Source organism: Rummeliibacillus sp. BSL5 (assembly GCF_052928305.1).
Map to the genome: position 1 here is coordinate 1 of NZ_JAVGCV010000004.1, position 57,671 is coordinate 57,671.

Annotated in this window: 58 protein-coding genes, 8 tRNA genes and 1 rRNA gene (1 of these 67 running past the window's edge); 10 read left to right on the forward strand and 57 right to left on the reverse strand. The window is 39.1% G+C overall.

What is annotated here, in order from left to right; all coding sequences use genetic code 11:
- The 20 genes from RCJ93_RS12765 to acpS all read right to left on the reverse strand — a co-directional run.
- Nucleotides 1–86, reverse strand: a 16S ribosomal RNA gene (locus tag RCJ93_RS12765); the annotation flags it as partial.
- A 123-nt stretch (nt 87–209) separates the two neighbouring features.
- Nucleotides 210–283, reverse strand: a tRNA-Gly gene (locus RCJ93_RS12770).
- A gap of 26 nt (nt 284–309) precedes the next feature.
- Nucleotides 310–386, reverse strand: a tRNA-Arg gene (locus RCJ93_RS12775).
- 12 nt (nt 387–398) lie between these two features.
- Nucleotides 399–484, reverse strand: a tRNA-Leu gene (locus RCJ93_RS12780).
- 62 nt (nt 485–546) lie between these two features.
- Nucleotides 547–622, reverse strand: a tRNA-Lys gene (locus RCJ93_RS12785).
- Nucleotides 623–639: 17 nt separating this feature from the next.
- A tRNA-Gln gene (locus RCJ93_RS12790) sits at nt 640–714 on the reverse strand.
- Nucleotides 715–721: 7 nt separating this feature from the next.
- Nucleotides 722–798, reverse strand: a tRNA-Asp gene (locus RCJ93_RS12795).
- A gap of 10 nt (nt 799–808) precedes the next feature.
- Nucleotides 809–880 (reverse strand) — tRNA-Glu (locus RCJ93_RS12800).
- A 1-nt stretch (nt 881) separates the two neighbouring features.
- A tRNA-Asn gene (locus RCJ93_RS12805) sits at nt 882–958 on the reverse strand.
- A gap of 98 nt (nt 959–1,056) precedes the next feature.
- Entirely contained in the window at nt 1,057–1,512 is a 456-nt protein-coding gene (locus tag RCJ93_RS12810; protein ID WP_150285403.1) for a SprT family protein, read from the reverse strand.
- A 182-nt stretch (nt 1,513–1,694) separates the two neighbouring features.
- Nucleotides 1,695–3,848, reverse strand: coding sequence for a Tex family protein (locus RCJ93_RS12815; RefSeq protein WP_446739216.1), 2,154 nt, complete (start codon nt 3,846–3,848; stop codon nt 1,695–1,697).
- Between the two features lie 103 nt (nt 3,849–3,951).
- Entirely contained in the window at nt 3,952–4,731 is a 780-nt protein-coding gene (gene sigB / locus RCJ93_RS12820) for an RNA polymerase sigma factor SigB (protein WP_150285405.1), read from the reverse strand.
- On the reverse strand, nt 4,709–5,179 hold the full coding sequence (gene rsbW / locus RCJ93_RS12825) for an anti-sigma B factor RsbW (protein ID WP_066790267.1): 471 nt from the start codon (nt 5,177–5,179) through the stop codon (nt 4,709–4,711). Before rsbW ends, sigB begins: the two co-directional genes overlap by 23 nt.
- Nucleotides 5,166–5,507 (reverse strand): STAS domain-containing protein, encoded by a 342-nt coding sequence (locus RCJ93_RS12830; protein ID WP_066790269.1) that lies wholly within the window; start codon nt 5,505–5,507, stop codon nt 5,166–5,168. The genes rsbW and RCJ93_RS12830 overlap by 14 nt, the downstream gene beginning before the upstream one ends.
- A gap of 190 nt (nt 5,508–5,697) precedes the next feature.
- Entirely contained in the window at nt 5,698–6,111 is a 414-nt protein-coding gene (locus tag RCJ93_RS12835; RefSeq protein ID WP_446739217.1) for an anti-sigma regulatory factor, read from the reverse strand.
- Nucleotides 6,112–6,408: 297 nt separating this feature from the next.
- The gene (locus RCJ93_RS12840; protein ID WP_066790273.1) at nt 6,409–6,759 is read right to left on the reverse strand and encodes a type II toxin-antitoxin system PemK/MazF family toxin; all 351 of its coding nucleotides are present in this window, start codon (nt 6,757–6,759) and stop codon (nt 6,409–6,411) included.
- 4 nt (nt 6,760–6,763) lie between these two features.
- On the reverse strand, nt 6,764–7,048 hold the full coding sequence (locus RCJ93_RS12845) for a transcriptional regulator (RefSeq protein ID WP_223823621.1): 285 nt from the start codon (nt 7,046–7,048) through the stop codon (nt 6,764–6,766).
- A gap of 205 nt (nt 7,049–7,253) precedes the next feature.
- Nucleotides 7,254–8,378, reverse strand: a complete 1,125-nt coding sequence (alr, locus tag RCJ93_RS12850; protein WP_446739218.1) for an alanine racemase — start codon at nt 8,376–8,378, stop codon at nt 7,254–7,256.
- A gap of 174 nt (nt 8,379–8,552) precedes the next feature.
- Nucleotides 8,553–9,824, reverse strand: a complete 1,272-nt coding sequence (locus RCJ93_RS12855) for an outer membrane lipoprotein carrier protein LolA (RefSeq protein WP_446739219.1) — start codon at nt 9,822–9,824, stop codon at nt 8,553–8,555.
- A gap of 53 nt (nt 9,825–9,877) precedes the next feature.
- Nucleotides 9,878–10,231 carry a holo-ACP synthase gene (gene acpS / locus RCJ93_RS12860; RefSeq protein ID WP_066790282.1) on the reverse strand — a complete coding sequence of 118 codons (354 nt, stop codon included), beginning with the start codon at nt 10,229–10,231 and terminating at the stop codon, nt 9,878–9,880.
- A gap of 68 nt (nt 10,232–10,299) precedes the next feature.
- On the opposite strand from acpS, the gene RCJ93_RS12865 reads away from it, so the two are divergent.
- Nucleotides 10,300–10,908, forward strand: coding sequence for a rhomboid family intramembrane serine protease (locus RCJ93_RS12865; protein ID WP_446739220.1), 609 nt, complete (start codon nt 10,300–10,302; stop codon nt 10,906–10,908).
- Between the two features lie 34 nt (nt 10,909–10,942).
- On the opposite strand, the gene RCJ93_RS12870 is transcribed toward RCJ93_RS12865, so the two are convergent.
- The 7 genes from RCJ93_RS12870 to RCJ93_RS12900 form a co-directional block, all read right to left on the reverse strand.
- Complete coding sequence (locus RCJ93_RS12870; RefSeq protein ID WP_446739221.1) at nt 10,943–12,466, reverse strand: PH domain-containing protein; 1,524 nt, start codon at nt 12,464–12,466, stop codon at nt 10,943–10,945.
- Nucleotides 12,459–12,932 carry a PH domain-containing protein gene (locus RCJ93_RS12875; protein ID WP_446739222.1) on the reverse strand — a complete coding sequence of 158 codons (474 nt, stop codon included), beginning with the start codon at nt 12,930–12,932 and terminating at the stop codon, nt 12,459–12,461. Before RCJ93_RS12875 ends, RCJ93_RS12870 begins: the two co-directional genes overlap by 8 nt.
- Before the next feature lie 128 nt (nt 12,933–13,060).
- Nucleotides 13,061–14,590, reverse strand: coding sequence for a DEAD/DEAH box helicase (locus RCJ93_RS12880; RefSeq protein ID WP_150285411.1), 1,530 nt, complete (start codon nt 14,588–14,590; stop codon nt 13,061–13,063).
- 345 nt (nt 14,591–14,935) lie between these two features.
- Nucleotides 14,936–15,631, reverse strand: coding sequence for an alpha/beta hydrolase (locus RCJ93_RS12885; protein WP_066790289.1), 696 nt, complete (start codon nt 15,629–15,631; stop codon nt 14,936–14,938).
- Between the two features lie 178 nt (nt 15,632–15,809).
- On the reverse strand, nt 15,810–17,183 hold the full coding sequence (locus RCJ93_RS12890; RefSeq protein WP_150285412.1) for a UDP-N-acetylmuramoyl-tripeptide--D-alanyl-D-alanine ligase: 1,374 nt from the start codon (nt 17,181–17,183) through the stop codon (nt 15,810–15,812).
- 22 nt (nt 17,184–17,205) lie between these two features.
- Entirely contained in the window at nt 17,206–18,273 is a 1,068-nt protein-coding gene (locus RCJ93_RS12895) for a D-alanine--D-alanine ligase (protein WP_446739223.1), read from the reverse strand.
- A gap of 258 nt (nt 18,274–18,531) precedes the next feature.
- Nucleotides 18,532–19,290, reverse strand: a complete 759-nt coding sequence (locus RCJ93_RS12900; protein WP_446739291.1) for a hypothetical protein — start codon at nt 19,288–19,290, stop codon at nt 18,532–18,534.
- A gap of 326 nt (nt 19,291–19,616) precedes the next feature.
- Between RCJ93_RS12900 and rodA the strand changes: the two genes are divergently transcribed.
- Nucleotides 19,617–20,810 (forward strand): rod shape-determining protein RodA, encoded by a 1,194-nt coding sequence (gene rodA, locus RCJ93_RS12905; RefSeq protein WP_147197125.1) that lies wholly within the window; start codon nt 19,617–19,619, stop codon nt 20,808–20,810.
- A 159-nt stretch (nt 20,811–20,969) separates the two neighbouring features.
- Here rodA and RCJ93_RS12910 read toward each other — a convergent pair whose 3' ends face one another.
- Nucleotides 20,970–21,107 (reverse strand): Lmo0850 family protein, encoded by a 138-nt coding sequence (locus tag RCJ93_RS12910; RefSeq protein ID WP_173668485.1) that lies wholly within the window; start codon nt 21,105–21,107, stop codon nt 20,970–20,972.
- A 292-nt stretch (nt 21,108–21,399) separates the two neighbouring features.
- Entirely contained in the window at nt 21,400–21,690 is a 291-nt protein-coding gene (locus RCJ93_RS12915; RefSeq protein ID WP_147197123.1) for a hypothetical protein, read from the reverse strand.
- A 245-nt stretch (nt 21,691–21,935) separates the two neighbouring features.
- Here RCJ93_RS12915 and RCJ93_RS12920 point away from each other — a divergent pair, with 245 nt between their 5' ends.
- Entirely contained in the window at nt 21,936–23,105 is a 1,170-nt protein-coding gene (locus RCJ93_RS12920; protein ID WP_446739224.1) for an MFS transporter, read from the forward strand.
- A gap of 89 nt (nt 23,106–23,194) precedes the next feature.
- On the opposite strand, the gene RCJ93_RS12925 is transcribed toward RCJ93_RS12920, so the two are convergent.
- The gene (locus tag RCJ93_RS12925; protein ID WP_066790298.1) at nt 23,195–24,586 is read right to left on the reverse strand and encodes an L-cystine transporter; all 1,392 of its coding nucleotides are present in this window, start codon (nt 24,584–24,586) and stop codon (nt 23,195–23,197) included.
- A 233-nt stretch (nt 24,587–24,819) separates the two neighbouring features.
- Between RCJ93_RS12925 and cls the strand changes: the two genes are divergently transcribed.
- Nucleotides 24,820–26,277 (forward strand): cardiolipin synthase, encoded by a 1,458-nt coding sequence (gene cls / locus RCJ93_RS12930; RefSeq protein WP_446739225.1) that lies wholly within the window; start codon nt 24,820–24,822, stop codon nt 26,275–26,277.
- Between the two features lie 82 nt (nt 26,278–26,359).
- Here the strand turns inward: cls and RCJ93_RS12935 are convergent, their stop codons facing one another.
- The 4 genes from RCJ93_RS12935 to RCJ93_RS12950 all read right to left on the reverse strand — a co-directional run bounded on the left by RCJ93_RS12935 (nt 26,360) and on the right by RCJ93_RS12950 (nt 29,306).
- Nucleotides 26,360–27,103 carry a M15 family metallopeptidase gene (locus RCJ93_RS12935; protein ID WP_446739226.1) on the reverse strand — a complete coding sequence of 248 codons (744 nt, stop codon included), beginning with the start codon at nt 27,101–27,103 and terminating at the stop codon, nt 26,360–26,362.
- A 41-nt stretch (nt 27,104–27,144) separates the two neighbouring features.
- Entirely contained in the window at nt 27,145–27,390 is a 246-nt protein-coding gene (locus tag RCJ93_RS12940) for a hypothetical protein (protein WP_066790302.1), read from the reverse strand.
- Between the two features lie 176 nt (nt 27,391–27,566).
- Entirely contained in the window at nt 27,567–28,415 is an 849-nt protein-coding gene (gene yidC, locus RCJ93_RS12945; RefSeq protein WP_066790304.1) for a membrane protein insertase YidC, read from the reverse strand.
- 105 nt (nt 28,416–28,520) lie between these two features.
- A complete protein-coding gene (locus RCJ93_RS12950) occupies nt 28,521–29,306 on the reverse strand; it encodes a helix-turn-helix transcriptional regulator (RefSeq protein ID WP_066790306.1) in 786 nt (261 codons plus the stop codon).
- 473 nt (nt 29,307–29,779) lie between these two features.
- Between RCJ93_RS12950 and RCJ93_RS12955 the strand changes: the two genes are divergently transcribed.
- A complete protein-coding gene (locus tag RCJ93_RS12955; RefSeq protein ID WP_066790308.1) occupies nt 29,780–30,430 on the forward strand; it encodes a LytTR family DNA-binding domain-containing protein in 651 nt (216 codons plus the stop codon).
- A gap of 44 nt (nt 30,431–30,474) precedes the next feature.
- Here the strand turns inward: RCJ93_RS12955 and RCJ93_RS12960 are convergent, their stop codons facing one another.
- The 12 genes from RCJ93_RS12960 to murB form a co-directional block, all read right to left on the reverse strand.
- Nucleotides 30,475–30,813, reverse strand: coding sequence for a hypothetical protein (locus RCJ93_RS12960; RefSeq protein ID WP_223823624.1), 339 nt, complete (start codon nt 30,811–30,813; stop codon nt 30,475–30,477).
- A gap of 225 nt (nt 30,814–31,038) precedes the next feature.
- Complete coding sequence (locus RCJ93_RS12965) at nt 31,039–31,506, reverse strand: DUF4064 domain-containing protein (RefSeq protein ID WP_446739227.1); 468 nt, start codon at nt 31,504–31,506, stop codon at nt 31,039–31,041.
- A gap of 192 nt (nt 31,507–31,698) precedes the next feature.
- Entirely contained in the window at nt 31,699–31,980 is a 282-nt protein-coding gene (locus tag RCJ93_RS12970; protein WP_147197106.1) for a GNAT family N-acetyltransferase, read from the reverse strand.
- Between the two features lie 116 nt (nt 31,981–32,096).
- On the reverse strand, nt 32,097–33,032 hold the full coding sequence (locus tag RCJ93_RS12975; RefSeq protein ID WP_066790317.1) for a DUF1002 domain-containing protein: 936 nt from the start codon (nt 33,030–33,032) through the stop codon (nt 32,097–32,099).
- Nucleotides 33,033–33,163: 131 nt separating this feature from the next.
- Nucleotides 33,164–34,021 carry a CvfB family protein gene (locus tag RCJ93_RS12980; RefSeq protein ID WP_066790319.1) on the reverse strand — a complete coding sequence of 286 codons (858 nt, stop codon included), beginning with the start codon at nt 34,019–34,021 and terminating at the stop codon, nt 33,164–33,166.
- A 30-nt stretch (nt 34,022–34,051) separates the two neighbouring features.
- Nucleotides 34,052–34,471, reverse strand: coding sequence for a transcriptional regulator MntR (gene mntR, locus RCJ93_RS12985; protein WP_066790320.1), 420 nt, complete (start codon nt 34,469–34,471; stop codon nt 34,052–34,054).
- An 86-nt stretch (nt 34,472–34,557) separates the two neighbouring features.
- On the reverse strand, nt 34,558–35,682 hold the full coding sequence (locus RCJ93_RS12990) for a GNAT family N-acetyltransferase (protein WP_446739228.1): 1,125 nt from the start codon (nt 35,680–35,682) through the stop codon (nt 34,558–34,560).
- A 196-nt stretch (nt 35,683–35,878) separates the two neighbouring features.
- Nucleotides 35,879–36,226, reverse strand: a complete 348-nt coding sequence (locus RCJ93_RS12995; protein WP_446739229.1) for a fluoride efflux transporter FluC — start codon at nt 36,224–36,226, stop codon at nt 35,879–35,881.
- Nucleotides 36,223–36,597, reverse strand: coding sequence for a fluoride efflux transporter FluC (locus RCJ93_RS13000; protein ID WP_446739230.1), 375 nt, complete (start codon nt 36,595–36,597; stop codon nt 36,223–36,225). Before RCJ93_RS13000 ends, RCJ93_RS12995 begins: the two co-directional genes overlap by 4 nt.
- 10 nt (nt 36,598–36,607) lie before the next feature.
- Entirely contained in the window at nt 36,608–38,968 is a 2,361-nt protein-coding gene (locus tag RCJ93_RS13005; protein WP_446739231.1) for a penicillin acylase family protein, read from the reverse strand.
- A gap of 317 nt (nt 38,969–39,285) precedes the next feature.
- Nucleotides 39,286–40,068, reverse strand: coding sequence for an exodeoxyribonuclease III (locus RCJ93_RS13010; protein WP_446739232.1), 783 nt, complete (start codon nt 40,066–40,068; stop codon nt 39,286–39,288).
- Between the two features lie 156 nt (nt 40,069–40,224).
- The gene (murB, locus tag RCJ93_RS13015) at nt 40,225–41,139 is read right to left on the reverse strand and encodes a UDP-N-acetylmuramate dehydrogenase (protein WP_446739233.1); all 915 of its coding nucleotides are present in this window, start codon (nt 41,137–41,139) and stop codon (nt 40,225–40,227) included.
- 177 nt (nt 41,140–41,316) lie between these two features.
- On the opposite strand from murB, the gene RCJ93_RS13020 reads away from it, so the two are divergent.
- On the forward strand, nt 41,317–41,682 hold the full coding sequence (locus RCJ93_RS13020; RefSeq protein ID WP_446739234.1) for a DUF2500 domain-containing protein: 366 nt from the start codon (nt 41,317–41,319) through the stop codon (nt 41,680–41,682).
- Between the two features lie 100 nt (nt 41,683–41,782).
- Here RCJ93_RS13020 and RCJ93_RS13025 read toward each other — a convergent pair whose 3' ends face one another.
- Nucleotides 41,783–42,430, reverse strand: a complete 648-nt coding sequence (locus RCJ93_RS13025) for an FMN-dependent NADH-azoreductase (protein ID WP_446739235.1) — start codon at nt 42,428–42,430, stop codon at nt 41,783–41,785.
- A 116-nt stretch (nt 42,431–42,546) separates the two neighbouring features.
- Entirely contained in the window at nt 42,547–43,254 is a 708-nt protein-coding gene (locus tag RCJ93_RS13030; protein WP_446739292.1) for a DsbA family oxidoreductase, read from the reverse strand.
- Between the two features lie 136 nt (nt 43,255–43,390).
- Here RCJ93_RS13030 and RCJ93_RS13035 point away from each other — a divergent pair, with 136 nt between their 5' ends.
- On the forward strand, nt 43,391–44,761 hold the full coding sequence (locus RCJ93_RS13035) for an FAD-dependent oxidoreductase (protein WP_446739236.1): 1,371 nt from the start codon (nt 43,391–43,393) through the stop codon (nt 44,759–44,761).
- Between the two features lie 58 nt (nt 44,762–44,819).
- Here RCJ93_RS13035 and RCJ93_RS13040 read toward each other — a convergent pair whose 3' ends face one another.
- From RCJ93_RS13040 to RCJ93_RS13075, 8 genes are all read right to left on the reverse strand, one after another.
- Nucleotides 44,820–45,746, reverse strand: a complete 927-nt coding sequence (locus RCJ93_RS13040; RefSeq protein ID WP_446739237.1) for a manganese-dependent inorganic pyrophosphatase — start codon at nt 45,744–45,746, stop codon at nt 44,820–44,822.
- 139 nt (nt 45,747–45,885) lie between these two features.
- The gene (gene menC, locus RCJ93_RS13045) at nt 45,886–47,004 is read right to left on the reverse strand and encodes an o-succinylbenzoate synthase (RefSeq protein ID WP_446739238.1); all 1,119 of its coding nucleotides are present in this window, start codon (nt 47,002–47,004) and stop codon (nt 45,886–45,888) included.
- Between the two features lie 26 nt (nt 47,005–47,030).
- Nucleotides 47,031–48,161 (reverse strand): M20 peptidase aminoacylase family protein, encoded by a 1,131-nt coding sequence (locus RCJ93_RS13050; RefSeq protein ID WP_446739239.1) that lies wholly within the window; start codon nt 48,159–48,161, stop codon nt 47,031–47,033.
- Between the two features lie 363 nt (nt 48,162–48,524).
- Entirely contained in the window at nt 48,525–49,409 is an 885-nt protein-coding gene (tatC, locus tag RCJ93_RS13055) for a twin-arginine translocase subunit TatC (protein WP_446739240.1), read from the reverse strand.
- A gap of 15 nt (nt 49,410–49,424) precedes the next feature.
- A complete protein-coding gene (gene tatA, locus RCJ93_RS13060; RefSeq protein ID WP_173668486.1) occupies nt 49,425–49,640 on the reverse strand; it encodes a twin-arginine translocase TatA/TatE family subunit in 216 nt (71 codons plus the stop codon).
- Nucleotides 49,641–49,693: 53 nt separating this feature from the next.
- Nucleotides 49,694–51,403, reverse strand: coding sequence for a GMC family oxidoreductase (locus RCJ93_RS13065; protein ID WP_150285427.1), 1,710 nt, complete (start codon nt 51,401–51,403; stop codon nt 49,694–49,696).
- Between the two features lie 15 nt (nt 51,404–51,418).
- Complete coding sequence (locus RCJ93_RS13070; RefSeq protein ID WP_446739241.1) at nt 51,419–52,165, reverse strand: gluconate 2-dehydrogenase subunit 3 family protein; 747 nt, start codon at nt 52,163–52,165, stop codon at nt 51,419–51,421.
- Nucleotides 52,166–52,328: 163 nt separating this feature from the next.
- Nucleotides 52,329–53,537 carry an MFS transporter gene (locus RCJ93_RS13075; RefSeq protein ID WP_249774954.1) on the reverse strand — a complete coding sequence of 403 codons (1,209 nt, stop codon included), beginning with the start codon at nt 53,535–53,537 and terminating at the stop codon, nt 52,329–52,331.
- Between the two features lie 239 nt (nt 53,538–53,776).
- Between RCJ93_RS13075 and thrC the strand changes: the two genes are divergently transcribed.
- Nucleotides 53,777–54,829 (forward strand): threonine synthase, encoded by a 1,053-nt coding sequence (gene thrC, locus RCJ93_RS13080; protein ID WP_446739293.1) that lies wholly within the window; start codon nt 53,777–53,779, stop codon nt 54,827–54,829.
- Entirely contained in the window at nt 54,826–55,734 is a 909-nt protein-coding gene (gene thrB, locus RCJ93_RS13085; RefSeq protein WP_446739242.1) for a homoserine kinase, read from the forward strand. The genes thrC and thrB overlap by 4 nt, the downstream gene beginning before the upstream one ends.
- Before the next feature lie 396 nt (nt 55,735–56,130).
- On the opposite strand, the gene zupT is transcribed toward thrB, so the two are convergent.
- On the reverse strand, nt 56,131–56,943 hold the full coding sequence (gene zupT, locus RCJ93_RS13090) for a zinc transporter ZupT (RefSeq protein WP_150285430.1): 813 nt from the start codon (nt 56,941–56,943) through the stop codon (nt 56,131–56,133).
- A gap of 177 nt (nt 56,944–57,120) precedes the next feature.
- Between zupT and RCJ93_RS13095 the strand changes: the two genes are divergently transcribed.
- Nucleotides 57,121–57,671 carry the start of an MFS transporter gene (locus tag RCJ93_RS13095; RefSeq protein WP_446739243.1) on the forward strand. The gene runs 658 nt beyond the window's last position, so the window shows 551 of its 1,209 coding nt (coding positions 1–551); its start codon is at nt 57,121–57,123; its stop codon lies off the right edge, out of view.

Sequence of the window (57,671 nt, forward strand, 5' to 3'; positions counted from 1 at the left end):
AGCAAGCTCCTCGTCATTCGCTCGACTTGCATGTATTAGGCACGCCGCCAGCGTTCGTCCTGAGCCAGGATCAAACTCTCCATAAAAGTGTTTGATTGCTCAAAATTTCACTAGCGCATCATCTTTAAGATGATGTCTTTAAAACTAACAGTTGTTAGTAAGTTTAAATGATTAACATCTTGCTTGTTCAGTTTTCAAGGTTCATATAATGGAGCGGGTGAGGAGAATCGAACTCCCGACAACAGCTTGGAAGGCTGTGGTTTTACCACTAAACTACACCCGCGTAGTTAATATATTTTTTTGAATAAATGGTGCGCCCAGCAGAAGTCGAATCCACAACCTTCTGATCCGTAGTCAGACGCTCTATCCAATTGAGCTATGGGCGCATATATAATTTTTGGTGCGATCGAGAGGACTTGAACCTCCACCGAGTTGCCCCGACTAGGCCCTCAACCTAGCGCGTCTGCCATTCCGCCACGACCGCATTTCGACTTAACGAACAATAACTATTTTAGCATGTTCAACTTAATGTGTCAAGAAGAAAAATGGTGAGTCATGTAGGATTCGAACCTACGACCCTCTGATTAAAAGTCAGATGCTCTACCAACTGAGCTAATGACTCGTAGCTATTAATAAGAATGGCTGGGGTACCTGGATTCGAACCAGGGCATGACGGAATCAAAATCCGTTGCCTTACCGCTTGGCTATACCCCATTCATAATGGCGGTCCGGACGGGACTCGAACCCGCGACCTCCTGCGTGACAGGCAGGCATTCTAACCAGCTGAACTACCGGACCGTTATGAAAATGACCCCTACGGGATTCGAACCCGTGTTACCGCCGTGAAAGGGCGGTGTCTTAACCGCTTGACCAAGGGGCCATGGCTCCGAAGGCAGGACTCGAACCTGCGACCCTCTGATTAACAGTCAGATGCTGCTACCAACTGAGCTACTTCGGAAAAGTATTATTTTGTCGTGTCAGTGTGTTATCACCCTGTCGACTTTTATAAGTATAATGGGTTGTCCATAAAACGTCAACCCTTATTTCAAAAAAAGTTTATTTAATTATCTTTAGCTTCCCTAAACACTTGCCGCATCTATATCGATCTGTGTTCATACGTATCTTACGACTATACCTTAACCCGCATTCTGTGCATACATAAATATATTGAGCACGCTTTACCGGTCTCTTCTTTTGTTCTAAATTCGAACAAAATCGAGGAGCATTTGTTTCTTTTAAAAGTGTCCGAAAATCTGCATCACGATGTTTATATCCCTTTCCTTCTATATGAAGATGATAATGGCATAACTCATGACGGATGATTCCTTCTACTTCTTTCAAACCAAATTGCACATAAGCTTTCGGGTTAACCTCTATATCATGAGATTTAAGCAAATAGCGTCCACCTGTTGTTCGGAGGCGAGAATTAAAATATGCCCGATGGCGGAATGGTTTATGAAATACTTCTCTGGAGATTTGGCGGACGAGCTCTTGTAGTTCGCAATCTGTCATATTATGTCCCTCCTTATAAATAAGTATACTCTCGTTTTGAATATTGTTGTTTTTTAATTTAGCAAGAAAAAACAAAGAGACTAGCGGTGGAAGCCAAGATTTTAAATGGACAGATGGCTGTACTTACCTCATAACAAACCACCGCTAATTTTCTTTGCCTCTTTAAATATGAAAACTAATCATTATTGATTAGGTGGAAGCATCGTTAGAGCAATTCTACCTTTATCCTTCTCTACATTGTCTACCCAAACAGTGACAATGTCCCCCAATGAAACTACATCTAATGGATGTTTAACAAAACCTTTTTTCAGCTTTGAGATATGGACAAGTCCATCTTGCTTTACGCCAATGTCGACAAACGCCCCGAAGTCGACTACATTGCGGACTGTTCCTTGAAGTTCCATGCCTGGCTGTAAATCCTCCATTTTTAAAACATCTTTTTTAAGCAAGGGCTGTGGAAAAGCATCTCGCGGATCTCGAGAAGGTTTCATTAATGAATCAATCACATCTTTCAATGTAACCTCGCCAATCTCCCATTCTTTACTTAGCTCTTTTATATTTAAATTTGAAATTGCTTGTTCTGCCTCAGCCGTGCCTATTTGTTTTTTATCCAACCCTACCGCTTCTAATATGCGGTTTGCTAAATCGTAGCTCTCTGGATGTATAGCAGTTGAATCTAATGGATTCTTTGCATTTGGGATTCTTAAAAATCCAATGGCTTGCTCATATGTCTTAGCACCAAGTCGAGGTATTTTCTTTAACTGCGTGCGGGCAGTAAATTTCCCTTGTTCTCCTCTTGTTTTGACGATATTTTCTGCTACTGTTTTTGATAGCCCTGAAACATATTGAAGCAATGAAGAAGAAGCTGTATTCACATCTACCCCCACTTGGTTTACTGCTGTTTCTACAATAAAGGTGAGTTGTTGTGCTAGTTTCTTTTGAGATACATCGTGTTGGTACTGGCCAACACCTACTGCTTTTGGTTCAATTTTTACCAACTCAGCTAGCGGGTCTTGCAATCGCCTTGCAATAGAGACAGCACTCCGCTGTTCTACCTGTAAATCCGGGAATTCCTCTCTAGCAATTGGCGAGGCAGAGTAAACACTTGCACCTGCTTCATTAACGATTACATAAGCTGCACTCGCATTGGATTCATTCAAACATTCCGAAACAAATTGTTCTGTCTCTCTGGATGCAGTACCGTTCCCTATCGCAATAATAGAAATAGGATAGCGATTCAACAAATCATTAAATATAGATTTGGATTTGTTAATGTCTGCTTTTGCTGTATGTGGATAAATAACCGATATCTCAAGCATTTTACCAGTATCATCAACTACAGCTAATTTACAGCCCGTCCTATATGCAGGGTCTACACCTAAAACATACTTTCCTTTCATTGGAGGCTGCAATAGAAGATTTCTGAGATTTTCAGAAAAAATATGGATAGCCTGTGTTTCGGCTTTATCTGTCAATTCATTGCGTATCTCACGCTCAATTGATGGCTGGATTAATCGTTTATATGCATCCTCCATAGCCACTTCAACTAGTTTGGAAGAAGGTGATGAGGTAGATACAATCCATTTTTTCCGCATGAGTTGATAGATAGATTCAGTCGGCACTTCAATGCCGATCTTTAATATATCTTCTTTTTCTCCACGATTAATAGCTAAAATTCGGTGGGGAACAATTTTATTTACCGGTTCTTGATAGTCGTAATACATTTCAAATACACTTTTTTCATCGAGTTCTTTAGCTTTCACAGTGGATTGAATGACTCCCTGTTTCCAAGAAATCTGACGAATGTTCTCTCTTATCGCTGCATCATCAGCAAATCTCTCAGCTAAAATGTCACTCGCTCCCTGCAAGGCCTCTTCAACACTTTCTACATTTTCATTAATAAAAGGCTGAGCTAGAGATTCTACTTCTGTTTGGTTAAATTGCAATAGGCTATCGGCCAATGGTTCAAGTCCTTTATCCTTTGCAATCGTCGCCTTTGTTCTTCTTTTTTGTTTGTATGGTCGGTATAAATCTTCTACACGTTTCAAAACAGTAGCTTCATTAATATCTTTTGTAAGTTCTTCAGTTAACTTCCCTTGTTCTTCGATAATACGAAGAACCTCTTGTTTACGTTGCTCTAACTGCATTACATAATGATAGCGATCTTCAATCGCTTTAATTTGGACTTCATCTAGTGATCCTGTAGCTTCTTTTCGATAGCGAGCTATAAAGGGTACAGTATTTGATGCTTCTAACAATTGAATTACTTGGTCTACTTGTTGTGTGCGAATGCCGATTTCTTTCGCAATAAGTTGATGCATTTTTTGAGTGTCCATATATTCACTATCCTTCCTTTGACTTCCCTATTTTAACATAGAGCAGCTATTGCTTATTCGCAACAAAAAAGAACAGTTCAACAAAAGTTGAACTGTCCTTCTTTTAAATACCACCTGATGCAACAATAATTTGCTGCAGTTTCTTGATAGCTTTACGCTGCAATCTTGAGACATGCATTTGGGATATACCCAGCATCTCCCCAGCTTCTTTCTGGCTAAGCTGTTGAAGGTATGTAAGCTGAATAATTTGACGTTCTCTTTCTGACAATTCCTTCATTGCGTTTTCTACAATAATACGGCGGTTTGTCTTTTCGAATTCATCATCCTGCTTGCCTACTATATCAAATAACGTTGCAGTGCTACCATCGCCATCAGAATCAATAGGTCTGTCCATTGAAAGTGCTTGATAACTTTGGCTCATTTCCATCGCTTCCAACACTTCATCTTCTTCTACTTCAAGATATTCTGCAATTTCTGCAACTTGGGGTGAACGTTGCGTTTCGGTTGTTAAAAACTCAACAGCTGCTTTAATTTTGGGGCCAAGTTCTTTAATACGCCTTGGCACATGGACATCCCATGTTTTATCTCTTAAGTAGCGTTTGATTTCACCGATAATCGTCGGTACCGCAAAAGCCTCAAAACTACGACCAAAGGAAGAATCAAACCTTCTAATAGCACCAAGCAGGCCTAACATGCCAACTTGTACTATGTCATCATGATAAGAGCGCCCATTAGAATACTTTCTTGCGATGGATTCAACCAAGTATTGATAATGCAAAACTAAATTCGTTTGCGCCTCGTCGTCTTCAGTTTGTTGAAAACGCTGGATCCATTCTAATACTTGCTCTTTTGATGCCGAACTAGAAGGAGATTGTTTCCGCATGGTCATTCACCTGCTCTCGTGATACAAATTTTGTCATGAAAACAGTCACGCCATTGTCGTTGAGTACTTTCACTTCATCCATAAGGCTTTCAATAAGGTATAGACCTAATCCTCCTTCACGAATAAATTGTACATCTTCTTCTTCGTGATAAGGACCGACCTTTTCTTTTACCTCTTCGAATTTAAAACTGCGTCCATAGTCGGCCACCATGATTTCCATTTTGTCCTTATACAAGGCACAGCCGATTACAACTTCTCCATCTTCTTTGTCTGCATATGCGTGCTGAATCGCATTGGTGATTGCTTCACTCGCTGCAATTTTCACATCTTCAATATCATCATATGAAAAACCTACACGGTTCGCCAATCCTGAAATAGCAAGTCGAGCAACACCAACATATTGCGTTTTAGCAGGAACGCGCATCTCCATATAATCAAATTCTCTCATTGTTTGAAATCACCTTCCTAACTTCGATGTTCATAATATCCGTTAAACCTGTGATGTCAAATAAGCGTTTTAAGCGTTCAGATAGGCAAGTAAGTACGATTTCCCCACCATTTGCTACAACGCTTTTATAAAAAGCAACGATAACACTTAAACCTGTGCTATCCATATAATTTACATTTGAAAAGTTCAATTCTACTTGAGTGCCTTCTGATATAGAAATACCATCCAATTGCTCTCTTAAAACAGGAGCAGTATAAGCATCTATTTCTCCTTGAAGAATTGCTTGAACCTTTCCTGTTTCTTCTACTACGTCTAATTTAAAGTCCATCTCTATCCCTCCTGTATTGTTCTCTATAAAAATGCATAAAAAACCGATGCATTATCTAAAATACTACAAGTTATTGTTCCTGTTTGAAAGTATGTATATCGTTTATTGCTTTCAATTTTTAGACCAACATATATGAAATACCCGCATTATATAAGGGTTAAACCTAAAAATAAAACTTTTTTTATTTTTTTTATTCTTTTTTGTTGATTGATAGCCATTTTTTAATTTTCACGGTTGTTCCTATAGTAAGTTGTGAATCTAACTGAAACTCGTCCATGATTCTTTTTACACCAGGCAGCCCAAACCCAATGCCTTTTGTTGTGGCCAAATCCTTTTGTAACAATTCATCGATTTGTGGAATACCTGGTCCATTATCAGATGCTATTACATAAATACCAACTGATTTTTCCTGTATTAATTTTTTCACTTCAATCTTCCCACTCTCTGCATATAAGTGAATGTTTCTAGCTAGTTCACTGATCGCTGTAGCAATGAGTGCTTGGTCAATGATATCAAATCCAATCGACTTAGCTTCCTTGCGGCCAACCTGCCGTGCAGTGACAATATCCCACTCCGTTAAAATATCTATCGAAGAACCTTCCATGAGCGCCTACCTCCAAATCCTTATTTAATAACAATCTATTTTAATGTCAGATGAAGATTTTCCCTTTTTCACACACACAAATCAGGCATCATATAAAAATATGATGGTTAGGGACTTAATAGTTTATACGTTAAATAAACTGAAAATATTTAATTTTTCTATAATGGATTCTTTTTCTAATTGTATAATATAGTTACAAATATTACACTCCATTTTTTGAATATTCATTGTAAATAAGTTGTAAAGAGACAAAGAAAAACACCAGATGACTAGCATCTGGTGTTTCAATATGTATGCTTAAAATTTTAAAAGCCCTAAACTTATTTCCAAAGCTTCTTCTACCTTTACCATTAAAGGGCCATCTAGCTGCGTGATTTTATCTGTTAATCGTGATTTATCGATCGTCCGCAATTGTTCCAACAAAATAACTGAATCCCGTTCAAATCCATATTTCTTAGCGTCAATTTCCACATGAGTTGGGAGTTTCGCCTTTTGAATTTGAGCTGTAATTGCTGCGATAATAACAGTTGGACTAAACCGATTTCCGATATCATTTTGAATAACCAGTACGGGTCTGGTGCCACCTTGCTCAGACCCGACTACTGGTGATAAATCTGCAAAAAAAACGTCTCCACGTTTTACGTTCAAGTTTTCATCCTCCGCTTACGAGTCGCTCCACCATATGTTCCGCTTCATACTCAACATGTAAGCATTCACTACATATAGATAAGTTAATCTGTGACATTTCTACATATCCTTTAACCATTGCTTCTCGCATGTGATTTTTTTGTTTCGTATGAATAGATCTTTTTGTCGGAATATATACTAAATCATTTGCGTCTTTTATTACTATTTGTCTATATGCTTGTTCTATACTTTCAGAAACCAATCGTTCTGGCATCTGAATCAGAACGTTTTCGAGTCCTTTGTGGTTCACAGCCAACACCTCCAGAAACAAATCGCCAATATGTTCTCAACTATCATAATCCTAACATTAAAATATAATATTGAAAAGACAATATCAGTAAGCATTTGACATTATCGCGGTTTTTTTTCTGAATTTGTCGACTACTAGGAAACTCTGTTGCTCTTTATCGCTATTTATATTCCACTTCAAGTTGGCGCGAGGCCAGAAAAAATGATTATTGCTCTTTATATACCCGCGGAACCCGCTCTGAAATCATACATGGTATTTCATAGACGATTGTATGAAGACGCTCTGCCCACTCTTGTATATGAATTTCATTTCCATGTTGTTTGCCAATTAGTGTCACTTTCTCACCAATCTCATACTTTTTAGGCAGGCGCACCATACATTGATCCATACAGATCCTTCCTACAATTGGTACCCTTTTACCCTCTATTAAAACTTCTTGACCAGAAAGACAGCGCAGCAAACCATCGGCATAGCCTATTGGCAACGTACCAATCCACTCGTCTTCTTTTGCTATATATGTACCTCCATAGCCGACTCTGTCGCCCTTTTGAATTTTCTTCACATGTACTAATTCACTTTCTAATGCAAGCGCTTCTTTTAAAGGGTATGGAAGATTTTCTTCAATATAAGTAGATGGTGCAAGTCCGTACATAGAAATCCCAAAACGCACAGCGTCAAATTGGGCACTTTCTTTAACTAATGCAGCAGCTGTATTTGCAGCATGCACTAAGCGTGGTTTTTCAGGCAAGCTGGCGATCATCTTTTGGAATATCGCCAATTGCATTTCATACTGCTCTTGATTCTCTTCATCCGCTGTAGCGAAATGTGTGAAAATACCATCCACTTCTATATTATTAACCATTTTAGCCGCATCATATACAGCCTGTAATTCTTTTTCTTGGCGCACACCAATACGATTCATCCCGCTATCAACTTTTATATGAACCTTAAGCGGCTGTTCGAAATCTTTGGCTAATGGAGCCACTTTGCGTATCCAATCCTCTGAAAAAACCGTTAGGATAATGGCTTCTTTGGCTGCGATAGGCGCAAAAACAATTGGAGAAGCACCTAAAATCATGATTGGAGTATGCGGAATTTCCTGCCGTAAATGCAATGCTTCTTCAGGAGTGGCTACTGCCAAAATAGTAGCACCTGCTTTTAGTGCCTCTTTGGCCACCTGTACATCGCCATGACCGTAAGCATTTGCTTTTACTACTGCGATAACAGAGACATCTGAATGCAAATGCTTACGCAAGTTTACAATATTATGGCGAATAGCTGATAAATTAATAATTGCCTTAGTGGGTCGAAATATTTCATTTTCTTGCATGTCTATACCCTCTTATTAGTTTTTATCTATTATCGTCCCAACCATGGATTTGGTCAAACATAATGATGTAATAATATAGCCCATCATTCATGATCAGAAGATCAATTTCTGCAGCAAAAAGGGACTATCACTCAGTAAGAAATTCTACAATCTTACCGAGTGATGCTTCCCTTACTATTTCATTTCTCCATTTACCATTGAGGATGCTACTTCTACTAACTCCGTCTTACTTAGATCGTTTGAGGCGATAAAGTATGATACACCATCCGCTTCCCAGCTAATAGAGTTGTCCGTGATCGCTCCTACTGTAAATCCTAGATCAGCAGGGTCTCCCGGAGAGAATACTGGAATATACAGTTGTTCCGCTCTAGTTGTTTTTTCTTGGATAATAGTGAAGTTCTTATCTCCCTCGAATGATAAAATTTTACGAGTACCAGCAGTTGTGTTCATTGATTTCTCATCCGTTAATTTTAAATTCCAATCCACTACCGGATAGTGCGTTTCGAAATCTGTATTGGTAGCTTCTTCACCGGAGGCATCTGCATCTGCTGAAGTTGCCACTTTTTCACCGTTTTCATCAGCTGTGCTTTCTTCATTAGAAGCATTATCTTCCGTAGCCTCTTCTTGAGCTGTTTCGCCTGCTGCTTCCTCTTCATTTACAGCTGCTTTATCATCTGTTCCTTCTGTTTTTCCTTCTGTATTACCTTCTTTATTTTCCTCTGCAGTAGCTTCTCCGTCTGCATCTTTAGCTGCATCTTCTGCGGCTTTCTCATCTACATTAGCTTTATCTTTGTTTGCCTCATCTGAGTCGCTTGGTTTTGTGAAATCTTGCAAGTCATAATCCCCAGCTTTTTTAGCAACGCCTAACGTGATTTTTTTGAAGGTGATTTTGATTTGCTCTTCACTTGCTTCGTTTAACACAACTACTTTCGTAGGTAGCAAGGTCTTTTTATTAATGTAGACCTGTTGTGTTGGCAACATCTTCGAATGTGTATTACGTGTCTTCGCTTTAAAGATGTATGAATCCTTTGTTTCTTTCATTGTAGCCTGTGAATCAGAAGCTAAATCTTTCGCCAAAGAATTGATTAAGTAGCCTTGGCTGTTTTGCTTTGGCCAATCACTTTGGAACTTGTACGTCTTTTTCATCGAAGGGGTAACTACAAATACTCCTTCTTCATTGCGGATAATCATTTGAGATGTTTCTTGTCCTTCTTCTGAAACAGCTACACGGTAAAATTCTGGCTTCGTATGCCATACATCAACGTTATACTTTTTAGTATCTCCTGTTGTTTTAATTTCCATATTTGCTTTGACTTCATAACCCTTTGAATCCGCCCATTTCTTGCTTGTCTTTTTGACAATATCCTCCTTTGAATCTGATCCACATGCTGCTAACATCAATACTGCTGCGAAACAAAGCAATCCTAGTGTGAGAAGTTTTCGCAAAACCCCATCCTTTCTCATTTTCCATAAGACATCCTATGAACGAGCTCTACGTTTTATGCAAGCAGTACAACTTGAGCGGCCGCATACTCCTTTGAATGCGTAATACTTACAAAGCCTTGGACAATTTCTTGTTTAAAATATAATATCGGCTGGCCTTTGTCGTTTGGCAAAATTTCAATATCCTGCAATGAACACTCCTTTCCAATCCCTGTGCCGTTTGCCTTTGAATATGCTTCTTTAGCTGAAAACCTGCCTGCAAGAAATTCTAGTTGGCGTCTTGTTTTTAACTGATTGAAAATCGCTAATTCATTTTTTGTGAGGATTCTTTCTTTGAAATGTGGATTGAGATCGTTCGCTTTCATTATTCGAGAGATTTCTACTATATCTAGTCCTATTCCTTTGATCAACTTGGTTTCTCCTTTCATTCAGCCATTAAAACAATGTATAATAATCATATTAAAGTTGAGGTGAATACATGTTTAATCGGACAGAAAAACTTTCACAATACATATTATTATATCCGATGATTTCGATAATAATAGGTATTAATATCGCAGTCTATTTAATTGGGCTCATTCCTCCGTTAGGCCTCAATATTGTTATTAAAGGCGCAGCAGCAAATTATTTAATTGCTGATGGCGAGTATTGGCGGCTGCTCACTTCTATGTTTATCCACGGAGGATTTTTCCACTTGCTCTTTAATATGTTTTCATTGTACGTTTTCGGTCCTGAGTTAGAGCGTCTTGCCGGAAAACTCCGATTCTTCACTATTTATTTTGTATCTGGTTTCATGGGGAATGTCGTTTCGTATTTAATCCAGCCAGCAAATTATGTGAGCTATGGGGCAAGCGGTGCGGTTTTTGGTTTGTTCGGCGCCTTTTTGGCATTGGTGTACTATACGAGAAAGACCATGCCGCAGCTTAAACAAATAATTATGCCAATTGTTGTGATCTCTGTTATTATGACTTTCTTGCAGCCCAATGTGAACGCAACTGCACATATTGCAGGATTAGTAACTGGATTGATTATCGGATTATTTGACTTTCATCCCAAACGTGTCCTTCGCTGGATTAAAAAAAATTAATATACATAAAAGCTGGTGAGGTTTCTAAGAAACTCTACCAGCTTTTTGTATGTTCACTTTCTCTGTCATTCGGCTTATACCATTCAAAAATATCTTTTACTCTCTCATCATCAAAATGTCTAACCTTCGCATGACTTCCCGTCTTTCCTGACATCATCACAACTTTAGCAGAAGCGACATGCTTTTTTTTCGCATAGTAGCTTTGGGACATCGTGAGAGATTGAATTCTCTTTTTCCACACAACAAGCGTTGTTCGGCTAAGTCCTCTTTCAACAATCGTAAGCTGCTGGGAGGTTATGTTAAACCCTGCAGTGCGATATTGCCAATACCCTAGCAACACAGCAATCGGTATTAAAATTAAAGACCATGCCCCGTAAGGAAATAGGAAGAAACATAAAGCTGCTGCCAGCGGGATAGACCAATAAAGATGGATTTTTATATAACGAAATAAAGCTCTTTGTGGAGCTTTTATTAATTGAGGCTCCGTCCAAATACCATTCGGAAAAATTTCTCGTAAGATGAAAAAGCTATTTTTCTTTTTAATGAGTGGAAGCAGAACAATTTTCTTTTCATTTTTTTCACCAGAACTTCCAGCACTCTCAATAACAATCGAGACATACCCGAACAACTGTCTAAACGGCGACTCCACAATGCGAACCCCTTGTATCCTATTCAAAGGAATAGTGAGTCTTTTTTTCTCTAGTAACCCTTTCGACACGAAGAGCCGCTGCTCCTCTTTCTCTATACGAAAGCCAAAATTATTGATAAACGTAACAGCAACAGATAGCATCCACGATACAAATAAAATGAGAAGCGTTATAACACAAATAAGTACAACCCCAAATTTTATATAGTTTTTCACTTCTCCATAAATTTGATCATACGGAATCCAATCGTTTAATTGTGATAGCACAGCAGCCAAACCTGAAAATACAACACCAATACTGCTAGATGTTGTGGCCAGCACCAACAGATCTTTTTGGGACATTTGATGAACCAATGTACGGGTCGGTATCTGTTCTTCTTTATCATCCTTCGCAAGGATAGGTTTGTCATTTTCTGATGCCTTTTCAATATGGTGGTGTTCTTTTGCTCGCTTCATTTGTGCCTCAATCAGATCAGCTTGATTTCTAGTGATAGCAGTCAGGTCTGCTTCCGCCTCTCCGCTATCAGCCGCTGTTTCAATCTTTACTTTTACTAACCCAAATAGTCGATGAAGTAAGCTTTCTTTATAATTTAAGCTCTGTATTCGTTCCAGAGGGATATAGCGCTTCTTTTTTACGAATAAGCCATATTCTATTCTCAATTCTTCCTCTTCAAACCAATAAACAAACTTCTTCCACTTGATAAAAGAGAAAATCAAAATAAGGACTAATAGCAACAAGATACCTGAAAACAGCAAAAGGGTCACTATAAATTTCGGGCTACTTGGACTAAATGAATAGCGAAATCCATTTCCGACCAAGATTACAACCCCTGGAATCACCAAGCCTTTTAAGGTTTGAAGAAAACCCATTAGGATAGTAATTGGATGGAGATGATTCATTTTATTAGACATCGTCTTCTGCCACCCTTGCCAAATCTGAAATACTCGCTCGCAATCCATCTGCTTCCTCTACCGTTAAAGCAGGGATGGTATGTATAGTGGCAGCTGTGGAAATAGAAATGCTCGCCAAATGGTAATGCTTTAATATGGGACCCTGGGAAGAGTCGACATGCTGCACACGCACCATGGGAATCAATGTGCGCTTCACAATAAAAAGGCCGTGTTGAATTTCAATCTCTTGTTCTCTCACTTCATAACGCCAATGGTCCCAGCGAATATTTGGAAATAAATACATATTTAAAAAACTATAAATAATAACGACTGCAATGCTTACTGCATAGATCCAGTACGGACCCTCAAAATAATAAGTGAGTGCGCATGCAATGAGAGCGATTACTAATACAATGAGACTTTCAATCGCCGCATGGATACGCCAAACCGTTAACCCCTTCTTAGATAGTTGATATTTAGGTTGCAATCTTAGAACACGTCCCTTCTTTTAATCTTCGCGCTTTTTACCTACTTCTACTATACGGTATGATAGGTGCTTTTGTTTCATAAAAAAAACATCTTGCTTCGATTGCTCGAAACAAGATGTCTTGTATATTAGTCTTCGCTACGACGAGGTTGGCGACGTCCGCTATCACGGCGTCCACCTTCACGACGGCTACTGCTGCTACGATCGCTGCGGCGACCGCTGCCGCTGCGTTCTCCGCGTTCACCGCGAGAGCTACCGCTTCTATTGCCGCGGTAATTGCCACGACCTTGACTACGACCTCCACCATTACTATTGCCGCGAGAAGATGTGCGACGCATAGGTAATGGACGTTCTTCAGTAATTTTGATTGGTGTATCATCAGGTTCTTTTGTTAGAGATTTCAAAGCAGCAGCTATTAAATCAACTGCATCATGTGTAGTCAACAGTTCTTCTGCCATCGCTCTATAATCACTTAGATGATTTTTCTCTACTAGTTCTTTTAATTGCTCCACTGCAAGAGCTTGTTGGCCAACCAACGCTTCATCAGCAGTAGGTGGTTTTAGTGGCGTCATGCGTTTTTTCGTTGTTTCTTCAACGATGCGCAGATAACCCATTTCACGTGGTGTCACAAATGTAACAGCAAGGCCTGATTTGCCGGCACGGCCAGTACGTCCAATACGGTGAACATAGCTTTCAGGATCTTGTGGAATATCAAAGTTGTACACATGTGTTACGCCTGAGATATCCAAACCACGAGCAGCAACATCTGTTGCTACAAGAATGTCAATTTTGTTTTCTTTAAACTGGCGCAGTACAGATAGACGTTTTGCTTGGCTCAAGTCACCATGAATGCCTTCTGCTAAATAACCGCGGATATTTAAAGCATGTGCTAGCTCATCTACACGGCGTTTCGTACGTCCAAAGACAATAGCTAATTCCGGTTGATGCACATTCAAAAGACGAGATAAAACATCGAATTTTTCACGTTCTTGTGCTTTCACGAAGTATTGATCGATATTTTCAACTGTCATTTCTTTTGATTTGATTTTAACGATTTCTGGATCCTTCATGAAAGTTTCCGCAATTTTACGAATTGGTGCTGGCATTGTTGCAGAGAACAACAATGTTTGGCGTTCTGATGGCACGTTTTCTAAAATTGTGTTGATATCTTCAATGAAGCCCATGTTTAACATTTCGTCCGCTTCGTCTAAAACAAGTGTTTCAACGTTTTCTAGTTTTAGCGTACGGCGTTTGATATGGTCAAGAATACGACCAGGCGTACCTACAATAATTTGAGGTTTATTTTTAAGCGCGCGAATTTGGCGGCTGATATCTTGGCCTCCGTATACTGAAAGAATGCGAGCGCGTTTGTCATATCCAATTTTGTAAAGTTCTTCTGAGCTTTGAATCGCTAGTTCGCGAGTTGGGGCAATAATTAGAGCCTGTACGACTGGATTTTTAGGGTCAACTTTTTCAATAAGCGGAATCCCGAAAGCAGCAGTTTTACCAGTACCTGTTTGCGCTTGACCGATAATGTCGCGTCCTTCTAGGGCGTATGAAATAGTACCTTCTTGGATGGGTGTAGCTTCTTCAAATCCCATACGTTTAAGGGATCTTTGTGTAGAAGCGCTAATATTTAATTCTGAAAAATTTGTCAAACTTCTCATTCTCCTTCTTTGCTATGCAGTTGACAAATGGTTACATTTTCAGATGAATATAGGGCAAATCGAGCCTTTATGGTAGGAACGTTTCCGTTACATATACTATCTCTGCTTTTTGCAGAGGAATTTTATATAAAAAGGGAAAGCCCGGTCTTTGCCGAGCGGTTTAATTCTGAAACATTTCATAATAAATGTAGAATAAACCGTAATGTTCAAAAAAAAGTACTCTCCATCCATTTGGAGAGTCTCCGCACAAAATGTATCCATTGCTTTCAATATTCTAACACGGTAAATACTTTCTTGCAATTATAACGTACATGAAACTCTATATACTTTTTTTATTTATACACACCCTCTCATAAACTCTAACACCTTTGGAAACCACTCTTTTGTATCATCGCTGTAACAGATGAGATGTTTTCCTTCAGGGGAGAAGATTAATTCTTTCTTTTTGCTTGCTACAGTTTGGTATAGGTAAGTTGCTGTGCCATATGGAACAAGCTCATCTTTTTTACCTTGTACAAAACAAACCGGTGTATTTATTTTGTGATAATATGGCGACACTATACGTACTAGGCGCGTGAATTCTGTCACCGAATGTAAGGGAACCTCTATAACCTTTTTTTCATACAGCCGAAAAAAATCATTTTTTTCATAATCTCCATGAAGGGTATCCATAAATAATTTACTTAAATCAATCGCAAATTGTTTAGTGCGAATATATCTGGCTGCGGGACTCAATAGAACAAGAGCTTGAACTTTATAACGCAATGCCAAATACATAGCGATAATCCCACCCATAGAGAAGCCTACTATGTAGACCATATCTACTTTCTTATACAATCGTCTGTAGGCTATTTCTGCATCCATTAACCAATGCTCTGCTGTATAGTGACTAAGATTAAGTTTGTCGCCGTGTCCAGATAAAACGGGGACATGGAGAATCCAATCTGTTTGTTGTTCTAGATATTGAGTAAACGTCTTGATTTCATGTCGTCCACCTGTAAAACCGTGCAAGCATAAGACACCGATTTTCAAATTCGTTCCTCCTCATTGTTGAGACTTTTGTCCGCTGACAAGGAGGATATTCGGGGGTGGCAGTATTCCCTCCTCCTCAAATCCGTAAGGCGATGAATGACGGATGGAGGTTTTATTTCAGTGAACATAAGATAAAAAAAACGCCTAGGAAAATTAGTCTTCCCTAAACGCTTTCTCTTTAATCCTCTTTCGTAAATGCTTTTAATATATGCTCTAAAGCCATGCCACGTGAACCTTTTAGGAGAATGATCGAATGTTCGTCCGCTTGTGAGCGGATACTTTCGATAATTGGCTCATAATCCTGCTCTGTCCAGATGAGACGTTCTGCTGGCACCTGCGCTATCAGCTTTTCATAGAGATGTTTCATGCGAGGTCCATATAAACAAATATGATGTATGGCTTGCAAGTCTATCTCCACCGCTAAATCCTCATGGTATTGCTGTTCCAATTGGCCTAGCTCCAGCATGTCGCCAAGTACAATCCATTTGTCCTTGCGCATGGTGGTTGTCTTCATGAATTCTAGTGCAGCTTTCATTGAAGTAGGAGCAGCATTATAGGCATCGTTTACAAATAAAGTGCCCTGTTCTCCATTTACAAGTTGCATCCGCATATTCGTTAAAGAAACATTTTCTAAAGAATTGCGAATTTCTTCGTCAGTTAAACCAACCTGCTGCGCAATCAAGATTGCGGCTAACGTGTTCTTTACTTGGTGCTGGCCTAGAACAGGAATAAAGAACTCCCCTTCTACCATTCCTTTTACACAGAACACACTGCCTTCTTTTGTTGTCTCCATCCAGCTTACCTGAAGGTCATTGGATGGGCCGGTACCAAAGGATTTTGTATTTAGATGCGCCTCTTTTGCCACTAATTGCTGTAGCAAGGGCTCATCGCCATCATAATATAGCTTTCCTTCTGGCAAGAGACCTTGAATAATCTCAAATTTGGCTTTTGCGATACCTTCTCGAGAACCCAGCGCTTCCATATGCGCTTCACCAATATTGGTGATAACAGTGAACATTGGCTTTGCCATTTTTGATAAAAATTCAATCTGTCCGTAGCCATCCATACCCATTTCTAAAATAGCAAACTGTGTATCCTCATCTAAAGAAAGGATTGTTAATGGCAAGCCAAGTTGGTTATTAAAGTTACCTTCTGTCTTTTGAACTTTAAAGTAGGGAGAGAGCGTTCCAGCTAAAAGGTCTTTGGTAGATGTTTTCCCATTCGACCCAGTAATGCCGATGAATGTAGCCAGATGTTCTCCGCGATATTTAACCGCCATTTGCTGTAAAGCTTTCTCTGGATCTTCTACAAATAGCAATGGCACATCTTGCGGTGGATTCGGCTCATCTTTTTGCCAAAGAGAAGCTACTGCGCCATTTTCAAAGGCTTGAGCTACATATTTATGACCGTTTGTTTTTTCGCCACGAAACGGTATAAACAAGTCGCCTTCTTCTAATGTACGTGTATTGATGGATACCCCAGTCACCAGACGTTCATCCACTTTTTGGTCAAGTTCTAACCAATCTGCAATTTGCTGCAATGTTTTTTTCACAAGAAATCACACTCAATCTTTTTTATTGGTATTGAAGTTGTTGCTTTTCTTCATGGCGTTCAATGGCTAAAGAAATCAACTCTTCGATTAAATCGCTATAAGAGAGATTTGTATTTTGCCAAAGAATTGGATACATGCTGACAGGCGTAAAGCCGGGCATTGTATTTATTTCGTTAATATATATCTCATCCTCTGCTGTCACAAAGAAATCAGCACGGACAAGTCCAGAACAATCTATAATTTTGAATGCACGTTTAGCCATATCGGACATATTAGCAATCACGTTATCTGATACAGGTGCTGGAATCAATAAATCTGTTTGATTATCATTGTACTTGGAATCATAATCATAGAAATCTGTGACTGGTTTAATTTCACCTGGAACAGATACCTTTGGTTCGTCATTGCCCAGTACGGCCATCTCTACTTCACGTGCAGTAATGCCTGTTTCTACGACAATTTTACGGTCATATTTTAAAGCAAGGTCCACTGCTTTGATTAGCTCTTCATGATTAGTTGCCTTACTGATACCTACACTAGATCCTAAGTTAGCAGGTTTTACAAACATTGGCCAAGAGAGCTTATCTTCCATTTCTTTCAGCAGTTCTTCTTGCTTCTTCTGCCATTCTTTACGGATAAAGTACACATATGGCACTTGTTGCAGACCAGCTACTTCGAATAATTGTTTCATTACGACTTTATCCATACCCGCCGCTGAAGCCAAAACGCCATTGCCAACGTAAGGCAAATTCAATACTTCTAGCAATCCTTGAACAGTACCGTCTTCACCATTCGTACCGTGAAGCAAAGGGAAAATTACATCAAACGGTTTCTCATCTGATACTAAGAAACTTGATATATCATTGGGTTTTTCTTCGTTTCCATCCTTTTGGAATACTAAGTCATCCGTATTTTCTACAGGCATTGTTAGTTGTGCGCCTTTTCGCCATTCTCCCTCGCGCGTGATGTAAATTGGAAACACATCATATTGATCAAAATTCAATGCTTGAATGACAGCCTTGGCAGTTGATAATGACACATCATGTTCTGCTGATTTACCACCATATAACAAGCCTAATTTTCTTTTCATTCTTTATATTCCTCCAAGTTTTTTCTACTTCCCATTTTAACACGACTTATTTACATCATAAAATAATACAAATGATTTAATACGCCCTGTAATTTAATATTTCTATCATAGCACTTTGAAGTAATAATACAGTAAAAAAACAAAAGATTCCTACTTATGATATGTAGGAATCTCAAAAAAGCGATTTATAATGCAACGATTCATCCATTTTTACATGGGTGGAATGTGTGCGTTTTTAAAAACTGTCCAGGCAATTTCCTATTTGTGTATTTCTAATACCTTATCCGGAGTTCTCTTCAATAAATTATTTAAATCATCCCATATTTCATCAGGAAAGTACTCTTCAGAAAGTGAGCGTAATTCCAAAACATAGGAGAGCTTCGGTTTTTCAATTTTGTATAACGAAAACAATACGCCATCTTCTACATCTTCACGGAAATTCCCCATCAATTCTTCTCTAATAATCGGTATCAAATTCCCCGTTTTTCGTCTCCAAAAATTAGTCCGTTCTTTTTCCTGGATGATATTATTGAATACTTGCGTAACAAGTTTTCTTAAGTCTGACATGTCACGGAAATAAATTTTCGATGTTTTTGCATCTTGGGAAGATAAATAAACGTATTTATTTTGCAATTGGTGGTAGAAAGGAGAACGAATCGCTTCCTTTTTATGTCCAATATAAAGCAATTCAGCTTGTTCTTGTGGAGTTAGTAGATTTAGTTTACGTTCATCCGAGAAATCAATCCAGCACAAGTCTTTTTTAGAGTCCATCGCCTTCTTTACAAATTTCGGTATACTTTTCTCTTCCACAAACTCTAATCGCGTATGCATGTTGAACGAACCATCATCATACTCATTCTTCAGCAGCAAAATATTTTGAAGCGGACCGACTGCAGAGACAAATTCGCGGAAAGTCAAACCGCTCAACATCGCAAATTGGTTTATTTCATTCTTGTGTACATATAGATGATGTAAATAGTCATCAGCAGCTCGCATTTTTTTTGCCAAGTCGATCACCTCGTTTCCTATACTATTATAAGAGGAAATAAACATTTTTGAAACATTTGTGATGTATTTTCGTTTCACTTTATACAGGCCATGATACAATAAGAGAAGTGAGGCTTTTTTGGACATGCCAGATACTTAACAAAAGAAAGATTTCCACATTGAAAGATTGGTTAAAATTTGATAGGCTAGGGTAGTTTTTACTGGTAGGCTTAGTATAAATGACCAACTCAAATCGGTAACACAAGTATCAATGGTGGAAAAAGAAAGAAAAGCGCCCATTGATTGAAGCTTCACTATATTTTTTTGTATCAAATCTACTACTATAGGTGACTATCATGAATTCAAAAAGAAATTTTTCCGATCGTTTTGACTGGACGCTCGCTTTTATATTGATATTATTTTGTATTGTCAGCGTGATGGCAATCTCCTCTGCCCAAATGTCAGGCCAATATATCACTAACTTTGTGCCAAAGCAGCTTTTTTGGTATTTTGTCGGCGCTTGTATTGTCGCAGTCATGATGTACTTTGACCCAGACCAATACAAAAAGATGGCTTGGTATTTATATGGAGCCGGTATCCTCGTATTGATTGTCTTAATGGTAGCACCAGGGGGCGTTGGACAAATCGCTGAACCGCGAAACGGAGCGAAAAGCTGGTTCCATTTAGGTTTTGCAGATATCCAGCCATCCGAGTTTATGAAAACCTTCTATATCCTTGCACTAGCCAGGACCGTCAGCAAACACCATGACTCGCATCCCTTAAAGACTTTTAAAACAGATATGATTTTACTAGGGAAAATCTTCTTAGTTCTATTGGTGCCACTTGGTCTCATTATGAAACAGCCTGACCTTGGTACATCGCTTGTATTTTTGGCTATCACAAGCGCTGTTATCATCGTAGCCGGCATTCCGTGGAAAATCATACTACCTGTTGCCTCTATAGCAGCAGTTGTCGGTGGTTCACTCTTGTGGATGGCCATTAATATGCAGGACTTCTTAATCCACAAACTAAAATTTGACCCATACCAACTAGCACGTATCTATTCTTGGCTAGATCCTTACTCGTATTCATCCGGCGATGGTTACCATTTAATTGCATCGTTGAATGCGATTGGTTCTGGGGAAATCTTCGGTAAAGGGTTCAAGCATAAAGAAGTATATGTACCAGAGAATCATACCGATTTTATTTTTAGTGTCATCGGTGAAGAGTTTGGCTTTATCGGAGCAAGTGTTGTCATTTGCTTGTTCTTCTTCCTAATCTTCCACCTAACAAAACTCACACTACGAATGAAAGATCCGTTTTGTACGTATGTGTGTGCAGGCATTATTGCTATGATTACATTCCATGTCTTTGAAAATATCGGCATGACAACACAGGTACTGCCTATTACAGGGATACCTCTTCCATTCATTAGTTATGGAGGGAGTGCTATGATGGGGAATGCTTTAGCATTAGGTTTGGTCTTCAGCATGAAATTCCACCATCGCACATATATGTTTGGCAATCATGATGACGATGATGACTTTTAACTAAAAAAACGCCTAGAGAGCATCTAAAAGCTCTTTAGGCGTTTTTATGTATAATAAAACGCTATCGGTTGTTTGCGTTCGGTATACATGCATTTTGGACCGAAGCGTTTTAAAAAACTCCGACTAGTAATGGGGCCGAAGTTTGGGATGTCTCTTAAGTTAGCTTTGCGTTTGGGGAGATGATTTTGGTGGTGCTAATGCTTTTAATAATTCTAAGCGAGATTTTGTAGTAGTCGCCTTTACGCCAAGTTTTGATAAATTTGAAATAATTTTTGTGATATCTACATCTCTTGACATTCTTTCCACCTCTTCTTTTTACTTATATTCATTGACGAAGCTGTTTTTAAAAAGTTGCTTCTCCACTTTAAATTAACCAAATAAGCTTCTATATATTCATTTCTATAATACCATTTTTAAACCCTTTAAATTTTTCAATATTGTTACATAATTAATGATTTTTTTATAGGATACCTTCCCAACTTAGATACCCATCTCTATATGTATTATAATTATTCCCCTCTTAACTGTCTCTAAAACACATCTAGAAGAAAAAAGCTGTCTTAAATGGAGACAGCTTTTATCCCTCCCTTTATATCATTCCTTTTAACTCCTGCAGTTCAAAATACTGCCCATTTGCCCGCAAGGCATAGCTAAATGAAATCTCCGTTTGGTAAGACTCACCATTAAATACGCTTGTGGCCACATATTTATTCATTTCAAGCGACTGGGCTTTAATATCCGTATGGCCAAGATACTCTAAGGCATTTTTCACTTTGAATTCCCGTGCAGATTCCATTTCAACTAATACTGGCTCCTTTAAGTCTAAAATGCCTTCTGATCCGTCATTTGTTTTCATTTTTGCTACTACTGTGATATCCATTACTCTATTCCTCCTTAAATCTTCCTATTCTTATGATGTCTATTCCCGAAAGGAAAGGCCTCATAAACAATGAATTTAATTTGCAAATAGCACTTAACTGATAAATTTTCTTACTTCTCATGGCTAGGCTTAGCATTCATCCGTTGTTCACCTTATACTAGAAATTATAGGTGAAACGTTTCACTATTTATTCAATCTAATGGTTGGGTGATGAATCGAATGTCTTTAAAGAAAGTTGGGTTAACATGAAAAAATCGCTCTTCTTACTGATGTCTGTTCAGTTTTTTGTGTATTTTGGATTCGGCTTGATCATACCTGTCTTGCCTGAAGTAGTAGTAAATCAAGGCTTTGCCAAAATGCATGTTGGCGGACTTTTAACCATTTATTCACTTGCAAGCTTTTTTACCGCTCCCTTATGGGGGATGCTAAGCGACAAGATGGGACGAAAAAAACTAATTTTAATTGGTTTGCTTGGATTTAGTACAAGCTTTATATTAATTGCATTATTTATGAAATCGTTAACCATGCTTTATATTTCCCGAATTATAGGCGGTTTATTCTCAGGCGCTCTTTATACGGCCGTTACTGGTTTTATTGGCGATATGTCGACTGAAGAAAACCGCAACAAATATATGGGCTTTATGGGCATGTCTATTGGTCTTGGATTTATCTTTGGACCGGCTTTGGGCGGGTTGCTTGGACAGATTAGTTTAAGCACGCCATTCACTGTATCTAGCATCCTTCTCATCCTGTTACTTATTTACGCAAGCATTGTATTGCGTGAACCTGTTCGACAAGGTGAGGCTACAAAAAGAGCAATTATACCAAAAGGGACCTCTATGCTTTTTCAATATCGCGTGAGATATTTATTTATTTTCTCGTTTATTGTGACATTCCTGCTAGCAGGCGTTGAATCGACACTTCAATTATTCCAAATAGAAAAAATCCAAATTACTCCTGCTCAGTTAGGGTCACTCTTTTTGTTCAGTGGCTTTGTTGATTTCTTAATACAAGGCGGTCTTGTCCGCCACATCAAAGATGGAACAGAAACCAAATGGCTTATGGGTGCACAAGTCGTCACAGCAATCGGCTTATTGTTATTCCCGTTCACCAAGAGTCTTGCATTCGCAGGATTCGCGCTTTGTGTATTTACTGCTGGTAATGCTTTAGCTAGAACCTTGAATACGTCTCTCTCCTCTAAAGAATCGGGCGGGAAATATGGCACTGCTGCTGGTCTTTCTTATTCCATGGACAATATGGGAAGGATTATTGGCCCATTATTCTTCACATGGGTTTTAACAAAAGAAGCAAATTTCGTTTACGATATAGCCGGCGTGCTCGCACTAGTAAGTATACTCGTACTCCTTGTTTATCGTTCAAGCAAGAAAACATTGCGGGAACAAAAACAAAGTTAGTACATCAAGCCTTCAATCATTTGGTTGAAGGCTTTTATGCCAACAAAAAAAGCTGCTCTCCCCTATAAAGAGAAGGCAGCTTAATATCATTAAATTTCAGCTAAATCTTGTTGTTCTTTTGAATTGTAAACGTCTTTGTCTAGCTCACCAGTGATACGTGCTGTTGTTACACCAGCTACCATAGAGTCATTTACATTTAATGCTGTACGCCCCATGTCAATCAATGGTTCTACTGAAATTAAAACACCAGCTAATGCAACAGGCAAGTTCATAGCAGACAATACGATGATTGCTGCGAATGTTGCACCACCGCCGACACCAGCCACACCGAATGAACTAATGGCAACTACAAAGATTAGTGTAAGGATAAATCCAGGATCTAATGGATTAATTCCTGCACTAGGTGCAATCATGATGGCAAGCATCGCAGGATAAACACCAGCACAGCCATTTTGGCCAATAGAGATACCGAATGAACCCGCAAAGTTGGCAATCCCTTCAGAAACACCTAAACGTTTTGTTTGTGTTTGAATATTGAGGGGTAATGTACCAGCACTAGAGCGTGAACTAAAAGCAAACACTAATGTAGGCAATACCTTTTTGATATAAGTCACAGGACTCATACCTGTTAAAGTAATGATGATCATATGGATAATAAACATCACTGCTAACGCAACATACGAAGCGATAACAAATTTACCCATATTGTATATAGCACCAAAGTCAGATGTAGCAATAGTCGATGTCATAATTGCTAAAATCCCGAAAGGAGTTAAACGCAAGACAATTTTTACGACTTGCATGATAAGTGAATAGATTGTATCTATACCTGTTTTAATCATGTCAGCTGTTTTCTCATCTTTACGTCTTACAGCTAAATAGCCGAAGCCTAAGAATGCTGCAAAAATAACTACTGCAATCGTTGAAGAAGAACGAGCGCCTGTTAAATCTAAAAATGGATTAGCAGGAAGCAGATCAATGATTTGTTGTGGCATTGACTTATCGCCAAGGTCTTCTGATTTTTGAACAATTTCTGTCCCACGCGCTTGTTCCGCATCACCTTGTACAAGCTGTGTTGCATCAAGATGGAAACCAAGTGCTGAAGCTATTCCGACTGAAGCGGCGATAGCTGTAGTTCCAACTAATATAAATAAAATTAGAGCAGCAATTTTACCGAAGTTTTTACCAGCAACTACTTTTGTAAATGCTGAAATGATTGAAATAAATACTAATGGCATAGCGACCATTTGTAACAGTTTCACATAGCCTGTTCCGACAATGCTAAACCAGTCAACTGTTTTTACGACAACATCTGTCGTTGGACCATAAACAAAGTGCAAGAATAGCCCAAATACGATACCTATTCCTAAACCTGTAAATACACGTTTAGAAAATGAGACATGCTTTTTATTCATATAAATAAGCAAGCCAATCAGCAATAGCAGGACTATCACGTTTATTATTATTAAAAAGGTATTCAACCCTTCACAACCCCATTCTATAAAAATTGTATTCTTAGATTAAAACAAGAAAACCTATTAGTCAAGTAGGTTTACTCAAACTTTTTAAAACATCTTAATCTCCTGTTAAATAAAATGAAAATTGAATTTAACCGTTTCGAAACAGGAAAGTAATGTTTGTTTCTTTATCCAGTTGAATTCGGTATTATATAGGCTATACTAAAGAGAAGTACACGGAAGAAGGTGACTACTAAATGGATACAGCGAATTTAACTTCCCTAATTGTTTCCATTATTTTAGTATCCAACATCCTGCTAGCAGCTATTATCATTTTTTTAGAAAGAAAAGAGCCTACGTCAACTTGGGCGTGGATTCTTGTTCTTTTCTTTTTGCCTGTCGCTGGATTTATCCTTTATATATTATTGGGCAGGCAGCTCCGCAAGAAACATCTTTTCAGATGGGAAGGACGCAAGAAAATTGGGATTGATCAATTAATTGAATATCAAATGGAAGCGATCCAAGATAATACATTTGAGTTTCGTCTTGATGACGCAGCGCACTTCAAAGAGTTGATTTTTATGAATTTAACGACCAACCATGCGGTTTTGACGCAAGACAATGCTGTCACAATTTTTAATGATGGTGAGGAGAAATTCAAGGCATTGCTTGAAGACATAGAATCTGCAAAACATCATATTCATATTCAATATTATATTTTTCGCGTTGATCGGCTAGGCACCAAAATTGTAAAGGAGCTTACCAAGAAAGCGAAGCAAGGCGTGCATGTAAGGTTACTGTATGATGAAATGGGCTCTAGAGGTGTGCATGTAAAGCATTTCCAAGAACTTATCGATGCAGGCGGTGAGGTTGAGGTATTTTTCCCTTCCATCTTACCACTGATTAATCCGCGCATGAATTATCGGAATCACCGTAAGCTTGTAATTATTGATGGGCGCGTTGGTTATATCGGTGGTTTTAATGTGGGTGATGAATATCTTGGTTTAAAGAAGAAGTTTGGTTATTGGCGAGATACACATCTGCGACTTGAAGGTAGTTCTGTACATCCTATGCAAACAAGATTCCTTTTGGATTGGAATCAAGCCTCCAACACAAAAGATATTCAATATGCGGATCACTACTTCCCTGCTATTACGCGTAAAGGAGAAGTCAGTATTCAAATTGTTTCAAGCGGTCCCGACTCTGAATGGGAACAAATTAAGAATGCCTACCTTAAATTAATCGGCATGGCCCAAAAGTACATTTACATCCAAACACCCTATTTCATTCCGGATGACAGCTTTATGGATGCCGTCCGAATTGCTTGTTTATCAGGTATAGATGTCCGGATTATGATCCCTAACAAACCAGACCATATGTTTGTGTACTGGGCAACTTACTCCTATGTCGGACAGCTATTGAAAGCCGGAGCCAGAATATATATTTATGAAAATGGATTCTTGCACACTAAGATGATTGTGATTGATGATGAAGCATCGACAGTAGGAACAGCCAATATAGATTTCCGTAGCTTTAAGCTAAACTTTGAAGTAAATGCCTTTATCTATCACCGCGAGACATCTCATAAGCTTGCGGAGCTATTCGAAAAAGACATGCTACTTTCTACAGAGCTTACACAAGAGTTATACGATAACCGTTCACGGACTATTAAGATGAAAGAATCAATTTCACGATTATTATCTCCAATATTATAAAATGATAATCAGGATTTACGGGATACTCCCTATAGAAAAAGCTTAAAGCAAGTAACTTGCTTTAAGCTTTTTCTTTTACTATTTATTTAATACCAAGATATTCTTCTAAGGTCTCATTCTTTTTATAAATTTCTTTCGCAGCCTTCGGACCTACATAACGGAAATGCCATGATTCATGCATATAACCTGTAACAGTTTCTTTACCTTTTGGATAACGCATAATAAAACCATATTTATGTGCATTTTTTGCAAGCCATTTGCCTGCTTCTGTTTTACCGAATGCATTATCTGCATAGGCTGCTTCATTTCCTACTTCACCAATATCGAATGCTAAACCCGTTTGATGCTCTGAATAACCCGGTCGAGCACTATACCGATCGGCTGCTTTCTTACCATCGCGCTTAACATACGCATTATATAGCTCTACTTGACGATCATATGACCGATAAGTGCTGAATGCATCAAAATGAAAGCCATCCAATGAAGCTGCAGCATTTAGCTTATTAAATGCATCTCTAGCCTCCGGATTCTCTCCTGGCGCATAGCTTGCAGGCAAAGGATATTGCTTACTTGCGACCAAAAACCCTTGCATATACGTGGCTTTTTTAGGCAATTTCTTGCCAATGATATAGCCCCCTGCATCTACTTTCTCGTCTGTGATTTTAGTCTTTTTCTTTTCTGTTGCTGGATCATGAGATACTTCCTTTTGAACAGGTTTGTCAGATGGCTCTTGTTTTATATCATTGCATCCTGCTAATATACTGCCGGCAAGCGCCGCCATCGACAGGAATGCAAATGAAGATTTCTTAACATGTTTTTTAATCACTGCTTACACCTCTTATATTTAAAACTGCTGACTACATCATTTTAAAAAAGAATCAGCGCTAATACAACAAGCGTAGCGATTCCAAAAAATATAGCCGTCCCTTTCATCCACTTCGCTTCTTTTGTATACCCTTGCCTTGCCATATCCTTTGCACGGAAGGAGTTTGTAATCGTAAACATCAATGAAATGAAAAGAACTGCCAAATCAAAGTTTTGACGAATAATAAAAATAACAGCCAAAATACTTGTAAGCGCTACAAGTACACCTGTTAGTGCTTTCGAACTCAATATGTTGCCTCCCTTAACCAATTAAAAATCGAGGCAAAATTCGCCTCGATTTAGAAGTTTATACTGCATTCAAAAGTAGCAAGATCCATATCACAAAAGATAGAGCTTCTACCTGAAAATGCTTTGAATCGTTCACGAACACTCAAGTCGATGATTATAACTCTTGCATCGTTACTTTATTTTTTTGATTTTTTCTTTGCTGATTTCGCAGCCTGCTTTTCTGCAGGAGTCAATTTTCTATCCGAATCAGGGACAGCGGTTTTTTCAACTGCTTTCTCTGGATGTTGAGAGTAAAATTTACGTCCAAGATATGTTTGGAAAATCAATAAAGCACCACTGACAGACCAATATAAAGGAAGTGCAGCCATACTAGAGTACGAGATGAACATGATCATAATTGGAGAAATGTACATCATAATCTTCATCTGTGCTTTTTGTTGCTCAGGCACTGTCCATAATGAAACTTGTGCTTGTACAAAGTAAACAGCACCAGCAATAAGTGTCATAACAATATCTGGGTCTCCAAGCTTAAACCATAAAAAATGGTGCGCTTGTACTTCAGACGAATAACGAATGGAGTAGTATAAGCCCATAATAATCGGCATTTGGATAATGACAGGTAAACAGCCCATATTCAACGGGTTTACATTGTACTTTTTGTACAATCCCATCATTTCTTGTTGTAAAGCCATTTGTTCTTCTTTTGACTTGGTGGCTTTTAATTTTTTTTGGATCTCGTCCATTTCGGGTTTCAATTGATCCATTTTTTCTTTCATGCCTTGCTGATTTTTATAGTTCTTCAACATGAAAGGCATTAGTATAAAACGGATTAACACAGTAATTATGATAATCGCTGCGCCATAGTTCCCATTAAAAAGGGAGTTCCCAATAAAGTCTAGCAAGAAATCCATCGGTTTTACAAATGTACTATAGAAAAAGCCTTCTTTATTTTGCACTGAACTACAGCCAGCTAGCAAAAATGGAGCAAGACCGACCATTGAAACTAACCAAAGTTTCTTCTTCAATATATTCACCTACAATTTCTCAAGCTATAGTGAAGTATACATTATATAGAGGATACTAATCAAATCAAAATTGTGTTTATTCAATATATATGTAACGATTTCAAATTATAATAGTCTTTCTGGTAATTTATAACGGTAATATTCTTCTTCAGGCTTGTCTCTAAAATGCTTCGGTGTACAACCAACATATTTTTTAAAAATACGTGTGTAATAGCTTTGATTGCAAAAATGGAATTGATCTGATATTTCAGATATGCTTTTGTTCGTATGCCTTAGATAATATTGAGATTCTTCCACTCTTCGAACATTTAAATACTCTACTAAAGTAATGCCAACATGCTCTTTAAAAATACGTGATAAATGGCTTGTGCTAATTGAAAAATACATGGCGATGTCTTCGACTGAAAAGTCCGATTCGACTTCATCATCTATGTACATAATGACTTTATTTACTGTTTGGTGTCTATAGGATGGTTGTTTTCTTTCTGAGATGACATAGATATAAAATTCTATTAAATCATCCGCAAATTGCAGGAATTCTGCATCTTTCATCTGTTTATCGATCATTTGTATACATGCTGTGTTAAACGCAAACACTTTCTTTGATGGTGCTTGGTTTTCAAGTAATTTTCTTGTGACAACAGATGATAAAATGACAAAGTAATGCCTTACTGAACGGATGAAGTCTTTCCCAGCTCGTATAGCTAAAATATCTATTAGTTGGCGCAGTGATGCCCTTGCCTCATTTAACTCTAATTGGTAAATCTGCCTTAAAAGTTGTGCTTCTATTTCAAAAAACTCTTCTATGCCTTCGTAGTTTTCTATAATTTCAATTTCTTCAAAGTACTTTTTCGAGATTGTTTCTGAAATGGAATATTGTTTTTGCAGCATAAACTCCCCATCTTTCTATAAAATTACACAGTATTTTATCACGTTAATCTTACTATATAACGAAAATGGTAATATGAAAATAGTTTTATTACCCAATCTTAAAGAAAATTTGAGTAAATTGGTTCTTTTAAAAATTGGGTACTAGTTCTTATAAAAAATACATTTAAGGAAATTAGCCAAATTATAGCTATATTGGTGCAAGAGTCCCCCTTTGGGTGTTGTAGTTAAAAGAATTAAAAGTTCTGCCCTATTCATTACTATTTTTTATCTCGTTTTAATCGACTATAAATATACCGTTCTTATTTCTCCAATATAAGCAGTGTAAAAACCAACAATTTTTCGCGAAGGAGTATTTTCAAAAATAGAATTGTGTCATAATATGTGAAGAGAATAATTATAACAGTGCTTAATCATCCTATGTTTTATAGGGAGTACTGTATTATGATGAATGCAAAGAAACGAGGTAGGTATTCATGGATCCAAAGTCTATCGAGGAATTGATAGAAGTTATAAAGGAATTTTTCCCTGACAACACATCAATAGTTATTTCAGATACAGAAAAATATATCTATTATCAACCAAGCAAAAAGATTGATTTGAAAATTAAGCCGGGCGATGACATTCCTGAGGGCTCTGCTACTCGCAAGGCACTAAGCTACGGTCAAAAAATTAATTCTTTTATCGAATCAGACGTATTTGGCGTACCTTACTATGGCATGAGTATCCCTTTAATGGAAGAAGGGGAGACAAAAGGTGCAATTACAGCTATTTTCCCACAAAAACCTTCTCCTTTTTTAACTAATTACATTACCATTAAAGTTGATGATTGCTGGTATCCTGTCAAACATGAAAATGTGATCTACTTAGAAACACAGCTACGTAAAACATACGTTAAATCAATCCAAAAAGAAGGATACCATCGATTAAACTTAAGCGATTTGGAATTGTTCTTATCTCCTGATACTTTTATACGTTGCCATCGCTCTTATATTGTTAACATTGATTATATCGAAGAAATTCAACCCGATTCGCATTCCACTTTCTTATTAATAATGAAAGACGGAACTCGGATACCTGTGAGTCAGCGCTATGCTAGCTACTTCCGCCGGTCTTTAGGATTCTAAAAACACATAAAAAAGAGTTGTCACAAAGACAACTCTTTTTTTATTTATTTATTTTCTTCAGGAGGCTTAACGCCGTTTAATTTATCATCTTGTTCAGCATTTTCATAGTTGATGCTTGTCATTGTTGAACCTTCATATGTCATTTTGCTATCTTCTTCATCATACGTAAGTTCTGGATCTGTATGTCCATCACCAGTAGTTGTTCTTACAGCATCTTCTTTTACATCTGGGGAAGAAGAGAAGTTTTTGTCTACAAACTCATTTACTTTATCCTTTGTTGAGTTGAAGGCCTCCATTGCTTTGTCGCGGTTTTCTTTCTTACGGAAATAAGCGTACGCTCCTGCCGCTAATCCTGCTAGTAATAATGATTTACTTTTTCCCATGTTCATCATTTCCTCCCGTTATATCAATTTGTTCTAGGATAACTATACCCTTTTTTAAAAATCCTACACCTTTTCAATCATAATTTTTGAATGGCTTCTCCCCACATCATCTGCAACCATTGAAAAAACTATACATATTTCTTCTAAACTGACAGGCAAAAAACATACGCACTTTCCCTAACAGTTAAAGAGCCCTATCTGTTTGGATTGTGATAGGGCCTCCCATTAGTTAACAAGCGTTTGATTTTCTGTTTTCGGTTTGCGGACAAAGCAAATGATTGCTGCAATATAATAAGCGAAAGAAGTAAAGGAAATAATGCCCGCAAAGATAGCAGCCACGATAAAGAGCCACCCTGCCATATTGGCTTTTTTGTTCTTTGCTTTATATGCTTGAATACACGCTACAATTCCTAATACCAAGCTAATGACAAAGCAGATAATGAAAAACCAACCGAATGGTCCAAAACCATCGGTGAACGCTACTACCGTATCTGCAAAACTTTGTGGATCAATATCCTGTAGATTCGGATTATTAGCATAGTTTTTCTCCATCTCCGTTACAAGTTCATTCTGGAATTGCTCGTTGACTGAAACACTTGACATTGAGACGACGAGTAAGCCCACAAAAGAGATGGCAATCAAATTAAAGAGCGATCCAATAATGCCGAAAACTAATTCTCCTGTTCTTTTCATGTATACACCTCATATTTAGTTTCATTGACACTCAAGTAAGAAGAAAGCTTCTCACTAAGTGAAGTCTCACTTCATAGTAGTATACGTATCCAATTATGGAAAAGATTCATGTATGTTTAACTTTCCACGACGAAAAAGCCAATTTGCAGATAGTATCTACCCGCAAATCGGCTAATCAGTTATCGTATTCTTTTATGCTTTAATATCATCATACTTATCGGTTGAGCTGAAGGCCTTCAGTACGAATGAGCAAACAGCCTCGATTTTATAATCTTTCTCACGTGCATATTCTGCAGCACGATCCAGCAGCTTAACTGCCAAACCCTGTCCGCGCAAAGATGGATCTACAAATGTATGGTCAACTACCATAATATCTCCAAGCTGCGTCCATGTTAGCTCTGCTAACACTTGACCGTCTTCTTTATATTCAAATGCATATCCTTCACTTCCACGGTTGTTTAATTGGAAATCCATGAATAACACCCCCTGTAATAAATAGTGTAGCACACTCTTTCTATTACCCTTTGCTATTTTGCCCAAATCATACATCTCTCGTCCAATGGGGGGAATGTTCGACCAACAACCATTTTCTAACCAAATAGGCCGCTGATACCATCAATGATTTTTTTAAAGAAATTTTTAACACTTGCCCAGAATCCTGTGTCATTTTTTATATCATCATTGATTTTAGACAATTTATCTTTTATATTACCGCTTAAATCATTTAATTGAGATGACCATTTGCCAAAATTGATATCGAGATTACTAATTTTGTTCATCAAGTCGATTAGCAATTGACGGTCTTTATCGCTTAAACTGATTTCTAATTTTTTCAGTTGTTCATCGACAATTTTAGCTACATCTTCTTTTGTAGCTGGTTTTTGCTCTGCAATTTGCTTTTTGATTTCTGTTAATAATTCTCCAACCTTTTTATCGTCCACATTGGAATTTTGGGCAATATCCGTTGCTACAGAAAGTTCTTGGTTGGCTACATCTGTCCGTTCAGGATCTAATTTTTTACCTGTTGTAACTTCATACGCTTTGTAGATTCCAGCCAAAGCAGAGTGGCCTGTTACCTTTTTAGGTGCCGCTACTTCAACTGTTGCGTCTTCGATACCTGCAGTCAACATTGCGTTAGAATACATATCAGAAGTGACTTCAGTGATATTTTCTGGTGTTACAATATTAATAACTAGTCCGCTGCCCTCATTTTTAGGCGTAATTTTTGCAGAAGAATATAGGCGTGCACTTGCATTCCCATTTTCAATATATTTAGCAATATCCGCACCGGTAATTGTAATTTCTTTTATACCGGAATTGCCGGAAACCCCTAAACTACTCTTTACGCTCGCTTTTTCACTATCTGAAAGGCTCCCGCCATAAACGACAATAGGATCCCCTAATTTTTCATTGACAACTTCACCCGATGAATCTGTTGTACTTGTGCTGGCATAACTTTTAATCGGTGTTGCGATAGCAGTAGTCAAACAGAATGCTGCCAAAACAGCTACAAGTTGTTTTTTCATTATTGTTCCTCCTCCAATTGGTTTGTATCCACTTCTTACCCTCATTTTCTTACAATGAGGCCTACTAATAATACGCTAAAAAGAGCAAAAAGTTTCTGGGTTGGCCACCGAACCTTTTTGCTCTATTGCTATTACTTTATAATGGTCCAGCCATCTTCTTGTGTCACACGGCCACTTTTCATCAGTGTGCCTAATGCACGTTTAAATGCACCCTTGCTCATGTTAAACATTTCTTTGACTTCTTCAGGTGAAGATTTATCGCTAAATGGCATTTTCCCGCCTACTTCTTGCAGATATTTATAGACCTCTTCTGCATCCTCTGATAATCTTTCATGGACACGTGGCAGCATGGAAGCATTGATCGTCCCATCTTCTTTTACCTCAATCACACGAACAGAGATATCTGCTCCAAGGCGCGGCTCTTTCTTCCGTTCAGATTCATGAACAAAGATACGGTATGGCTTATCAACGCCAAGTAAAAATGTACCGACTGGTAATAAGCGATATGGACGTGCAAGGATATTTTGGTTGAATAGCTCTGGTTCAGCATCCTCATACATTTCCAATACTTTCTCTTCTGTGATCAAACGGCCAAAAAGCCCTCCTTCACGATCAGTTCGCAAAGTGATATATATATGATTGCCCGGCTCTGGCCATAATGGCTTTAACTTCGGCAAGTCTTCAGCAGGAACTAATACCTCTCGTGATGTGCCAATATCAACATAAGCCCCTTCACGGTCTTTAACATGTAGTACACGTGCCCATCCGTATTCTTCTTTGCGAATATGCGGAATGGCAAGCGTTGCAGCTAAATTCCCTCTTCGGTCAGCGAAAAGAAATACTTCTACCTTCTCATTTACCTTTAACTCTGTCGTTGTTTCAGATGCATTCAAAGGAATTTCTATTTCGTCATTAGTTAAGATATATTGAGATCCGCGCTGTTCTTTTACTACTAATTTTACAACGTCTCCAGATTGTAGTGATGCCACCTATTCTAACTCCTCTCTTTAATTAGGAAATCATTCTGCTGGGCTGGTCTTTAAGTCTTTCAGCTTTTGAATGAATTCAGGGTTTTCTTCTAATACTTGATTTAAATCTGCAATGCATTCGATTGAATTCCAGCTCAAATGATGTTCGATTCCCTCCACATCATCATAAATCCGTTCTTCCTCTACACCAATCAACCGCAAAAAATCTTCAAGCAAGCTATGCCTTTCCACTAGGCGCTTTCCTAGCTTTAACCCTTTCGGCGTCAAAGATAAGCCTCTATATCGTTCGTATATTAGATAACCATCTTTATCAAGTTTTTGAACCATTTTGGTAACAGAAGAAGGAAGAACTGACAATGCTTCCGCGATGTCCGATACACGCGCATATCCTTTTTGGTCAATTAGCAAATAGATTTGTTCGATGTGATCCTCCATACTCGGTGTCGGCATCCTTTTACCCTCTCTTTCAGTATCTATCTCTCTAGTTTACTACATGAAAGTCTAAAACGTAACTTGTAGAACTATTGCGAAAGGTTTTAACTCAATCTGCTGGAGTGGATTTTGGCATATACGCATGTATCGCGCAAACTCTTGCCATCAGCTGAGAAAGAATCCTGCTTCATAATGCCTTCCAACTCAAATCCTGCACGGCTAGCGACGGCACGGCTACGAGTATTATCTGAGTCACATCGTATTTCCAACCGATTAGCGCCTAACTCTTCAAAAGCGAATTGGACAATTCTTTGCACGGCTTCTGTCATATATCCTTTTCCCTCATATCGCATATCCAACCAGTATCCAATCTCAAACTTAGGGATTTGCCAATTAATATTATGCAATCCTGTAGAGCCGATATATTGGCCGCCGTCCTTTAAAAACACATGCAGTCGTAAGTCTTTTCTTGCGATAAAGTTTGCGATTGCTTCCCGTATATTTTCCTTTGTCTCTTCTTTTTTAGGTGCTTGCTGAGCCCATTCCATAAATGGCTTCAAGGTTTTTGCAGAGTAAGAGATTGCCTCCCAAACAGCATCTGCATCTTGCATACGGGGCATTCGAATGATCAATCGTTCAGATTCAAAACTGTCATCGAAATCCCATGTTTCTTTATAATCAACCTCATCACTTTTACCTTCGTCGTCCCAGCTTACTGGCGTTGTTTTGCCTTCTAAGTAATCCTGACGAGTAATGCCATATGTAATAGCATCATAATAGTCATCTTCTTTTGGGACATACCATGCCTTGCGAAGATGAGCTTCTTTTACGAAACCAGCATTTTCAAATGTTTTCCGCATAGCAATGTTATCTTGCCTAGTATGGCCTTCAAGTCGAATTTTATTGCCGGGCAACGAAAAAACATACTCGCTGACCAATCTCAATGCTTTAGTGCCATAACCATGGCCGCGCCACTTTTCTCCAATTCTTAGATCAAATAGTGGAATATCATCCTGCAAATCATATATTTTTACCATACCTACTTGGATATCTTCATCATTAACAAGCCAAAAGGTTTTTGATTCATCCGATTCGTAGCCGCCCTCGTCAATCGTCTTTTCGATTAACTCTCTTACTGGATGCGAATTGATATGATATGGCCATACATTTGTTGTCATAAATTCAATTAGTTGTTCTTGCTCTTCCATTGTCCACTCAATTAATTTCAACGCAACAACCCCCTAGGCTACTATTATAGCAGTGACAAATAGATTTAATAAATACCATGAAATAATTTGTTCTATTTACTGTTGACTATGGACATTTGGCATTAGCTAAATAGTCTTTTATCATTATGAAAAGGCATAAGAGAATTTTCTCTTTATGCCTTTTTTTCATGCACTATTCTGTAGTACGCTTAAAATCTTAGCCTATTTGCCAACCAAACGTTACGAAGGCAATTCCGGCAAGCAATGTAAGTGCAGGGTATAAAAACACCCCACGATGATTTCCTTCTTGCATCAAGCGAACTGTATCAAATGCGAATGTTGAGAATGTCGTGAAAGCCCCTAAAAAGCCTATTGCAAAGAAGGCGGAAAGCAATTGTTGGTCAGTTGCTATATGAAGAGCCAATCCCATTAAAAATGAGCCTAGGCTATTGACGATAAAAGTAGCCACATAATACGGCTGCGTCAACCTTCCCATCCATAATGTAACCATATATCTGCTTAGAGCCCCCAATGCTCCACCTGCAGCTAGTATAAGCCATATCATGAGCGTTCACCTGCTTTTTTACAACCTATTCCCATCAGATAGCCAAATGATGCGAGAATTACGCATAGAGCCGTCATCGACACTGCATAGATCACAGCGGTGAGTGCATGATGCTCCATCAACTTTAGCCAGCTTGCTGAAAAGGTGGAAAACGTAGTGAACGCTCCAAGCATTCCTGTTGTCAAAAAAAGCTTCCATCTTGCATATTTTGATGTGATGGCAAATAGCCCATTTAATGCACCCATGGCAAAACTGCCCACACCATTTACGATCCAAAGCAGCCACTCAGCAGGCACAGAAATCATGACACCATAACGCATCCATGTGCCAACAATGCCGCCAAGCATCACTGCCGCTATATTCTTAATCATTTTATACTCACTACTTCGCCTTTAAAATTAATGTTTGACCGTTTGGCACTTTGCCTTTTATCACCGTTTCATGATAAGTGCCATTTACCCAATCGTCTACTTGGTCATTATACCATACGGATTTGACGTGGCCACTTTGTCCTGGTCCCACAATATGATAGGCTTTGGATAAATCGCTTAAATCAGCTACAAAACGCCATGAAGCACCGTGATTGACGATACCGTTTTGGTCTGGCGCTGCTGCTCTAACTGTCACTTTTGACCCCGCCACAGGCACTTTCTTCGAATCGAGTACATACGCTAATACTTCAGAAGCGGAAGATATCGGATGCTTAAATTGTACCTGGTGCTCTTCTCCCCATTGCCATTTTGACATGTCATCCCCGTATGTTTCCTTTAAATCCTTCACTGACTTTTGCAGGGCCTTTGTAACAAGCTCATCTACTCCGCCTGCTTCATCGACAAATTCTCCTGGTTTCCCTTTATATGCCTGCCGCAATAATTCATCTGTGATATTATATTTCCCTGGCATCATAGCATACACATCTGCTGGCATTGCCTGTTTAAATAATCCTTCCTGTATAGCGATCATCCAATGTTGGAAAATAAGCGGCGCTGCTTGTGATACAGTATCGTTGTAATCCCATTTTTCTAACAGCTCTACCGCTTTGCTTTCCTTCCCTTGTTTCTTGACAGAAGAAATCATAGACGGCAAAAATTCTTTGGCATACAAATTTTTTGTATCCATCTGAATGTTTTGCATATCTTCTGCTGTAAAGTCATCTTTCTCTTCTAGCATCTCCACAATCCGTTCATACCGATACGGCTGTGCCCAAAAGTCTGTAATGTGATACGGATAGCCGCTGCCGACCACTTTATTATTGGCGGTTGCAATATAGCCTGAATCCGGATTGACAACCTTTGGCAACTTGTCATAGTCGATATAGCCCTTCCATCCATAATCCTTTGAGTAGCCAGGCACAGGGAACTGGCCATCCCCTCTTTTGCGAATAGGAATTAGCCCATTTGCTTTATAAGCAATCGTGCCGTCCTTTGCGGAAGCAAAAACAAAGTTTTGCGCAGGTGCTTTAAAGTCTTTCAGCGCTGTTTCAAATTGATGCCAATCCTTCGCTTTATCCATATTTAAGATGGCTTGCAATTCTTGCGTTGATTGCAATGCTGTCCACTGCATGGAAAAGACGGCAGTCGGCTTTTCCTTTTTAAAGGCGAGGTCAGAGATGATAGGTCCATGCCTCGTGACAACGACTTCATAGTCGACTGCCTTTTTCCCTTTTACTTTTATTTTTTCTTTACGTACTTCTGCCTGCTCCCATTTGTTTTCATACTTAAATTGTGTAGGATTGTCTGGGTTTGGCATTTCGATATATAAATCCTGCACATCTGGCCCTACATTTGTTACGCCCCAAGCAATGTCTTCATTATGTCCGAGGATAATACCTGGGATCCCTGCGAAAATAACACCGCTGACATTTTGTGATGGTGAGGACAGATGCATTTGATACCAAATCGAAGGCGTACTAAGTCCTAAGTGAGGGTCATCTGCCAACAATGGCTTGCCGCTCTTTGTTTTGTCCCCTGACACTACCCAGTTGTTACTGCCATTGAATTCATTGGGTATAAGTGATGTATCAAATTGATTCGATACCTTTACTGGATGTTCAATATTTTCTTCAATAATAGACTTGGCATTTTCAGGATAATGAATCATTAATTCTTGTACTTTTTCTGACGATAGCTTAGTTAGCGCCCAGTGCCGGAATGCCAGCATATCCCAATGACCGCCTAAATCATACGCCATATATTTCCCGATAGTTAATGAGTCTATTTCCGTCCACTGCTTTGGTTGGTAGCCAAGTAATTTAAATTCGTACGGCAGCTTCCCTTCCTTTTTTGCATACTGGATATAATCATTCACGCCTTCTGCATACCATGAGAGTACTTGCTTAGCTTCATCAGAGTAACCGTCTAATGATTTTTCAGCTGCATCTCTAAGACTGAATGTTCGGAAAAATTTATCCGTTTGTATAGCTTTTTCTCCTACCACTTCTGATAGCATGCCGCTCGCCTGTCTTCTAGAAAGATCCATTTGGAATAGGCGATCTTGTGCTTGCACATATCCTTGTGCCCGATACAGATCTTCATCGTTCTTTGCTTTAATATGAGGAACACCTTTATTATCTCTAGTGACTGTTACATCTTGTTTTAAACCTGCGACTTCTACTTTCCCTTCAATTTGCGGCTTCGATTTGTCCACAAAGGCATCTAATAACAATGCCGCCGCAATGATAAGAACAATGGCCATACCGCCAGCTATTAAAAGCCATTTCCATATACGTTTCCCTTTTTTCATACTTCATCCCCCTTATCTTCTCTATATTCCTTCCCCGTCCCCTATATCCCTTTAAATATGATGAAATTTTGCGTCTTTGAAACTGTAGTTAAAAGACTGTTATTGGCTATGTAAAAAACCAAAAATAAAACCGAACTATATGTGAAATTCAATATCACATTGGTTCGGTTTACTGTAAGTATTCTTTTATACAAAAAGTATAAGCATTTAATTTTTCGGTCTATTCCTGGGGGGATTCAGCTCAAGCTTTTCCCGCAAGAGAAGCCATAATCCACTGCATATCATTGTAAATATGTTCTCATTAAAGGAGGAACATTTTATTCTGTTCTAGTCTCAACCATTTGGTCAATATTCATTTCTAGAAGAACTGGACAGTGGTCACTTCCTGCTATTGCATGATGGATGTCTGCTTTTTTTATAGATTCCTCAAGTCTTTTAGAGATAATAAAATAGTCAATGCGCCAGCCAATATTTCTTTCTCTTACTTTGTTCATATATGACCACCATGTATAACGATCTGTTGCTTCAGGGTAAACCGAGCGGAATGAATCGACAAAGCCGCTGTTTAATAGTCTCGTCATTCTGCCTCTTTCTTCCTCTGTAAAACCAGAGTTCCCTATGTTGGCTTTAGGGTTTTTTAAATCGATTGATTGGTGTGCTACATTCAAGTCACCACAGTAAATGACAGGTTTCTTTTCATCTAACTCTTTTAAGTAAGCACGCAGTTCATCTTCCCACAGCAGCCTGTACTCTAAACGAGCCAGATCCCGCTTCGAATTCGGTGTATATACATTTACTAAGTAGAAGTTTTCATATTCCAATGTAATAATTCGGCCTTCGTCTTGTGTGTCTGCATCGCCAACACCATAACTGACTGATAAAGGTTCATGTTTAGTAAAAATGGCTGTTCCTGAATACCCTTTTTTCTCCGCATCATTCCAAAATTGATAATACCCAGGCAAATCGATCTCTACTTGCCCAGTTTGGCATTTTGTTTCCTGGATGCAGAAAAAATTTGGTTCTTCCTGATGAAAATAGTCAAGAAACCCTTTCTTCAAGCATGCGCGAATACCATTGACGTTCCATGATATAAATTTCATCCTATAAAACTCCTTCAAAAAATATAGATTTTGGAAGAATACAATATTCTTCACTAGAAAAGACATTTCCCCTGTTTATTTCATGCTAACCCATCTATAAAAATAGACGCCCTCCATGGTATAACGGAAGGCGTCTTCTTAACATTATATCTAGTCTTATTTTACATCCTCGCCGACAATTTTAACTTCTGTTTCAAGATCTATGTTGAATTTCTCTTTTACAGTACGCTGAACCATACGGATTGTCTCAATATAATCCGTTGCTGTCGCATTGCCTTTATTGATGATAAAGCCGGCATGTTTTGTGGATACTTCTGCTCCACCCACACCTTTACCTTGCAAGCCACTATCTTGAATTAGCTTGCCTGCAAAATGACCTGGGGGGCGTTTGAATACACTGCCTGCTGAAGGAAATTCAAGAGGCTGCTTCGACTCTCGCTTGTATGTTAAATCTGCAATCGTTTCATCAATAGTTGCTTGGTCGCCTTTCTTCAATTCAAAAATGGAAGAAAGCGCGTAATAACCCTTCTTCGCAATAATGCTTTGGCGATAGCCGAGCTCTAACTGTTCCTTTGTCAGGTTTAATATATCGCCACTTGGTGTCATGATCTTGCAGCTGACGATTACATCATTAATTTCACCGCCATATGCACCTGCATTCATTGCCATCGCTCCACCTACTGAGCCTGGAATACCACAAGAAAATTCAAGGCCACTCAATGATTGCGCCGCAGCTGCTCTTGATACATCGATGATCAGCGCTCCAGCTTGAGCATACACGGTAGTCCCTTCAATACGGATTTCATCCAATTTAGAGAGGTTTAGAACAATTCCACGAAGGCCTCCGTCACGGATGACCATGTTCGATCCATTTCCTAATAGAAATAGAGGTACGTCATGCTGGTGGGCATACTTGACAACTTCTGCCGCTTCTTCTTCAGTGGAAGGCATAACAAGCAAATCTGCATTGCCGCCTAGCTTTGTCATTGTGTATTTATTAAGTGGTTCATCTATTTTGATATCATCGGGATTTACAATCGTTTTTAAATCATTCATCCATTGTTCTTTCATCTCCGAAAGTCCATTCCCTTCATACTTATTCATAACTAAGTATGAATAACGAAGGCCCATTTTACAAGTAATATTCTTTGGATAAAGCAACAGGAACATGGGTTGAAACTTTCTCTAGGTCTATTCGTATAATAAATTGAAATACATATTATAGGATTATTGTAAGGGGTGGCAGGAATGATATTAGAAGAACAAGGATTTAGCTTATTTACGATTGTACCGGTTATCGTTGGCATTGGTTTTGTGATTGTAATCGGTATTTTAATTATCAGTGCAGCCAAGGGGCTGAACACGTGGACAACGAATAATAACTCACCTATCCTCACTGTTCCTGCTGCAATCGTAGCCAAACGCACCGAAGTTAGCGGCGGAGGACATGATACAAGTGCCAGCACAAGCTACTATGCGACATTTGAATTAGAAAACGGAGAACGAGTTGAATTGCGGGTGAGCGGTAAAGTATATGGTTCTTTTGTTGAAGGAGACAATGGGACGCTGACATATCAGGGAACGCGCTATCATCAATTTGAACGAAAACTATAATTTGGCCCTAACTATTTCAATAATAAGTAAAGCACCCCCAAAGCTAGAGTTATCTCTAACATAGGAGGTGCTTTTTATTGTTCTATTTCTAACTCGTTGCTTACGCTTTAACAGCCATCTCAACTAAACGATTTGCTGCTGCTTTAACTTCTTCTAAACCATCAGCGATGATTTCTTGTGCTTTAGCAGGCATTGCATTATGGCCTTCGATAACAACTTCTTCGATAATGTCCATACCGAAAACGCCGCCAAATACATTACGCATATAGTTAACAGCCATTTCCATAGATGCCATTTCTGGAGTAGAATAAATGCCACCGCGTGCGTTTAGCAAGATAGCTTTTTTCTCAGGCATTAGGCTAATCATATTGCCTGCTTCATCGTATTTGAATGCAAAACCAGCTGCATATACATAGTCGATGAAAGTTTGTAATTTAGCAGGAATAGTCAAGTTCCATAGAGGGAATGCAAATACGACTACATCAGCAGCTGTAAGTGCGTCCATTGCTTTTTGTTTAGCAGCAAGTGTACGTTGTTGTAGATCAGACAACTCTTCACCGTTTTGCAATTTACCAAAAGCATCTAGTAAATCTTGACCGAAATAAGGAGTATCTTCTTCATATACGTCATATACAGTCACATTTAAATCAGAACCTTTTAAAGTTTCCATAAATGTTTCATACATTTTGCTTGATATAGCTTGATCCGCTGGGCGGTTATTTGCTTTAACAACTAATACGTTTGTCATTAGTCACACACTCTCTTTTCGTGTAATATTTATATCTCAAATTCAAGATATTTTAATTTTAATGTAAAACCCATTCGAAGTCAACGAATGGGTTTTCATACTTTTGACTGAAATTTTTAGAAATCACAATGATCGTCTGTGCATATTCCCTGGCCATCTTGCCCCATCATCTTTAATGTAGGACGAAGGTTTTCTTCCTCTGCGACTTGTTGAATTGCTTTTTCAAACACTTCATTAGGTTGAGCTCCTGAAATCGCATACTTCCCATTCAACACAAAGAATGGAACCCCTCTCACGCCAATTTGGGCTGCTTCTTGTATATCTCGCAATACGTCATCAGCGAATGAGCCATTTGCCAAGATTTCCTCTGCGTCTTTGCGTTCGATACCTACTTCTGCGGCTAACTCAACTAATGTATCCGTTAAGCCAATTTCCTTCGCTTCAACAAAGTAGGCACGAAGCAAACGCTCGCTCATTTCGGCCCCTAACCCTTTGGTTGCTGCATATTTTGCAAGGCGATGCGCCTTAAATGTATTCGCAGGTTTTAAGTGGTCGTAATCATAATCCAAGCCCAATTCCTTCGCACGGGCAATGATGCCTTGTGATTGGATTTTTGCTTGTTCTACTGTCGTGCCATATTTCTTTGCAACGACTTCATACATGCTTTCATCTGATGTATCTTTCGATTCAGGACTAAGCTGGTAGCCTTTAAAGACAACTTCCACTTGATCCTTAAATCCTGTTTTATTCAATGCATTCTCTAATTCTCGTTTACCTATATAACAAAATGGACATACATAATCTGACCAAACTTCTATTTTCATCATGATCACCTCGCCTCTATTGTATCTACCACTTCATTCAAAAGGCAATTTTATTGCCCGGCCTTTCAATCCATGACAACTAAACGTTTAAACTTCATATGAATAACACAACCTAGGAAAAAACAGGAGATTATACATGTACAAATCACTTTGGCTACAACAACCAACAGAGCATTCAAAAGCTGCACTTGGCGAATCAATCGAAACAGATGTATGTATTATTGGTGGCGGATTAAGTGGCATAATGACTGCCTATCATCTGTCTAAAGCAGGAAAAGACGTAGTATTGCTAGAAGGAGATTCCGTATTGGGAGGTGCAACCGGCCATTCTACCGGGAAACTGACAGCTCAGCACGGTGCCATCTATCAAACACTGATCAAGCAATTCGGAAGTGATGGGGCTTCTCTTTACTATAAACTCAACCAAAAGGCAGTTTCCTCGGGATTCGATTTAGTAGGCTCAGATGTCATCCAGCCCTCTACATCTATCCTGTATACACAGGAAGAGTTTAATAGAAAAAAGCTGGAAGACGAATGGGATGCCTATAAACAGTTGAATATCTCTGGCACAATGAATCCGAAGAGTGAAATCCCTTACCCATTGAAATTGTCTGTTTCAATGTCAGAGCAAGCTCAAATCCATCCTGTTCGTTTCGGTCGTGAAATGCTTGCTAAAGCCATGGCTGCAGGAACGAAGGTTTATGAGCATACGCGAGTCCAGCATGTGGATATTCAAAATAAAAAGGCGACAACGCATACCGGACATACGGTTTCATGCAAAGATTTAGTCATTGCATCTCATTACCCCATTGAAGCACTTAGGGGACTTCATTTATTTAAATTAGAAATCAATCGTTCTTATATTATTGCTTTTAAAACACCCAACCCTTATAAAGGGCAATATCTTTCAGTTGATACCGCTGTAAGATCTATACGAACAGCACTGATTGACGGTGATAATTATTTGTTGCTTGCAGGGCCAAGTCATAAAGCAGGCACTAAATCGGATACGTATAAATATTATGATGAGATTGAAGCAGAGGGACATGACAGATTCGATGCAAAAGATATTCCTTTTAAATGGTCGGCGCAGGATCCTGAGACACCCGATTTACTTCCATATGTTGGACAGCTTGGCTCTGGGACTCCACATGTCTGGATTGCGACAGGTTTTAGAAAATGGGGAATCTCCAACTCTCTTGTCGCAGGACAGCTAATTAGCGATGGCATATTAGGTACCCCAAACAAGGGCTTAGATCTTTATTCGCCTAGCCATACAAAGCTAGGCACTGCACTCGCACAAGCTTTAAAAATTGGCAGCCAAGTAGCAGTTGATTTTGTAGGTGGCTATATCACTCGAACTTCTACACCCCGCTGTACACATATGGGCTGTAAAACCAGATGGAATGAAGCGGATGAAACGTGGGATTGTCCGTGCCATGGTTCCCGTTTTTCAAAAGAGGGCTTGGTCATTGAAGGTCCTGCCGTTGACCCGCTCGAATTGTGATGATTAATCTTATAAAAAAGAGCTGACTCCTTGTTCTAGGGAGCCAGCTCTTTGCTTTTTAGCCTAATACTTCAGTAAGTGTTGGGACGATTTGTTTTTTACGTGATACAACACCTTTTAATACAATACGATTATTTTCTAATACTGAACGGAATGCAGGAGCAGCTTTATCCGCAACCTTACCAACCGGTACAGCGACAGAGTCATTGTTTAGAATATCTGTGACTACAAAGAAGAATAAATCTAACTCTTTATCTTGCACTTCTTTTTCTAACAATTTTTCTAACTCTTCTTGGCGATCAAGTACATCATTGATATCTACTGCGTTTACTTGCGCAATCACAACTTTATGGTCGCCCATTGCGAATTCTTTCGCATCTAATGATAATAAGTCTTCCAATGTTTTATCGCTTAGGTCGGCACCTGCTTTCAACATAGCAAGTCCATATTCTTCTGCATTTACATTTGCTTTTTCTGCTAATTCTTTCGCTGCTTGCACATCTTCTTCTGTGCAGGTAGGTGATTTAAATAGCAATGTATCAGAAATGATAGCGGAAAGCATTAAACCTGCGTAGTTTGCAGGAACTTCTACATTTTTTTCTTTAAAAATTTTATTTAAGATGGTTGCCGTACATCCAACTGGCTCAGCACGGTAGTATAGCGGATCAGCCGTTTCGAAGTTCGCGATGCGGTGGTGATCGATTACTTCAAGTACTTGTACTTCTTCTATATCAGCTACAGATTGTTGACTCTCATTGTGGTCGACTAAAATGACCTGTTGTACTTCTGGTGTAGCTTTTTCAATCAAGCGGGGTGCATCAAAGCCGAATTTTTCTAGTGCATAAGCCGTTTCATTGTTTAGCTCTCCTAAGCGAACAGCTTCAGCATCGACGCCGATTTGTTGTTTTAAATATGCATACACTAATGCAGATGTAATTGTATCTGTATCAGGGTTTTTATGTCCGAATACTAGGACGTTACTCATGTATATATTCCTCCCAAAATGAATTACCGATTCTTTTTTTATTTTATCAAAAAGATAACATATAGTCGCTAGATTCGCACAAAAAAGATCTCCTCGTCCGTAACGAGGAAAACTGGAGCAATGCTACTTCTAAAGCAAGCTATCCTCTATTGGCACGATAAACCTTTTCCTTCACTGTATAACGTTCAATCGCAGAATGATTGATTTCATAGCCTATTCCCGGTTCTTTTGAAATGCTAATATAGCCATTTTCCACCGTAATTTCAGGTGTGATGATGTCCTCTTCCCAGTAATGGGTAGAGCCTGCTGTATCTCCAGGCAGCGCAAAATTAGCCAGCGTAGATAAGGCGATAGCGTGTGCCCTTCCGATCCCCGCCTCAAGCATACCACCGCACCATACTTCCATCTCATGTTTAGCACACAAATCATGGATACGTTTTGCTTCCGTCAGGCCGCCTACTCGGGCATATTTGATGTTCATCACTTTACAGCTCCCAAGATCAATCGCTGCCTCAGCATCTTCATATGAAGTGATGCTTTCATCTAGACAGATAGGTGTTTTTAACTGACTTTGAAGCTTCGCATGCTGCACAATATCATTTGCGCCTAGCGGCTGTTCAATCATCAACAAACCATATTGATCTAGTTCTTGAAGTAATGCTAAATCATTAAGCGTATAACATGAATTGGCATCCGCCATTAAAGGAACATCTGGATATTCATTTCTAATTGCATTAAGCAGTGCAATATCCTCGCCTGGTTTAATTTTCACCTTTATACGCTGATAGCCAGCTTCTAAAGCAACCTCAATTTTTTGATAAAGCTGTTGATGTGTAGGCTGTATACCGATACTCACTCCAACTGCCACCTTTTCTTTTTGACCGCCTAAAGCTGTTGCAAGAGGGAGGGATTGCTTCTTAGCATAAAGATCCCATATCGCGGTTTCCAACGTAGCCTTAGCCATGTTGTTACGACGGATACTGCTAAATATTTCACTGACCACATCCGGGTGATGAATCTCTTTACCCATAATAAGCGGTAGTAGAAAATCCTCGAGTACATGCCAGCTCGTTTTCATCGTCTCTTCCGTATACCAAGGCACTTCAAATGCGACGCCCTCTCCATATCCGATAAGACCATCTCGATCTCTTGCTTCAAGGATAAGAAATTGTTTATCCTGCACGCTACCAAAGCTGGTTTTAAAAGGAGATTTCATGCGCATCTTTAATTGGCGGATCTTAACTTGTTCTATATTCAACTTTAAACTCACCTATATTCGTTTCATTATTTGACTGTTGAACCAGTTGCTTTTAAAACTGATCTCGTTAGTATTTCAACTCCAGGCAAAAGCTGGTCATGGTTGAATGTCATATCAGGGTGATGTAGCCCAGGGGATAAACCACACCCTAATCCTAGCATAGTAGCTTTAATATGTGGCCTCAATTTGCTGTAAAAATGGAAGTCTTCCCCTCCAGGTGTAAAGAGGGCAGGCCTTAGTTTTTCTTCACCGACAGACTCTATAATCGCGTGTTTTAGAATCTCTTCCGCTTCCTCATTTACTTTCGCTGCCGCTATATCAGTCAAAACCTTTAACTCAATATTCGCTTCATATAAAGTACTAACGCCTTTAACAATGCGCTGGATATCTTTATATAACTCTTGCATGCCTTCGTTCGTTTGAGCTCTTACATCCACGTTAATGAATGCTTTGCCGGGTATGATATTGCCTGATCTTCCTCCAGCCTGGAAAACCGTCACCTTTGCGGAATAGGGAATCATCGAATCGATACGAATGGATTTTAAAGCTTCCACTAGGCTGCTCCCCACTTCGATTGCGTTCTTACCTAAATGCGGCCTAGCAGCATGGGCTTCAACACCATAAATTTCCGAGGAAATAGTCATGGATGCACCATGATGGATGGCCGGCGAAAAAGTGCCATCTTCGAGCTCCTGTATAGGACGCAGATGTACGCCAAACAAATAATCTACATCATCAATCAATCCCCATTCCACAAAGGAAAGAGCCCCTTGTCCCTTTTCCTCAGCCGGTTGGAATAAAACACGCAAGGTTCCCTTCCACTCGACTGACAACTTTTTCAAAAGAAGCAAGACACCAATAATCATGGTCATGTGCCCATCGTGGCCGCATGAATGATTAGCCCTCATTTCTCCGTCTACTTCCTGCCAAAGGGCATCCATATCTGTCCTTAAACCAACAACCGGCTTCCCTTCCCCGATCTCCACATACAAACCAGTACTTTCTTTTAATGTATGGACCTTATAACCTTCTGCTTGCAATAACGATTCAATATATTCTGTTGTGCGGTATTCCTCCCACGCGATTTCCGGAATAGCGTGCAAATGTTGAAATATTCTCTTGAGCTTCGATTCTATTTCCTTTAGCTTTTCTTTCATCATACCCCATCCTTTCTCGTTAAATAGCCTTTCAAGAAATTGAGATCATGCTTGTCAGATTATAAAAATATATCGTGTAAATTCATGAATTTAGATGTATTCGCTTTCAATAATCTATTACTCCTTAAAGAATTGTATTTGCATTTATCAGGATTTATGCCCTGCTGTTACATACGGCAAACCTATCGGAAAGTCTCGAGGGGATTGGGGTTACTCAACCGGCATCGCATGATTACGGTCACTTGGCTCTATTAGCGCCACTCATCTCCCTTTCACATTCACCTGCCCTATTCATACCACTTACCTTCTTAAGCAGAAAAAAGCTTGCTGACCCGCTATTCCTGATCAACAAGCTTTTCCTATTTATGAACTAAAACTTTCTTCTTGTAATTCTCTTTTTCTTTCCAATTTCTTCACGATATATATACTGATCTCATAAAGAAGAATCATCGGTACGAGTACCAACAATTGGCTCATAAAATCAGGCGGTGTTATAAGTGCTGAGAAAACGGCCATAATAACGTAAGACCATTTTCGAATATTCTTCATCGTAGCCGATGTTAGAACGCCTATTGTCGATAAAAACATGGCAATAATAGGTAATTCAAATAATAATCCAATTGGAACTGTCGTCATGATGAGATAGCTCATGTACTGAGCTGCTGAGATCATTACGTTGAAATTCGATTCGCCTATTCCTACAAGGAAATGGTAGCTAATTGGGTTGATAACAAAATAGCCGAAAGCCACCCCTAAGAGAAATAACAGAAGCATAACGGGCGAATATAAACCAAGAAAACCTTTTTCGTTTTCCTTCAAACCCGGTTTTATAAATGACCATATAAAGTGCATTAAGAATGGTAATGAAAGTCCTACAGCAACTGTTGTAGAGATGGACATATAAAATTTAACAACTTCAAGAGGCCCTAAGATGACTAAGTCGTGCCCTCTTGTTACATACGGAAGCCATTTGTTGACTGTCGCAAATACAAGAATAAAGAAAAAGAGAAAAACAGCTAACCCTTTGATAAGTTGTTTTCTAAGTTCCGCCAGATGTTCAACAAATGCTTCGCTCGTATCCCTAAAGGAGCTTTCCAACCCCAGCTCCTCTTCGATCTCGAGAGAGGCGGAAGGAGCTGGGGAGACGGGCTCAACAGCCGCAGCCTCTTCGCTCCCTTCGTATTCGCTTTCGTCTAATTTATCCAAAGGGCTAAGTACTTTCTTTTTATTTTCTTCATACGGATCCATACGAACACCCTCTAATTAAATTTCGTTTTTATCCTTTACTTTGACAGTTGTGATCGTTTCCTTTTTAGGTTCTTCATGTTCATCCATTAGGCCTTGAGTAGATTTTTTAAACTCAGAGAAAGTTTTGCCTACTGCAGAACCAATCTCCGGCAATTTTTTTGGACCGAAAACGATAAGTACAATGACTAAAATGATGATTAATCCAGGAATACCAATGGCGCCTATGCCCATGATGCATCACTCCTTTAATTGATTTTTGATTTAGCTTTAGTGAAGGTTATTGGTTAAACCAAAGATCCACCTTTTTTGCTATACTTGATAATCCCTTCAGAACAGCGAAGCGCTAAAGCGCCAACAGTGTCGGTTGGGTTATAACCTGAGTTATTCGGGAATGAACCAGCGCCCACTGCGAATAGATTTTCGCAATCCCAGTGTTGTAAGTAATTATTAACTACCCCATCCTCAGGTGTTTTACTCATTACAGTACCACCTGTGTTATGTGTTGATTGATAAGGGACGATGCTGTAATCCGTTAGATCTGCACGAACTTCTACTTTTTTGGCATCCATTTGTTTTAAGATATCGCCACATTTTTTTGAGATAAAGTGGTGCAATTTACGGTCTTGATCAGTAAAGTTATAGTTTACTTGCAATAAAGGCACGCCATACGCATCTTTATATTTCGGATCCAATGTTAAGTAATTCTCTTTATGAGCAATAGAAGCTCCTTGTCCACCTACAACTAGAGTACGCGTATAGTTTTCGATCGATTCTTTCTTAAATTCCGCACCCCATGTCGGTGTATCTTCATGTGTAGGGTTGTTACCGATCGGACGTAAACCGATTTGAGTTAAGGCAATATTCGCACCGTGAATAAAACCTAGTTTAGAGTGGTCAAAGTTATCGCCATTAAAGTCGTCTAAACATTCACCTAGTGCACCAGCACCCATAAATGTATTAAATTGCTCATCGTAGAAACCAGTTGCACCTGGCATAATTTGATAGCAATAATTACGCCCTAAAGTTCCTTTACCTGTATTCGGGTCATACATAGTACCAATTTTAGAAATCATCAGCAATTTAGCGTTATTCATCATAAATGCGCTGAGAACAACCACATCTGCTGGTTGAATATATTCTTCTCCTGTTACGGAATCAATATATCTTACGCCTGTTGCTTTATTTCCTTTAGTAAGAACTTCTACAACATTTGAGTTAAAGCGAATTTCATATTTACCCGTTTTTAATGCTGCTGGAATAACACTTACTTCCGGTGTTGCTTTCGCACCATACTCACAGCCAAAACGTTCGCAGAAACCACAATATTGGCATGCATTAATATTTTGGTCATATTGGTTTTTGTACGGTGCAGATAGGTTCGCAGATGGCATCATGTACGGGTGATACCCCATTTTTTTAGTTGCAGTCTCGAACTTTTTCAACAGAGGTGTCTTTTTCATCGGCTTTGTTGGATAATCATCTGATCGCTTGCCACCAAGTGGATTTTTTTCGCCACTAATACCGGCTATTTTTTCAAATTTATCGTAGTATGGCTCTATTTGATCATAATCCATCCCCCAATCTTGCAGGATGTAATCGGATCCTAAGAAATTCTTTCCATACTTTTTATCAGTAATAGATTTAATTTTAAAATCATACGGTAAGAAACGGAATGTTTGTCCATTCCAGTGTGTACCAGCGCCGCCTAGCCCTTCACCCAATAGGAATGAACCTAGTTGGCGCATCGGCAAAGCTTGTTGTTTACGGTTGTTACGGAAGGTAACTGTTTCTTTTGATAAGTCTTGCATCAATTCATATCGAATAGCATAACGGTATTCATCGTGGACGTTCGCAAAGTTTTTGGTTCCACGCTCTTTACCTCTTTCCAAGCCAACTACTTTCAATCCTGCTTTTGTACATTCTGCGGCTACAATTCCGCCTGTCCAGCCTACACCGACTGTTACTACATCAACCTTTGGCAATGTTTTCGCCATATTCCATACCCCCTATTAATGCATACCTAAAGATTTTGGTGCAATTTTTTGGAATCCCTCTTTTTCAATCACATTGATATAGGACATTTGATGTCCAGGGAAACCTTTCATCTTCCATCCTTCCATGTTGCGATTGCCTCCATATAGAGGATCGGCATACGCGCCCTCAATGGTTGCTGACCGGAGCAAATTAAAGAAGAATGCGGAAGATACGCCTTTCATCTTCACCTTGTCTTTTTGGAATGCTGTTAAAATCACGTCACGCTCTTTATCCGAAATATCAGTAAAACCTTTTTTATACCGTTTTTGCGCTTCTTGTTCCAGCTTAGAAACGCCTTCTGAGAAAATTTCTGCGCGCGTTAAACGTGTTTGATAACCTTGTGTTGGGGATCCATCATGGAAAGGTCCTTGCATATATTCTTTCGAATTACTGCCATATTGGCCTGCCAGCTGACGGTCAATAAAATAAGGGACGCCAAGATCAATAGCTCCGCCACCTAAATCATCCTTTGGAAAAATACGTTCCGTAGCAGCCGCTAAAACATTAAAATCTGCATCTGTTGTAAAGTACATTTTTCCTTGGCTAGTCTCAGATGTCTTGTTCGAATGTGACTGATTGGTTTTAGACGGTGCGGCAGTTTTTTTCGAATTGTAGCCGATCAAGCCACCGATTAAACCTCCGCCGATCAAAGTACCTGTTGCAATACCAGTTGTTTTCAAGAAATCCCGTCTTGAGATATCTTTTTGATTGTCATTGCTCAATTTGTTACCTCCCTTAAATATATAAAATTACATAGCAATTTATTGAATAAAAAATTGCTCTTTAAGGTAATTTGTTCCCTTTTTGTTTCGAATTTAATCTTTCTAAATAAAAATAATTACAAAAAAGGACTAGCAACCTATGCTAGTCCCTAAAAATTACTTTTTAATTAATAATTGTTTGCTTCGTTTCCTTCCCAAGTACTATTACAGCTAAAATACCGATTAATATAGCAAGGCAGAAGATAGAGAATATCCAACCAATCGATATGCCTCCTGCCATTAGTGATCCGACAAGCAAAGGTCCAAAGATGCCGCCTAACCTTCCTACAGATGCTGCCATGCCGACACCTGTGCCCCTTATCACGGTCGGATATTGTTCTGGTGTATAAGCATAGAGTGCACCCCACGCTCCGAGGTTAAAGAAAGAAAGTAGCATGCCCGAAACCATTAAAAGCCAAGTGCTATCAGCCAGACCAAATGCCAGCGAACTAAATGCCGTGCCGAGCAGGTACACAGAAAGCACCCATTTCCTTCCCCACTTTTCAATCAGCCAAGCAGCTGTAAAATAACCTGGCAATTGAGCTAATGTCATGATTAATACGTACTCAAAACTTTTTATCAGACTAAACCCTTTTACCACCATAACGCTCGGAAGCCATAAGAAAATACCATAATACGAGAATACAACCGTAAACCATACGATCCACAGCATGATTGTTTGCTTTGCATAAGGTTTAGACCAAACAGCCGCTAAATTTTGTAGCACGCTTCTTTTCTCTTTTTTCTCCTCATACTGTGGCGAATCTGGCAAACGGAGACGAAGATAAACTGCGTATAATGCTGGAAGCGCCGTTAACAACAATGCAACACGCCAGCCATAATGCGGAATGACAAAATATGAAATTACCGCTGCAAGTAGCCAGCCCACTGCCCAAAAGCTTTCCAGCAATACGACTACCCTTCCTCTTTCTTTCGCTTCCACACTTTCAGATACCAATGTGGATGCCACTGGGAGTTCTCCTCCTAGTCCCATACCAATCACAAAACGTAATGCCATAAAAATGGCTAGTGAAGAAGCAAATGCAGATATTCCGCTTCCTACTGAAAAAATGATTAATGTCCAAACAAAGACAGACTTACGGCCGACACGATCTGCAAAAATACCAAATACTAACGCTCCTACGGCCATGCCGATCGAGTTAATGCTACCAATCCACCCCATCTGTTCCGAGGTTAACCCCCAATCGCTTGCAAGTGCCGCAATAACGAAAGATAAAATACCTACATCGAGTGCATCAAATAACCATCCTACACCTGCAACGCCCAATAATTTATTGCGCGAAACAACTTGTGCATTTACTGCTTGTTTCATTCTATTCCCATCCCCCATTAAGTGTCTTTACACGTGTAAACATTCATATGTATTTACTATACAACATCAGTAAACATGTGACAATATCTTAAATATTTTACGAAATTTTAGAATATTGATAGGATAGCATTGAAAGCAGGTTCTTTTTTTGATAAAGTGTCTCTTATACATAAACAACTGTATTTTTAGAAAGTACACCACTTTGCATTTACTAAGGAGGAATTATCATCATGACCACTATATGGAATGGCTTGCTTCATCATTACAAGGAATTTTTGCCAATCAACAGCAATACACCGCTTCTAACACTTCACGAAGGAAATACACCATTAATCTATCTTGCCAAATTATCTGAAGAGCTGGGTATTGATTTGCACGTAAAGTTTGAAGGTTTAAATCCCACTGGTTCCTTCAAAGACAGAGGAATGGTGATGGCCGTGGCTAAAGCGGTAGAAGAGGGAAGCAAATGCGTGATCTGCGCCTCTACTGGCAATACTTCTGCGGCTGCGGCTGCCTATGCGGCACGAGCAGGCATTGAGGCTATTATCGTGATTCCAAAGGGTAAAGTTGCTGCAGGCAAATTAGCGCAAGCCTATATGTACGGCGCAAAAATCATTGAGATTGATGGCAATTTTGACGAGGCATTGCAACTTGTACGCCAAATCAGTGATACAACAGCCGTAACCTTAGTAAACTCGGTCAATCCCTATCGTTTAGAAGGCCAAAAAACAGCTGCTTTTGAGATTTGTGATGTATTAGGAGAGGCACCAGACATCCTAGCTATTCCGATTGGCAACGCAGGCAATATAAGCGCATATTGGAAAGGCTTTAGAGAATACGCACAGAAAAAAGGTACATCTCTTCCAAGAATGTTTGGTTATGAAGCGGAAGGGGCTGCCGCCATTGTCCGAGGCGAACCAATAGCACATCCTGAAACCATCGCTACTGCCATCCGCATTGGAAATCCAGCCAGTTGGCTATTGGCTGAAATGGCAAGCGATGAATCGGACGGTAAAATCAGTGCTGTAACTGATGAAGAAATTCTAAATGCCTATCGATTGATTGCCTCTAAAGAAGGCATTTTTGCTGAACCTGGATCAGCCGCATCTATTGCAGGTGTCTATCAATCTGTAGCGGATGGTTCTATCGCAAAAGGAAGCAAGGTTGTAGCAGTCCTTACAGGTAATGGATTGAAGGATCCTGACACAGCTGTCAGTGCATCCTCTGCCAATGTGGTAACACTTTCGAATAACGAACAGGAAATCCGTGAGTACATCGAGGGACTACTATGAGCAAAACATGGAACATACAAATACCGGGCAGCACAGCGAATCTAGGCCCAGGCTTTGATTCAATTGGAATTGCACTAGGACTATATTTAACTTTAGATGTAACATTAAGTGATCAATGGGCATTTGATCATCAATCAGTTCATTTACCTCAAGAAATAAATACGGAAGACCATTTAATCTATCAAAGCGCAAACTATGTAGCAACATGCTATGATGCCATACTCCCCTCCTGCAAGGTAATTGTACAAAGCGAATTGCCCTTGGCTCGTGGTATTGGGAGCAGTGCGGCTGCCATTGCTGCAGGGATTGAATTAGCTAATCAACTTTGCGAATTAAACTTATCATTAGAAGAAAAATGTCGTATTGCTACTGATTTAGAAGGACACCCAGATAATGCTACGGCGTCCATCTGCGGTGGACTGACAATCGGGGCTATGTTGCCGGATGGAGGACTAAGCCTGCTGAGTGTAAAAGAAATAGATATAGCCTTCGCCCTTTTCATCCCAAATGGAGAGCTTAAAACACAAGAAGCAAGGGATGCCTTGCCTTCTACTTTTGAACGAGGATATGCTGTACGAGCAAGTGCCTATGCCAATGTATTAACAGCCGCCCTATTAATGAATGATTGGAAACGTGTAGGTGAAATGATGGAGGCTGACTTGTTCCATGAACCTTTCAGGACAAATATAATTCCCTACTATAATGAAATTAAAAAATTGGCGAAGGAAAGCGGGGCTTACGGGACAGCGATCAGCGGAGCAGGTCCAACCATGATTTCTTTAGTTCAACCTGAAGAAGTAGATGAATTTGTTGAAAAGATGCGTCCTCACCTGCCGGATTATGAGATAAAAGCTGTTTCCATTGATCGAAATGGGATTCAACTAAAAGTATCAGAGTATATTTAGAATGTAGTAAGGGGCTAGCCATATTGGCAACCCCTTTTTTCGTTATTAATAAAATAACAGAATGACTCCGAATAAAAAGCAGGAAACAACAAAGATAGCATAGAGACTATAATTATCAAACACAATATTGAATATGACAAAAAAGATAGATCTAAACAAACTAGCGCTATCTTTTTTATATTCTTTTATGATTATGTAAATAATCCAAATTAAGTTTGCTACAAATATAACCATTAATAAACTGCCAAGCAACTTGTCCATTTTCTTCCCCTAATTTCCCATGATGAAATATTCTTTGGTGTGATTCTTCGCCATTATAGTTGGAAACTGCTCAACATGCAATGTAGTGCCAATCCCATTTGCACCAAGAAAGAGGATTGCCGACAAGCAATCCTCTTAAGGCACCAACAACACTAAACTAATGGCCATAACAATCATGCCAAGAACAACGCCATAAATTGACGAGTGAGCTTCATCGTATTTGCGGGCCGCCGGCAATAATTCGTCTAGTGAGATAAAAACCATAATTCCTGCCACCCCAGCAAATATCATACCAAACATAATATCATTCAAAAATGGCATCAATAACAAATAAGCAACGAATGCTCCAACCGGCTCAGCTAAGCCTGATAAAAAAGAAAGCTTAAAAGCTTTTTTCCGGTCGCCTGTTGCAAAGAAAATAGGAACAGATACAGCAATACCTTCAGGGATATTGTGAATTGCGACAGCAATGGCAATCGCTAATCCTAAATTTGGATCACTCAATGCGGAAACAAACGTGGCAATCCCTTCAGGAAAGTTGTGTATGCCAATGGCAAGTGCAGTAAAAACGCCCATCTTCATTAAGCTCGAATAATCTTGTTGTGACGGGCCTTTCTTCAAATCTTCTACCATTTTGACTTCATGCGGATTTCCCTGTTTTGGGATCAGTTTATCTATCAAGGCGATAAGCAGCATGCCTGAAAAGAATCCGATAATTGTAAAAAGATAGCCTTGTTTTTCTCCTAGCTCCCCCACTAGTGCCACTTTAGCTTTGACAAATATCTCAACAAGGGAAACATATATCATAACACCAGCTGAGAAACCTAAAGAAAATGATAAAAATTTAGTATTCGTTCTTGAGGTGAAAAAGGCGATTAAGCTGCCGACTCCTGTTGCCAATCCTGCAAAAAGAGTTAACCCCAATGCATATAATACACTTGCATCCATTTACATACTCCTTTATGAACTGACTTTTTATTTACTATATGCTTAATGTTTCCTTTATGAAACAATTTTCTTTAAAACCAAAACAAGAGATGAACCACTTCCCTCTTTCCGGGAATAAACAGGAAAATGTATTTCTTTATTATTGCGTTTTATAATAAGGGTATCGAGGTGAAAAATATGGAGGAATACATCAAAAGAGGAACATTAGATTTTCGCAAAGCCAACTTGGCATTATTCGCTGGCGCGTTTAGTACTTATGCTAATTTATATATGACGCAGCCAGTGATGCCGACATTAACGAAATTTTTCCATATATCGCCGGCTGCGGCTAGTCTTTCCCTCTCATTTACTACAGCATCACTTGCCATTTGTATGTTAATAGTAGGTTCTCTTTCAGAAGCATGGGGCCGCAAACCTATTATGACATTTTCTATGATTGCGGTAGCTATTTTAACTTTTCTTATTGCTTTTTCGCCTAACTACCACGTCTTGCTGATCTTGAGAGTTGTCCAAGGCGCTGTTTTTGCAGGTCTACCAGCTATTGCGATGGCTTATTTAGGTGAGGAAATCGATCCAAAAAGCTTAGGAGCGGCAATGGGGCTCTATATAAGTGGAAATTCCATTGGCGGTCTTGCCGGACGGATTGTGATGGGTTCTGTGAGCGATTATTCGAATTGGCGCGTCGGAATGATTGTGATTGGCATTATTAGCTTGCTTCTTGCTATAGC

Coding starts and splice junctions, on each gene's coding strand:
- RCJ93_RS13065 (WP_150285427.1), bottom strand. CDS start 51,403: ATGGCGAAAACATTGCCAAAGGTTGATGTAGTAACAGTCGGTGTAGGC.
- RCJ93_RS12815 (WP_446739216.1), bottom strand. CDS start 3,848: ATGGACACTCAAAAAATGCATCAACTTATTGCGAAAGAAATCGGCATT.
- RCJ93_RS13075 (WP_249774954.1), bottom strand. CDS start 53,537: ATGAAACAAGCAGTAAATGCACAAGTTGTTTCGCGCAATAAATTATTG.
- tatC (WP_446739240.1), bottom strand. CDS start 49,409: ATGGATCCGTATGAAGAAAATAAAAAGAAAGTACTTAGCCCTTTGGAT.
- RCJ93_RS13005 (WP_446739231.1), bottom strand. CDS start 38,968: ATGAAAAAAGGGAAACGTATATGGAAATGGCTTTTAATAGCTGGCGGT.
- RCJ93_RS12960 (WP_223823624.1), bottom strand. CDS start 30,813: ATGGGAAAAAGTAAATCATTATTACTAGCAGGATTAGCGGCAGGAGCG.
- sigB (WP_150285405.1), bottom strand. CDS start 4,731: ATGCGGAAACAATCTCCTTCTAGTTCGGCATCAAAAGAGCAAGTATTA.
- murB (WP_446739233.1), bottom strand. CDS start 41,139: ATGAAAGAACAATGGATGAATGATTTAAAAACGATTGTAAATCCCGAT.
- RCJ93_RS12910 (WP_173668485.1), bottom strand. CDS start 21,107: ATGTCAAGAGATGTAGATATCACAAAAATTATTTCAAATTTATCAAAA.
- RCJ93_RS12830 (WP_066790269.1), bottom strand. CDS start 5,507: ATGGACTTTAAATTAGACGTAGTAGAAGAAACAGGAAAGGTTCAAGCA.
- RCJ93_RS12835 (WP_446739217.1), bottom strand. CDS start 6,111: ATGGAAGGTTCTTCGATAGATATTTTAACGGAGTGGGATATTGTCACT.
- RCJ93_RS13010 (WP_446739232.1), bottom strand. CDS start 40,068: ATGAAATTTATATCATGGAACGTCAATGGTATTCGCGCATGCTTGAAG.
- RCJ93_RS12920 (WP_446739224.1), top strand. CDS start 21,936: ATGAAAAAATCGCTCTTCTTACTGATGTCTGTTCAGTTTTTTGTGTAT.
- rsbW (WP_066790267.1), bottom strand. CDS start 5,179: ATGAGAGAATTTGATTATATGGAGATGCGCGTTCCTGCTAAAACGCAA.
- alr (WP_446739218.1), bottom strand. CDS start 8,378: ATGCAAGAAAATGAAATATTTCGACCCACTAAGGCAATTATTAATTTA.
- RCJ93_RS13025 (WP_446739235.1), bottom strand. CDS start 42,430: ATGACAAACGTATTAGTTGTTAAAGCAAATAACCGCCCAGCGGATCAA.
- thrB (WP_446739242.1), top strand. CDS start 54,826: ATGAGCAAAACATGGAACATACAAATACCGGGCAGCACAGCGAATCTA.
- RCJ93_RS12970 (WP_147197106.1), bottom strand. CDS start 31,980: ATGGATTTCCAATTAAACAACCGTGGAAGTGAAGGATATGCATTTGAA.
- zupT (WP_150285430.1), bottom strand. CDS start 56,943: ATGGATGCAAGTGTATTATATGCATTGGGGTTAACTCTTTTTGCAGGA.
- RCJ93_RS12895 (WP_446739223.1), bottom strand. CDS start 18,273: ATGAAAAGAAAATTAGGCTTGTTATATGGTGGTAAATCAGCAGAACAT.
- mntR (WP_066790320.1), bottom strand. CDS start 34,471: ATGCCGACACCGAGTATGGAGGATCACATCGAACAAATCTATTTGCTA.
- RCJ93_RS12865 (WP_446739220.1), top strand. CDS start 10,300: ATGTTTAATCGGACAGAAAAACTTTCACAATACATATTATTATATCCG.
- RCJ93_RS12950 (WP_066790306.1), bottom strand. CDS start 29,306: ATGCTGCAAAAACAATATTCCATTTCAGAAACAATCTCGAAAAAGTAC.
- RCJ93_RS13020 (WP_446739234.1), top strand. CDS start 41,317: ATGATATTAGAAGAACAAGGATTTAGCTTATTTACGATTGTACCGGTT.
- RCJ93_RS13000 (WP_446739230.1), bottom strand. CDS start 36,597: ATGATTAAGAATATAGCGGCAGTGATGCTTGGCGGCATTGTTGGCACA.
- RCJ93_RS12915 (WP_147197123.1), bottom strand. CDS start 21,690: ATGGATATCACAGTAGTAGCAAAAATGAAAACAAATGACGGATCAGAA.
- RCJ93_RS13030 (WP_446739292.1), bottom strand. CDS start 43,254: ATGAAAATAGAAGTTTGGTCAGATTATGTATGTCCATTTTGTTATATA.
- tatA (WP_173668486.1), bottom strand. CDS start 49,640: ATGGGCATAGGCGCCATTGGTATTCCTGGATTAATCATCATTTTAGTC.
- cls (WP_446739225.1), top strand. CDS start 24,820: ATGGATACAGCGAATTTAACTTCCCTAATTGTTTCCATTATTTTAGTA.
- RCJ93_RS13040 (WP_446739237.1), bottom strand. CDS start 45,746: ATGAGTAACGTCCTAGTATTCGGACATAAAAACCCTGATACAGATACA.
- RCJ93_RS13050 (WP_446739239.1), bottom strand. CDS start 48,161: ATGAAAGAAAAGCTAAAGGAAATAGAATCGAAGCTCAAGAGAATATTT.
- RCJ93_RS13035 (WP_446739236.1), top strand. CDS start 43,391: ATGTACAAATCACTTTGGCTACAACAACCAACAGAGCATTCAAAAGCT.
- RCJ93_RS12810 (WP_150285403.1), bottom strand. CDS start 1,512: ATGACAGATTGCGAACTACAAGAGCTCGTCCGCCAAATCTCCAGAGAA.
- RCJ93_RS12965 (WP_446739227.1), bottom strand. CDS start 31,506: ATGAAAAGAACAGGAGAATTAGTTTTCGGCATTATTGGATCGCTCTTT.
- RCJ93_RS12975 (WP_066790317.1), bottom strand. CDS start 33,032: ATGAAAAAACAACTTGTAGCTGTTTTGGCAGCATTCTGTTTGACTACT.
- rodA (WP_147197125.1), top strand. CDS start 19,617: ATGAATTCAAAAAGAAATTTTTCCGATCGTTTTGACTGGACGCTCGCT.
- RCJ93_RS12995 (WP_446739229.1), bottom strand. CDS start 36,226: ATGATATGGCTTATACTAGCTGCAGGTGGAGCATTGGGGGCTCTAAGC.
- RCJ93_RS12955 (WP_066790308.1), top strand. CDS start 29,780: ATGGATCCAAAGTCTATCGAGGAATTGATAGAAGTTATAAAGGAATTT.
- RCJ93_RS12870 (WP_446739221.1), bottom strand. CDS start 12,466: ATGTCTAATAAAATGAATCATCTCCATCCAATTACTATCCTAATGGGT.